This window comes from Pseudomonas emilianonis (assembly GCF_023072625.1).
Lineage (GTDB): Bacteria > Pseudomonadota > Gammaproteobacteria > Pseudomonadales > Pseudomonadaceae > Aquipseudomonas > Aquipseudomonas paraveronii.
Genome location: NZ_JAKNRV010000010.1, coordinates 1 through 40,846, shown reverse-complemented (window position 1 = coordinate 40,846; position 40,846 = coordinate 1). Strand labels below are relative to the sequence as shown.

At 58.6% G+C, this 40,846-nt stretch carries 33 protein-coding genes and 3 pseudogenes; 26 read left to right on the top strand and 10 right to left on the bottom strand.

Annotation, left to right across the window (positions count from 1 at the left end; genetic code table 11):
* A partial coding sequence (locus tag L9Z73_RS02675; RefSeq protein WP_247396084.1) for an alcohol dehydrogenase catalytic domain-containing protein occupies positions 1-219 on the bottom strand: 219 nt, incomplete at its 3' end.
* 259 nt (positions 220-478) lie between these two features.
* Here L9Z73_RS02675 and L9Z73_RS02670 point away from each other — a divergent pair.
* Positions 479-2,848: a phosphoketolase family protein gene (locus L9Z73_RS02670; protein ID WP_247396081.1), complete on the top strand. Its 2,370-nt coding sequence runs from the start codon at positions 479-481 to the stop codon at positions 2,846-2,848.
* Between the two features lie 16 nt (positions 2,849-2,864).
* On the opposite strand, the gene L9Z73_RS02665 is transcribed toward L9Z73_RS02670, so the two are convergent.
* The 3 genes from L9Z73_RS02665 to L9Z73_RS02655 all read right to left on the bottom strand — a co-directional run bounded on the left by L9Z73_RS02665 (position 2,865) and on the right by L9Z73_RS02655 (position 5,875).
* Positions 2,865-3,290: a potassium channel family protein gene (locus tag L9Z73_RS02665; protein ID WP_247396079.1), complete on the bottom strand. Its 426-nt coding sequence runs from the start codon at positions 3,288-3,290 to the stop codon at positions 2,865-2,867.
* A 33-nt stretch (positions 3,291-3,323) separates the two neighbouring features.
* On the bottom strand, positions 3,324-5,147 hold the full coding sequence (ftsH, locus tag L9Z73_RS02660) for an ATP-dependent zinc metalloprotease FtsH (protein ID WP_247396077.1): 1,824 nt from the start codon (positions 5,145-5,147) through the stop codon (positions 3,324-3,326).
* 80 nt (positions 5,148-5,227) lie between these two features.
* Entirely contained in the window at positions 5,228-5,875 is a 648-nt protein-coding gene (locus L9Z73_RS02655) for a BON domain-containing protein (RefSeq protein ID WP_247396075.1), read from the bottom strand.
* A 281-nt stretch (positions 5,876-6,156) separates the two neighbouring features.
* Here L9Z73_RS02655 and L9Z73_RS02650 point away from each other — a divergent pair, with 281 nt between their 5' ends.
* Together L9Z73_RS02650 and L9Z73_RS02645 are read left to right on the top strand one after the other, a co-directional pair.
* On the top strand, positions 6,157-7,077 hold the full coding sequence (locus L9Z73_RS02650; RefSeq protein WP_247396073.1) for a universal stress protein: 921 nt from the start codon (positions 6,157-6,159) through the stop codon (positions 7,075-7,077).
* A gap of 259 nt (positions 7,078-7,336) precedes the next feature.
* A complete protein-coding gene (locus L9Z73_RS02645) occupies positions 7,337-8,017 on the top strand; it encodes a BON domain-containing protein (protein WP_247396071.1) in 681 nt (226 codons plus the stop codon).
* Between the two features lie 32 nt (positions 8,018-8,049).
* On the opposite strand, the gene L9Z73_RS02640 is transcribed toward L9Z73_RS02645, so the two are convergent.
* Positions 8,050-9,432 carry a response regulator gene (locus L9Z73_RS02640; protein ID WP_247396069.1) on the bottom strand — a complete coding sequence of 461 codons (1,383 nt, stop codon included), beginning with the start codon at positions 9,430-9,432 and terminating at the stop codon, positions 8,050-8,052.
* Between the two features lie 385 nt (positions 9,433-9,817).
* On the opposite strand from L9Z73_RS02640, the gene L9Z73_RS02635 reads away from it, so the two are divergent.
* The 8 genes and pseudogenes from L9Z73_RS02635 to L9Z73_RS02600 all read left to right on the top strand — a co-directional run.
* The gene (locus L9Z73_RS02635; RefSeq protein ID WP_247396068.1) at positions 9,818-11,200 is read left to right on the top strand and encodes an NAD-dependent succinate-semialdehyde dehydrogenase; all 1,383 of its coding nucleotides are present in this window, start codon (positions 9,818-9,820) and stop codon (positions 11,198-11,200) included.
* Positions 11,201-11,263: 63 nt separating this feature from the next.
* Positions 11,264-12,403 carry an NAD(P) transhydrogenase subunit alpha gene (locus L9Z73_RS02630; protein WP_247396065.1) on the top strand — a complete coding sequence of 380 codons (1,140 nt, stop codon included), beginning with the start codon at positions 11,264-11,266 and terminating at the stop codon, positions 12,401-12,403.
* A complete protein-coding gene (locus L9Z73_RS02625; protein ID WP_247396064.1) occupies positions 12,400-12,741 on the top strand; it encodes an NAD(P) transhydrogenase subunit alpha in 342 nt (113 codons plus the stop codon). The genes L9Z73_RS02630 and L9Z73_RS02625 overlap by 4 nt, the downstream gene beginning before the upstream one ends.
* A gap of 9 nt (positions 12,742-12,750) precedes the next feature.
* Positions 12,751-14,187 (top strand): NAD(P)(+) transhydrogenase (Re/Si-specific) subunit beta, encoded by a 1,437-nt coding sequence (locus L9Z73_RS02620; RefSeq protein ID WP_247396061.1) that lies wholly within the window; start codon positions 12,751-12,753, stop codon positions 14,185-14,187.
* Positions 14,188-14,379: 192 nt separating this feature from the next.
* Positions 14,380-14,739, top strand: coding sequence for a response regulator (locus tag L9Z73_RS02615; RefSeq protein ID WP_247396059.1), 360 nt, complete (start codon positions 14,380-14,382; stop codon positions 14,737-14,739).
* A complete protein-coding gene (locus L9Z73_RS02610) occupies positions 14,739-15,350 on the top strand; it encodes a chemotaxis protein CheC (RefSeq protein WP_247396056.1) in 612 nt (203 codons plus the stop codon). The genes L9Z73_RS02615 and L9Z73_RS02610 overlap by 1 nt, the downstream gene beginning before the upstream one ends.
* A gap of 55 nt (positions 15,351-15,405) precedes the next feature.
* Positions 15,406-16,692 carry an ATP-binding protein gene (locus tag L9Z73_RS02605; protein WP_247396055.1) on the top strand — a complete coding sequence of 429 codons (1,287 nt, stop codon included), beginning with the start codon at positions 15,406-15,408 and terminating at the stop codon, positions 16,690-16,692.
* A gap of 2 nt (positions 16,693-16,694) precedes the next feature.
* A pseudogene (locus L9Z73_RS02600) lies at positions 16,695-17,102 on the top strand (response regulator); the annotation flags it as partial.
* Positions 17,103-17,177: 75 nt separating this feature from the next.
* Here L9Z73_RS02600 and L9Z73_RS02595 read toward each other — a convergent pair.
* The 4 genes from L9Z73_RS02595 to L9Z73_RS02580 all read right to left on the bottom strand — a co-directional run bounded on the left by L9Z73_RS02595 (position 17,178) and on the right by L9Z73_RS02580 (position 22,579).
* Positions 17,178-17,984, bottom strand: a complete 807-nt coding sequence (locus L9Z73_RS02595) for a CheR family methyltransferase (protein ID WP_247396054.1) — start codon at positions 17,982-17,984, stop codon at positions 17,178-17,180.
* A gap of 30 nt (positions 17,985-18,014) precedes the next feature.
* Complete coding sequence (locus tag L9Z73_RS02590; protein ID WP_247396053.1) at positions 18,015-18,539, bottom strand: chemotaxis protein CheW; 525 nt, start codon at positions 18,537-18,539, stop codon at positions 18,015-18,017.
* Positions 18,540-18,580: 41 nt separating this feature from the next.
* Positions 18,581-20,236 (bottom strand): HAMP domain-containing methyl-accepting chemotaxis protein, encoded by a 1,656-nt coding sequence (locus tag L9Z73_RS02585; protein ID WP_247396052.1) that lies wholly within the window; start codon positions 20,234-20,236, stop codon positions 18,581-18,583.
* A 576-nt stretch (positions 20,237-20,812) separates the two neighbouring features.
* Entirely contained in the window at positions 20,813-22,579 is a 1,767-nt protein-coding gene (locus tag L9Z73_RS02580; RefSeq protein ID WP_247396086.1) for a GGDEF and EAL domain-containing protein, read from the bottom strand.
* A gap of 586 nt (positions 22,580-23,165) precedes the next feature.
* Between L9Z73_RS02580 and L9Z73_RS02575 the strand changes: the two genes are divergently transcribed.
* The 14 genes and pseudogenes from L9Z73_RS02575 to L9Z73_RS02510 all read left to right on the top strand — a co-directional run bounded on the left by L9Z73_RS02575 (position 23,166) and on the right by L9Z73_RS02510 (position 38,096).
* Positions 23,166-26,048 carry a PAS domain S-box protein gene (locus tag L9Z73_RS02575; RefSeq protein WP_247396051.1) on the top strand — a complete coding sequence of 961 codons (2,883 nt, stop codon included), beginning with the start codon at positions 23,166-23,168 and terminating at the stop codon, positions 26,046-26,048.
* The gene (locus tag L9Z73_RS02570; RefSeq protein ID WP_247396050.1) at positions 26,048-26,677 is read left to right on the top strand and encodes a response regulator; all 630 of its coding nucleotides are present in this window, start codon (positions 26,048-26,050) and stop codon (positions 26,675-26,677) included. The genes L9Z73_RS02575 and L9Z73_RS02570 overlap by 1 nt, the downstream gene beginning before the upstream one ends.
* 163 nt (positions 26,678-26,840) lie before the next feature.
* Complete coding sequence (locus tag L9Z73_RS02565) at positions 26,841-28,025, top strand: methyl-accepting chemotaxis protein (protein ID WP_247396049.1); 1,185 nt, start codon at positions 26,841-26,843, stop codon at positions 28,023-28,025.
* A gap of 13 nt (positions 28,026-28,038) precedes the next feature.
* Positions 28,039-28,407 carry a response regulator gene (locus tag L9Z73_RS02560; RefSeq protein ID WP_247396048.1) on the top strand — a complete coding sequence of 123 codons (369 nt, stop codon included), beginning with the start codon at positions 28,039-28,041 and terminating at the stop codon, positions 28,405-28,407.
* Between the two features lie 33 nt (positions 28,408-28,440).
* Positions 28,441-28,758: an STAS domain-containing protein gene (locus L9Z73_RS02555; RefSeq protein ID WP_247396047.1), complete on the top strand. Its 318-nt coding sequence runs from the start codon at positions 28,441-28,443 to the stop codon at positions 28,756-28,758.
* A gap of 4 nt (positions 28,759-28,762) precedes the next feature.
* Positions 28,763-30,901 carry a chemotaxis protein CheA gene (locus L9Z73_RS02550; protein ID WP_247396045.1) on the top strand — a complete coding sequence of 713 codons (2,139 nt, stop codon included), beginning with the start codon at positions 28,763-28,765 and terminating at the stop codon, positions 30,899-30,901.
* Positions 30,898-31,905: pseudogene (locus tag L9Z73_RS02545) on the top strand (MCP four helix bundle domain-containing protein); the annotation flags it as partial. The gene L9Z73_RS02550 and the pseudogene L9Z73_RS02545, both read left to right, overlap by 4 nt.
* Before the next feature lie 192 nt (positions 31,906-32,097).
* A pseudogene (locus L9Z73_RS02540) lies at positions 32,098-33,072 on the top strand (methyl-accepting chemotaxis protein); the annotation flags it as partial.
* 3 nt (positions 33,073-33,075) lie between these two features.
* Positions 33,076-33,582 carry a chemotaxis protein CheW gene (locus tag L9Z73_RS02535; protein ID WP_247396043.1) on the top strand — a complete coding sequence of 169 codons (507 nt, stop codon included), beginning with the start codon at positions 33,076-33,078 and terminating at the stop codon, positions 33,580-33,582.
* A 61-nt stretch (positions 33,583-33,643) separates the two neighbouring features.
* Complete coding sequence (locus L9Z73_RS02530; RefSeq protein ID WP_247396041.1) at positions 33,644-34,165, top strand: chemotaxis protein CheW; 522 nt, start codon at positions 33,644-33,646, stop codon at positions 34,163-34,165.
* Positions 34,162-34,965, top strand: a complete 804-nt coding sequence (locus tag L9Z73_RS02525) for a CheR family methyltransferase (RefSeq protein ID WP_247396039.1) — start codon at positions 34,162-34,164, stop codon at positions 34,963-34,965. Before L9Z73_RS02530 ends, L9Z73_RS02525 begins: the two co-directional genes overlap by 4 nt.
* Positions 34,958-35,470 carry a chemotaxis protein CheD gene (locus tag L9Z73_RS02520; RefSeq protein WP_247396038.1) on the top strand — a complete coding sequence of 171 codons (513 nt, stop codon included), beginning with the start codon at positions 34,958-34,960 and terminating at the stop codon, positions 35,468-35,470. The genes L9Z73_RS02525 and L9Z73_RS02520 overlap by 8 nt, the downstream gene beginning before the upstream one ends.
* Positions 35,467-36,537: a protein-glutamate methylesterase/protein-glutamine glutaminase gene (locus L9Z73_RS02515; RefSeq protein WP_247396037.1), complete on the top strand. Its 1,071-nt coding sequence runs from the start codon at positions 35,467-35,469 to the stop codon at positions 36,535-36,537. Before L9Z73_RS02520 ends, L9Z73_RS02515 begins: the two co-directional genes overlap by 4 nt.
* Before the next feature lie 281 nt (positions 36,538-36,818).
* Complete coding sequence (locus L9Z73_RS02510; RefSeq protein ID WP_247396036.1) at positions 36,819-38,096, top strand: MFS transporter; 1,278 nt, start codon at positions 36,819-36,821, stop codon at positions 38,094-38,096.
* On the opposite strand, the gene L9Z73_RS02505 is transcribed toward L9Z73_RS02510, so the two are convergent.
* A complete protein-coding gene (locus L9Z73_RS02505) occupies positions 38,090-39,145 on the bottom strand; it encodes a helix-turn-helix domain-containing protein (protein ID WP_247396035.1) in 1,056 nt (351 codons plus the stop codon). The genes L9Z73_RS02510 and L9Z73_RS02505 overlap by 7 nt on opposite strands.
* A gap of 540 nt (positions 39,146-39,685) precedes the next feature.
* Between L9Z73_RS02505 and L9Z73_RS02500 the strand changes: the two genes are divergently transcribed.
* Positions 39,686-40,846: type VI secretion system domain-containing protein (locus L9Z73_RS02500; protein ID WP_247396034.1), on the top strand; the 1,161-nt coding region annotated here is incomplete at its 3' end.

The following is a 40,846-nucleotide window of genomic DNA, read 5'->3' as shown; positions in this document are numbered from 1 at the left end:
GACAGCGGCGCCCACGGCCGTCACTTCACCAACGATTTCGTGGCCCGGCACCCGTGGCAGTTGCGCTTGCGGCAACTCACCGTCCACCAGGTGCAGGTCGGTGCGGCACACGCCACAGGCCAGGACTTTGATCAACAGCTGCCCGGCGCCGGGTGTCGGGACCGGGCGCTCCTCAAGTTGCAGCGGCTGGCCGGGGGTGTGCAGAACCATCGCACGCATAACAAATCTCCAGGTGTTCGAGCGGTGATGCCAGGTCGGCCGACGGTTTCAGGCCCAGGACCGTGACGTTGCGGCCGAGTGAATAATAGACGCACGAAAAACGTGCGCCTCCCGCGCCTTCGTGCGGTATCCCTGATCCCGCGTTCCAATTGAGCTTAAGCGTCGGCCTGAAGACTTGATGTACATCAAGCCTCGCGCATTTGAGGCACCCAGAATCGACGAAGGATAATCCACTGGTCGAACCTTGGCGGAGGGGCGTATGAGCGATTTTTTGAGTGCAGAGGAGCTGGACGGGGTGGACGCGTATTGGCGGGCGTCCAATTACCTGGCGGTCGGGCAGATCTACCTCAAGAGCAACCCGTTGTTACAGGCCCCCCTGACCCTGGCGCACATCAAACCGCGCCTGTTGGGGCATTGGGGCACGACGCCGGGGCTGAATCTGCTCTATACGCACCTCAATCGGCTGATCAACCAGTACGACTTGAACATGCTCTTCGTCGCCGGCCCCGGACACGGTGGCCCGGCGGTGGTCGCGCAGACTTACCTGGAAGGCACCTACACCGAGTGTTATCCCTCGGTGGAGCGCAATGCCAATGGGCTGTTGCGGCTGTTTCGGCAGTTTTCCTGGCCCTACGGGATTTCCAGCCACGTCTCGGCCCAGATCCCGGGGTCGATCCATGAAGGCGGCGAACTGGGTTACTGCCTGGCGCACGCCTATGGCGCGGTCTTCGATAACCCGGACCTGATCGTCGCCTGCGTGATCGGCGACGGCGAAGCCGAAACCGGCCCGCTGGCCGCCAGTTGGCATTCCAACAAATTCATCAACCCCGCGCGCGACGGGGCGGTGCTGCCGATCCTGCACCTCAACGGCTACAAGATCGCCAACCCCACGGTACTCTCCAGGATCAGCGAAGATGAGCTGTCAGCCCTGTTGTATGGCTATGGCTACGATCCGTACTTCGTCGAAGGCGATGACCCGGCGCAGGTCCATCAGGAGCTTGCCCGTACCCTTCACACCATGTTGCTGAAAATTCGCGAGATTCAGCAGGCGGCGCGCCAGCCCCGGCGCTCCGAGGCGCCGGAACGCCAGTTGTGGCCGGTGCTGGTATTGCGCACGCCCAAAGGCTGGACCGGGCCCAAGTTTGTCGATGGCTGTCGGGTCGAAGGCACCTGGCGAGCCCATCAAGTGCCGCTGGCCAACTTTCAGTCGCCGGGGCATGTGCAGCAGTTGGAGGAATGGCTGAACAGCTACCGCCCCGACGAACTGTTCGATGCCGACGGCGCCTTGCTCCCGGAAATCGCTGCGCTGGCGCCCACCGGACACCGCCGAATGAGCGCCAACCCCCACGCCAATGGCGGGCTGTTATTGCGCATGCTCGACTTGCCACGCTTTGCCGACTACGCGGTAGCACTGCAGGCCCCCGGTTGCCAGCGCGCCGAGGCGACTCGGGTACTGGGGAGTTTTTTGCGCGACGTGATGAAAAACGCGCGGGGCGCCAGCAACTTCCGCCTGTTCGGCCCGGATGAAACCGCCTCCAATCGCCTGGACGCCGTGTATGAGGTCACCGCCAAGGCGTGGATGGACCCATTGGAGGCCGACGACCTGAACCTGGCCGCGGATGGTCGGGTCATGGAGATCCTCAGCGAGCACGTCTGTGAGGGCTGGCTTGAAGGCTATCTGCTCACCGGCCGCCATGGCCTGCTGTCGTGTTATGAAGCGTTCATCCATATCGTCGATTCGATGGTCAACCAGCATGCCAAATGGTTGAAAACCGCCGCCAGCGTGCCCTGGCGCAAGCCGGTGGCTTCGCTCAACCTGCTGCTGACGTCCCATGTCTGGCGCCAGGACCACAACGGGTTCTCTCATCAAGACCCAGGCTTCATCGACCTGGTGGCGAACAAGAAGTCCGACGTGGCGCGTATCTACCTGCCGCCTGATGCCAACTGCCTGCTGTCGGTGGCGGATCACTGCCTGCGCAGCCGCAATTACATCAATGTCATCGTGGTGGGCAAGCAGCCGGAGTGGCAGTGGCTGAATATCGACGCGGCCGTGCAGCATTGCCTGGCGGGCATCGGCCGCTGGGACTGGGCCTGCCGTGATGATCAGGACCCGGACGTGGTCATGGCCTGTGCCGGCGACGTGCCGACCCTGGAAACCCTGGCCGCCGTGACGTTGCTGCGCGAGTACGTACCGGATCTACGGGTCAGGGTGATCAACGTGGTGGACCTGATGGTGCTGCAGTCGTCATCGCAGCATCCCCATGGGCTAGCGGATGCGGCCTTCGACGGGTTGTTCACCACCGACAAGCCGGTGATCTTTGCCTTCCACGGCTACCCGGCGCTGGTGCATCGGCTGCTGTACAAACGCACCAATCATGACAACTTTCATGTGCGGGGCTTCATCGAGGAGGGCGCCACCACCACTCCGTTCGATATGGCGGTGATCAACAACCTGGATCGCTACAGGTTGGCATTGGACGTCATCGAGCGTGTACCCCGCTTGCACGAACAACGCCACACCGCGCAGGCGCGGTACTGGTCGATGATGGAGAAACACAAGCTGTACCTGATCGAACATGGTGAAGACCTGCCCGAGGTACTGAACTGGCAATGGACACCGGCCACCTAGGGGCTGATGGACGGCGTTACTTGTTCTTCCAGTATTTCTGCATTTCGATAAACAGAAACGACGCCGTCCAGCTGATCAGCACCAGGCCGGTCAGCGCTTGCACGCCGGTCAGGAACTTGAGGTTGCCCATGGGGGAGATGTCACCGAAACCGATGGTGGTGTAGGTCGTGAACGAAAAATACACGCAGTCCATGAACGAACCATCGAAGTTGCCTGACAGGCTGCCCCATTCGCCGTCGCGGATCATCAGGTAGTAGGTCAAGGCGAAGCACCAGACTTCGATCGCGTGAGCCAGCAGGGCGCCGAATACGCCAATCATCATCCTTAAACGGCTCCTGACCTTGAGGCGCGGTAGCAAGTCGTTCAGGCGCAACAGGAATTCGTAATGAATGATCACGGCGATGATGACCACCAGCGTATTAATCAGCGTGACGGCCAGCATGGCGATCCTCAGTGGGTGGTTTAAGGGCGACGCTCAACCTGCGGCGACCGGTACGGGTTTCATTGGCAACAGCGCGGGGAAGTCCTCTGGCGTCAGGCTTTCCTTTTCCATCAATAGACGCGCGCCGGCCTCGAGGTCGGCGCGATGCGCCTGGAGTAGGGTTTTGGCGCGTGCGTAGGCCTCGTCGAGCAGGGCGCGTATACATAGGTCGACTTCTCTGGCCGTCTGTTCCGAATAATCTTTCTGCCCCGTGCTCTGCATCTGCTCACCCAGGTAGGTCATGCTTTGTCGCTCCAGCACCGACTGCCCCAGCTCGGCGCTCATGCCGAAGCGGGTAATCAACTGCCGGGCGATATCGGTTGCGCGGGCCAGGTCATCGGCGGCGCCGGTGGAGGTCTGGCCATAGATCAGAAACTCGGCGGCGCGGCCGGCCATCAGCACGACGATTCGGTCCTTGAGCATCTGGCAACTGATCAGGAAGTGGTCTTCCGTTGGGCGCTGCAAAGTGTAACCCAAGGAGCCAATGGCACGCGGCACGATTGACACCTTGTGTACCGGGTCCATCGCTGGCAGGCGACTCGCCGCCAGCGCGTGGCCCATCTCGTGGTACGCCACCACCTGGCGTTCTTCGGGGCGCAGCACGCTGCTCTTGCGTTCGATGCCCGCGATCAGGCGTTCCACGGCCGCGGTAAAATCGTCCAGGCCGACTGTATCGGCGCCACGGCGAGTGGCGACAATCGCCGCTTCGTTGACCAGGTTCGCCAGGTCGGCGCCGGTGAAACCGGTGGTGATGTCGGCAATGCGCTCGCTGTCGAGGGCCGGGTCCACGGTGATTTTTTGCAGGTGAACCTTGAGGATCGCCTGCCGCCCCTTACGGTCAGGGCGATCGATCAACACCTGGCGGTCGATCCGCCCTGCGCGCAGCAGCGCCGGGTCGAGCACTTCCGGGCGATTGGTCGCGGCCAGCAGCACCACGCCCTCGCGGGGGTCGAAGCCGTCCAGTTCGGCCAGGAGCTGGTTGAGGGTCTGTTCCTTTTCGTCATTGCCCCCCATTACGCCGACGCCACGCATTTTGCCCAGGGCATCCAGTTCATCGATAAAAATGATGCACGGCGCGGCCGCGCGCGCCTGTTCGAACAGGTCGTGGACCCGTGCGGCGCCAACGCCGACGAACATCTCGACGAATTCCGAGCCCGAGATCGAGAAAAACGGCACCCCGGCTTCGCCCGCGATGGCTTTGGCCACCAGGGTCTTGCCGGTGCCCGGCGGCCCCACCAGCAGCGTGCCTTTGGGAATATGCGCGCCCAAGCGCGAGTACTTGGCCTTGTCCTTGAGGAACGAGACGATCTCCACCAGTTCGGCCTTGGCGTCATCGATGCCCGCGACATCCGCAAAAGTGATCCCCGTGTCCCGTTGAACAAACACCCGGGCCCGGGACTTGCCGATGTTCATCAGCCCACCGAGTCCCTGTTTTTGCGCGACGCCGCGAAACACAAAGTGCCAGACCACCATGATCAGGACAAAGGGCAGCAGCCAACCCAGCAGGCCGCTCAAAAAGGTATTGTCATTGACCCCGGTGAAGCTGGCGCCCGACTGGGCCAGGTTCGTGGCCAACGCCGGATCGATTCGCACTGTTGTGAACAGGTTGTGGCCGTCGATCGGCACTTGCAGCTTGCCGCTGATCTGGTCTTTCTCGACCTGCAAGTCGCTGACCTTCTGCTCGTTCAACAGTTGCAGAAACTGACTGTACGGGATGCTTTGCACCGCGCGGTGCTCCGCCCACAGAAACTGTACGACGGTGAACACGACAAACGCGGTCAGAAAGTAAGACAGGTTCCACTGATGGTTCTTTTTCATAACATTGACTCAAAAAGAAGGCCCGCAACGCATATGCCGCCGTTGAATGCCCCGGTTGACTGCCTGGGACATTCATCATTTCAGGCGAGCAACAGGTGATCCTCCACCCGCATGACACCCGGCACCGACCAGGCTGCCCGTTCCACGATTTTGCGCTCACTCCATAGGTGAACCTTGCCGTCGAGCCTGACAACGTCACCGTCGACCCTGACGTGAATATCCTTGGCGTCCACTTCAGCATTGCGTTTGAGCGCATCTTCGATGTGCTTGCGGATATCGACGATGTCCACCCGGGGGCTCAGGGTCAGCCGATTGTCTACGCCGAGCACGCCGGATAGCTTACGCACCGCTTTCTCTACGGCTTCCTTCTGGTACTGCCAGTCGACTTCGCCTTCAAGGGTGATCCAGCCGTTCTGAACGATGACTTTTACGGCGTTCGCCGGTACGTCGGCGCTCCAGTTGATGATGCTCAGGGCGCGGGAGGCAATGGTGTCGTCCGCCGTGCCGGCGCCTTTGTGCAGCCTGACCTGAATCTCCTCCGCCACGGCACGCACACCTTTGACGCCTTTTACCGCACGCTCGGCGCTGATTTTCTGCACGTAGCTACTGACATGTCCGGTGAGCGTGACAACGCCGTTTTCCACGGCGACACCGATGCTGGCTGCATCGATCTGCGGTTGGAATTCAAGCTCTTCCATGATGGCTTTGCGCAAACTCAAGTCGCTCATGTTGGTGTCCTCAGTCGAATGCGTGGCTTAGGGAGGGCCTTACATGGCCGTTCACTGGTTTCTACGCCCGAACCGCGAAAAATTATTGAGCTATATCAACAAGGCCTGAGTGATTCGCTCATTGAGTGAAAGCCGGCCATTAGTTGACAAAGATCAGATCGCACGTTTCGTGGCGTCAGATACTCGACCGATGCTTTTCAGTCACAAAGCAGGGGGCCACTCTGCTCGCAAGGAAGTCGGGTGCAGTCAGGCAGTTACGCGTGCTCAGGCCGAGGTATCTAATGCTGCCACTCAAACGTGTTTTATTGATTGCACCCTCCGAGATGACGCGCACCCCGGCCTTTGACCGGGCCCAGGCACTGGCCAGGGCTACCGGTGCGTTGTTGCACATTGTTGCGTTTGACTACGTCACGTCGCTGGCGATGGCGGGGTTGTTTGACCATGACGCGATGGCCCAGGCCCGGGAGGGCTACCTGCAGGTCCATCGCCACTGGCTGGAGCAGCAAGTGCGCTTTCAACGGCGCGCGGGGCTGCAGGTCAGCTGTGAAGTGGTGTGGGCCAAACCCAGCCTGGCGCAGGTGCTGGCGTATGTGAACGAGTTTCATGCCGACCTGGTGATCAAGGACGTCGAGCATGTGTCGGCGCTTGACCGGACTTTCCATCAACCCTTGGATTGGCTGTTGTTGCGCGATTGTCCGGCCTGCCTGCACCTGGTCACCGACGCCAGGCATCCCAAACCGTTGAAAGTCCTCGCGGCCATCGACTTGTCGCATCTTGAAGAACTGACATACGGGCTGAACGAGCGCGTCCTCGAACTGGCGTCGACATTGGCACTCGCTTGCGATGCGCAACTGCACCTGCTCAATGTCAGCAACTGGTCGGTGGTGGGCGATACCACCACGAGCGTGCCAACCCAGAGCCTGGACAGCAGTTTGAGCGAGGCGGTCAACGACGCGCAGGCGGAGGCCTTCGAGGCGCTTGCCGAACGCTATGGCGTCGAGCAGAAATACCAGCATGTGCTGACCGGGATTCCCCACAAAGTGATCAGCCTGTTCGCCCGGCGCAACGCCTTCGACGTGGTGGTGCTTGGCACGGTCTATCGCGACAGGCTTGACCGGCTGATTGGCAGCACCGCCGAGAGCGTGCTGAACCGCGCGTCCTGCAGTTTGATGATCGTCAAGCCATCACCCTGCGTTGACTGAAACCACCGGTCCCATGAAATCTCAAGGAGACACCCATGTGCATGACGTTTCTGGGGGCGGCGGGCACGGTCACCGGTAGCAAGTACTTGCTGGAGCATCGACACCTGCACCTACTGTTTGGATGTTCGGTGCAAAAAAATACCGAGCCTGAACGACCGCTTTATACCCAAGGATAGGTACTTTCCGACCTGCTGAAAGTTATCGCAACGAGATACGCTTTGGCCGATTGAGACTTTTTAAAAAACACTGGAGCTTTTTTATGAACACCGATGAAAAGCTTAGGCAGCAAGTGATTGAAGAACTGAGTTGGGACTCGGCACTGAAAGCCGATCAGGTTTTAGTGCAAGTGTCCGATGGCATCGTCACGCTCTCCGGCAACGTCGTCAGTCATGCCGAACGGTGGCACGCGGAGCAGGCTGTCGCTCATGTTGCCGGTGTCGTGGATCTGATCAACCAGATTGATGTCGTGCTGCCCTCCAGCCATGTGCGCACGGACAGTGATCTCGTCGCGGCAGCCGTTGCAGCATTGCAATGGAACACCTCGCTGGCAGACCACCGCGTCAAAGTCAGCGTGGCGGATGGCTGGCTGGTGCTCGGCGGAGAAGTGGATTCTGAGCATCAGCGCCAGACGGCCGGTTATGCAGTGCGCTATCTGCAGGGGATCAAGGGGATCAGTAACGATATCGTGGTCAAGACGCAGGCCTCTGCACAAACCATCAAGACAGATATCGAGTCAGCGTTTCGACGCAAGGCCATCATCGACGCCCATGGTATTGATGTGCGCGTGGAGGGCGGGGACGTCACGCTATCGGGGATTGTCGGATCGCTCCCGGAACGGGAGATGGCGCGTTTGACTGCATCGAGCACTGCGGGTGTGCTGAAAGTTGTCGATAATCTGCTGGTAGCGCCTATCCGACCTGATACGCCTGGCTCGATATAACCGCGCGGGATTGCCCACAGTGTTGATGTTGATCATGGGATGAGTCCGTTGCGCTTACCATCGGCAGCCGCAACCGGAGTTTTTTCGCCGGCTGCCAGGGCGATGCGGGCGAGTTCGGGAATTGATTTGGCTTCAGTCCGGCTCATGATCGACGCTCTGTGCTTTTCCACTGTCCTTTGACTAATCCCTAAATCAGCCGCAATGTTTTTGCTCGGATGGCCGTCCAGAACCATCGCCATAATCTGGCGCTGGCGGGCGGTGAGGTGGCTGATATGGTCAATCGCAGCCTTGCGAAGGACCTGGGTACTCTCGGTGGCGACTTGACTGGCCAACGCTTTTTTCACGCTGGTTAACAGCTGCTGATAACGAAACGGCTTTTCAATGAAGTCGCACACCCCCGCCCTCATCGCATCGACGACGTCTGCTACGCGGCTGTTGCAACTGATCATGAGAATGGGCAGCTCGTCACCCTGTGCTTTAAGACGGGCAACCACCTCGAGCCCGTTGATGCCCGAGGGGCGTGCCTCAATGATCAGGCAGCCCCTTTTGTCACCGGCATAACTGCCGAGAAACTGCTCAGCAGTGCAATAGTCACGCACCAGGTAACCTACTGACTCTAATACGCTGCGCAGGTTGTTGCGCAGCACCGCATCCTCGTCCACCACGTACATGACGGGTGGGTGCGAAGAGGGCATGGCGTGTGTGGTGGGTACTGCAGCTTGTGTACTTAATGCGGCGCCGAGGGTGGCGCGCAACACGTTCAAGCTCACAGGTTTGCGCAGGAGCACGCAATCGGCGGTCAGGGCTGATTGGGTAACCTGCTTTTTCGTATCGGCGGTCAGTATGATCGCGGGTGTGATTCGATTGAATTGACCGCGGATTTTTTGCACCAGTTGGACACCGTCCATGGACCGGTCAAGCGTGTGCTCCGTCAAAATCAGGTCCGGCTGAATGCCTGAACGCGCGATCCATTCCAACGCGGCGACGCCATCGCTGACCGCTACCGTATGATAGCCCTGCGAACCTAGTCCGCTACTCAGCATGTCGCATAGCAGGGCGTCCGGTTCCACGATCAACAGCAGGCAAATGCGCGCCGTGCTCAACGCTTGAGCGCTCAGTTGTTTGTACGCGCAGGGTTGAGCGATTGACGGGGGGGAGGGCTGGTCGAGTCCGAATCGACTCAACAACTTCTCCACAGTGGCATCCAATTGTTCGAGCACTCTGCGCGCTGGTGTCGTGGGGTCGAATTCACACGCCTCAAGCTGGCCCACAACGAGTGAAACCAATTGCGCTGTCTGGCGAAGTTTCTGATCAATGCCGTACAACCGTTCAGCGGAGGACGGGCAGTAGACGGATGCAGGGCCTGATGCCTGATGTGGCAACACATCTTCCGACAAGGATTGATTGACTTGCATGATTACCCCTCCTGACAAGACGCGGTGTCGTATTGCCTGTTGCGCAATCCTATGCAGGTTTTAAGGCGCGTTAATTGATCTATGTAAGTATTTACCGAGCCTCTACGAATCTAAATTCCTCAGTTTATTGCGAACAAACAGACCGTTCACGCTAAGCGCCTATATAAGGCGACCTTTGGATTTTAATTGTCGCTTTTCGCACCATCGAAGTGCGCCCGTAGCACCATTAAAGTGCCGGTCTGCACTGAATGACGATGGCATCAGTAGTTTCCGACGCTAGCCACCCACATGCATTCAGGCCAACGTAATGCCGGTTCATGGAGACGGCGACTGAACGTGGCCGGTTAGACGTTGGATAACTCAATCTCATTGGAAGGCAACCGTTATGGCTTATACGACTATCAATCCATACAACGGCGAGTTGCTCGCTCAATTCGATACCCTGACGGCTGCGAAACTGGAGCACAAACTGGCGGCCGCAGCGCAGTGCTACGCATCGTGGAAAAATACAACGTATGCCCAGCGTGCATCGATCATCGCGAAGGCCGGTGAATTGATGCATCAGCGCTTCGATGCCCTGGCCCGCAAGATCACGCTGGAAATGGGCAAACGAATCAACGAGGCCCGAGGCGAAGTGCAGTTCAGCGCCGATATCATGGCGTACTACGCCAAAAACGCCGAACGCTTCCTGGCCCCGCAAACGCTTGACCCGACCCAAGGTGAGGCGCATATGGAGAGCAGTCCCATCGGCGTGATCTTCGGTGTCGAACCGTGGAACTTTCCTTTCTATCAGTTGGCTCGCGTGGCCGGCCCGCATTTGATGGCAGGCAACGTGCTGGTGATCAAACATGCCGGTTGCGTGCCTCAATGTGCGATGGCCTTTGAGCAAATCCTGCTCGAAGCCGGCGCTCCTCCCGGGCTCTATACCAACCTGTCGATCTCCCATGAACAGTCCAAACAGGTGGTCGATGACCCCCGTGTTCGTGGCGTTGCGCTCACCGGAAGTGTCGCCGCCGGTCGCAGCCTGGCGTCTTGGGCCGGGCAGAACTTGAAGCCATCCTCCATGGAACTGGGGGGCAGCGATGCCTTCATTGTGCTGGAAGACGCGGATCTGGATCTGGCCGTCAAATGGGCGATATGGGGGCGGATGTATAACTGCGGGCAGACCTGTTGCGCGGCAAAACGCTTCATTGTCGTGGATAAGGTGGCCGATGCGTTCCTCAAGGGTTTTCAGGCCGGGCTCGCGGCGCTGAAACCCGGCGATCCCATGGAAGAAGCGACGACCCTGGGCCCGCTGTCTTCGGAAGCGGCATTAGTGCAGTTGCTCGGGCAGGTCCGCACGGCGACCGATCACGGTGCCAGGATTCTGCTGGGGGGCACACGTATCGATCGCCCCGGCGCCTTTATGACGCCGACCATTCTCACCGATATCGCCCCTGAAAACCCGGCGTTCCGGGATGAGTTCTTCGGCCCGGTGGCGCTGTTTTTTCGGGTCAAGGACGAAGACGCTGCGATCGCCTTGGCAAACGATTCTGACTTTGGCCTGGGCGGCTCGGTGTTCACACGCGACCTGGACAGGGGGCGTCGTGTGGCCAGTCGCGTGGAGACCGGGATGATGTTTATCAATAACATCAGCTGGAGCGATGCCGAGTTGCCCTTTGGCGGCATCAAGGACTCAGGCTATGGACGCGAGCTGGGCGACATGGGGATCCAGCAGTTCGTCAATAAAAAACTCGTGCGTTACGTGTCGGCTCAAGCTCCCGTCTGAAGCCTTGTCTTTTTTACATTCCGGGTGCCCGGCGATACGCGGGCGCCTTCAACGGAGCGCGCGATGTACGTCAATGTGGCTGTACTCAAAGAAACCCACCCGCACGAGCGACGTGTGGCCCTCGTGCCTGGCCTCTGCGCGAAGTTAAGTGCTTTAGGGGCAAAACTTCATATGCAGTCGGGGGCGGGTGACGCGAGTTTTTTGCCGGACGCGGCTTATTCGGACGTGTTGTTCGTGTCCAGCGGCGGACAGTGGCTGCATGAGGCCGATGTGCTTCTCGCGGTGCAGGCGCCTTCGCTTGAGGTCGTAGGCAAGATGAAGCCCGGATCGGTACTCCTGTGTTTTGTGTATGCGCAGAAGAATCCGGCCTTGGTGCAACGTTTATTGGAGCGCCAAGTCACGTGTTTTGCGATGGAGCGCCTGCCGCGCATCACGCGGGCCCAGTCGATGGATGCACTTTCCAGTCAATCGGCGTTGTCTGGGTACTATGCGGTCCAACTGGGCTCGGTGCAGATGTCTCGCATCCTGCCAAAAGTCACCACGGCGGCGGGTATCGTGGGGCCGGCGCGGGTGTTGGTCCTGGGATTGGGCGTGGCGGGGCTGGAGGCCATCGCGACCGCGCACCGCCTGGGCGCCGTGGTAGAGGGGTACGACGTTCGCCCGGAAACCGCGGAGCAGGCCAGATCCCTGGGCGCCAACTTTGTCGATGTGGGGGTCGATGCGCGAGGCAAAGGCGGTTATGCACGGGAGCTGAGTGACGCAGAGAAAACGCAAGTCGCTCAAGTACTGACTGAGCATATCCAACAAGCGGACCTGGTCATTACCACGGCGGCAGTGCCGGGGCGGCCCTCGCCGCGCCTGGTCAGTGCCGCACAGCTTGCCGGGATGAAGCCTGGCGCGGTGATCGTCGATCTTGGCGCCGAAGGCGGCGGCAATTGCGAAGGCTGCGTGCCCGGACAGACCGTCACGATCGGTCAGGTAACCCTGATGGCGCCGTTGAATCTGCCCTCATCCTTGAGCCAGGACGCCAGCCTGCTGTATGCGAAAAATCAATTCAACCTGTTGGCGCTGATGTTGAAGAACAACGTCATCAGCATCGACTGGGACGATCAGATTCTGGCGCAAACGGTACTCACCCACGCTGGCAAACTCATGCATTCGCTGAACCCAACGGATGCCGCAACCCAGGAGAAGGCCTCATGAACAGTGTTGGCTTCGTCGGGCTTTATATTTTCATGCTCGCCGCGTTTGCCGGCTGGGTCATCATCGGCCGGGTCCCGGCCATTTTGCACACGCCGTTAATGTCGGGCTCGAATTTCATCCATGGCATTGTGGTGATCGGCGGGCTTATCGGTCTGCTCGATGCCGCAAGCGTGCCGGAACAAGCGGCCGGTTTTGTCGCGGTGTTGCTGGGGGCGGGGAATGCCGCAGGCGGGTATGCCGTTACTGGCCGGATGCTGGCGATGTTCCAGACCAGCGCGCCGGAGCCCAAGCGGCGTAAAGCTCATCACTCTGCCACCCGGAAACCTGAAAAGGCTTGAGGTTTGATCATGTTGATTATGACGTCGCAGTGGCTGATCGGGCTGGTGTATTTCTTCGCGGCTTTTCTACTGATTTTCGGGTTGTGGCGCATGTCTTCGCCCGTCACGGCGGCCGGTGGCATTCATGTCGCCGGTTGGGGCATGGCGGCCGCCGTCATCGTGAGTTTTCTCTACGCATTCTCCGTGAGTGAGGCGGCCCGTCCACATTTGCCTGTCAACGTCAGCCTCGCGCTCGGCGCGCTGCTGTTGGGCGGTGGTGCAGCGTGGTGGAGCGGGCGCAAAGCGGCAATGACCGCCATGCCGCAGATGGTCGCGATATACAACGGCATGGGCGGGGGCGCCGCCGCCGCGATCGCAGCCATGGAGTTGTTCGGGAATCGAGTGTTCGACCTTTCCGCATTGGCCGGCACGTTGTTTGGCGCGTTGATCGGCGCCATCTCGTTATCGGGTTCCTTGATTGCCTGGGCCAAGTTGGATGGCCGCATCAACAAGCCATTGCGCATGAAAGGCCTGCAACTGATCAACGCCTTGCTGATGCTGGTAACGCTCGGTGTAGGCGCTTGGCTGATGGTCGTCATGCAGGCCGCACACGGTTCGTTAAACGACGTCCTGTGGTTGATCGGTGTGTTCTTCGGCTGTGCGTTGTTGTTTGGGGTGCTGATGACGTTGCCCATCGGCGGTGCCGACATGCCGGTGGTTATCTCCATCTACAACGCCTTCACCGGACTGGCGGTCGGCCTTGAAGGCTTTGTGTTGCAGGTTCCGGCCATGATGATCGCCGGCATGCTGGTTGGCGCCGCTGGCGTACTGCTCACATTGCTGATGGCCAAAGCCATGAATCGCACGGTCGCGCATGTGCTGTTTGCACGTTTTGGCGATCAGCCGGTTCGTAAAGGCGCAGCGATCGTGGGTGAGCTCAAGCCGACGGCGGCGAGTGATGCAGGCGTCGCCATGCGTTACGCCAATAAAGTCATCATCGTGCCCGGCTATGGCCTGGCCGTCGCACAGGGGCAACAAAAGCTCTACGAGTTCGTGAAGTTGTTGCAAGCCCACGGCGTGCTTGTGCGATTCGCGGTACACCCGGTAGCGGGGCGTATGCCGGGACAAATGGACGTGTTACTGGCTGAGGCCGGTGTGCCTTACGACCTGATATTCCAGTTGGATGACATCAATGCCGATTTCGCTGACACCGATGTGGTGTTAGTGATCGGCGCCAACGACGTGGTCAACCCCGCTGCACGCAGCGATAAAGCATCGCCCATCTATGGCATGCCGATCCTGGATGTGGACAAGGCTCATCACGTGTATGTGGTCAAGCGCGGGGAAGGCAAGGGTTATGCCGGTATTCAGAATCAGCTGTTTTACGCAGAAAACTGCAACATGGTGTACGGCGATGCGCAGGCCGTCCTGGTCAAGATGATCGAGGCGGTCAGAGGTTTGGGATAACGCGTTTTCGGGCTTGGCCAGGCATCTTGTAGGGAATGCCCTACATGCGTCTCAAATCAATAGGGCAGTATCCGCATTGGCTGATGGCTCTTTGATATTCTTCAGGCTAGAGTGGTTAAAAGATTCTAACGAATCTTAGTTTCTGCGGCCTCGACCGAGGCTGCGGGACACTTCATAAATGTGGAGTGCGCCATGAAAGTGCTAATCGCCGATGACTCATCCATGTCCCGCAAGCTGGTCTTGCGATCCCTGCCAGAATCACTGACCGAAGATATTCGCCAGGCCTGTAATGGTGCCGAGGTGATGGAGGCGTATCACGCCGGTTTGGTGGAGCTGCTGTTTCTCGACCTGACCATGCCGGTCATGGACGGTTTCCAGACGCTAGAAGCCCTCAAGCGTGAAGACGCCAACGTGGTGGTCGTGGTAATCAGCGCAGACATCCAGCCGCTGGCCAGGCAGCGAGTATTCGAACTGGGCGCTGCTGCATTCGTCGCCAAGCCCGTTACGGCTGAAGCTGTACTCGATGCATTGCACCTCATAGGAGTGCTGTGATGGAAACCTTGGCCGCGCTCACCGAAGACCAACGTGATGCCCTGCAGGAACTGATGAATATTGCCATGGGGCAGGCCGCCGAGCGACTGGCCCTGCTGACCAACACCATGGTTACGCTTTCGGTTCCTTTCATTCACCCGCTGATTCGGGAACAGAACAAACTGTCGATTCCGGAGCATCTTCGCCGACGCTTCATGATTGTCACCCGCCAGTCTTTTCTGGGTGAGCTACGCGGCGAGGTGTTCGTGTGCTTCGGCTCAATGGGGGCCGATAAGCTGGCCGAGCTGCTGGGCTATAACGACGACGGCCCAGAGCAGCAGGAAGAGCTCATGTTAGATGTCACCAACATCCTGTCCGGCGCCTGCATCAGTGGCCTGGCCAGGCAGGTGGCGATACAAGTGAGCTATGACGCGCCGTCGATTCTGGTCCACAGAGAAGAGCCCACGAACGCACTGGATGAATTGAACCTGAACGAACACCTTGCGATGGTGTTAGAAATCCGTTTCGAGGTTCAGGCTCATCAATTCTCGTGCGACCTGCTGATCTGCATCACCGAACGTACAGCCGGCGTTGTCATTCGGGCGATCGATCGTTTGCTTTACGAGCTTTGAAAAGGGCGTCTTCATGACAGACAACAAGGCAATTTCCCGGGAAACCCTGGAGTCGATGCTCAAGGCGATCAATATGGGCGTGCTGCTGGTCGATCAGGACTGCAAGGTGCTGTTCTCCAACCACTTTATGTCTATCAATAGCGGCCGAAGTTCCCAGGAGCTGGTGGGGCGCACGCTGTTCGAAGCATTTCCGGAGCTGCCTGAGCGCTGGACCCGGCAGAAGATCAACAGTGTCTTCACGCTGCAAAACTTTGCTTTTACCTCCTGGCAGCAACGGCCGCACCTATTCAATTTCGAAAGCACCCGGCCCATCAGCGGTATGGTCCGGCACATGTATCAGAACTGCACCTTCTTCCCCGTGCAGGACGCCGACGGCGGCAGTCTGGGTGTAGGCCTGGCCATCAGTGATACGACCGATACCGCCGCCCGCCAACTCGAACTGACGCACCTTAACGAGTTGCTAGAAGAGGAAAAGAGCGCCCAGGCGCTGCTTATCGCACGGCTCGAAGACGCCCAGGCGCAGTTGCTGCAGTCCGAGAAGATGGCGGCGATAGGGCAACTGGCTGCGGGGGTGGCCCACGAGATCAATAACCCGATTGGCTTTGTTTGCTCCAACGTCAACAGCCTGCGCCGTTACCTCGTGGATATTTTCGCACTGCTCGATGCCTATGAGCAGGCCAGTGACGAAACGCATGCCCATGCTCATCCTGAGCTCGCGGCCATGCGGGACAAGGCGGATTACAATTTCATGCGTCAGGACATCGACGAATTGCTCACCGAATCGGTCGACGGGCTGGACCGCGTCACTCGTATAGTCAAGGACCTGCGTGAGTTCTCCCATGTCGACAGTTACGAATGGCAGTTGGCCGATCTGCACAAGGGGCTGGATAGCACCCTCAACGTTATCTGGAACGAGATCAAGTTCAAGGCTCAGGTCATCAAGAACTACGGCGATATCGAACCCATCGAGTGCATGGGATCACAGATCAATCAGGTTTTCCTGAACCTGCTCATCAATGCCAGCCATGCCGTCGGCGCCGACGGCGAAATCATCATCAGCAGTGGCAGGGAAGACGGCGGCGTTTTCGTCGAGATCACCGACAACGGTCATGGCATCCCGCTGGAAATCCAGAACCGGATATTCGAACCGTTCTTCACAACCAAACCGGTGGGCATGGGATCGGGTCTTGGCCTGTCGCTGTCGTACAGCATTATGGTCAAACACCATGGAAGGCTCACCGTCAGAAGTGAGCCGGGCAGGGGTAGTTGCTTTCGCGCGTGGTTGCCATTGCGCCAGCCCCTGGTACAGGCCCAATTGACCTCTGCTGTTGAAGGTAGCTGATCATGGACACCACTTCCTTGAGTGAAAAACGCCACACCGTCATGCTGGTGGACGACGAAGAAAGTATCCTCAACAGCCTGCGTCGCTTGCTGCGCGGCAAGCCTTACGACTTGCTGCTGGCCACCAGTGGGGCGCAGGCGCTGACGCTATTCGAACTGCACCCTATAGACATGATTATCTGCGACGCGCGCATGCCGTTTATGGACGGTCCGACCCTACTGCGGGAGGTGCATAAGCGCGATCCGGCGTGCATGAATATCCTGCTGACCGGTTATGCCGACATGAGTATGATCACTCAGGCAATCAGCGATGGGTATATTTTCCGCTACATCAGCAAGCCCTGGAATGATGAAGAGCTTCAGCGCACCCTCGATGAGGCTCTGGACCTGCAGAATGTGCTGCGTGACCGTGACAACCCGAAGGCGCGCATTAGCGAATAGAACGAAAATTTGCGTGCGATCCCACCACGCAACGTCAGTTGAAGCTCATGGCTTTTGATAAATCGAAGGCGCCACCAGCTTGAGCGCATCGCTGACGCCGTTCAGGCTTTCCGAATGACTGATCATGAAATAGCCGCCCCGTCGCAGAAATGGGAGGAGGCGGCTGACCACTTTTCGCTTGGTCTCCTGATCAAAGTAAATCATCACGTTGCGCAGGAAAATTACGTCGAATTCGCCCAATTTGGGCAGGGTCTCGATCAGGTTGACTTGAACGAAACTGACCCGGTGGCGCAGGGTTTTGTCGATCAGGAAGGTGCCTTCCTGCCGGCCAATACCCTTGAGGCAGTATCGACTGAGCAAGGGTAGCGGCAGTCTGTTCGCGCGTTCCATCGAGTAATGCCCGTTCCGGGCCTTGGCCAGGACCTGGGTGCTGATATCCGATCCGATGACCTCCCAGGGCGTACTGCGCAGGTGTTCGGCAAGGGTCATCGCCAGGCTGTAAGGTTCTTCGCCCGAGGAACTGGCCGCGCTCCACACCCTGAACGTCTTGCCCGGCGATGCGAAGGGCAATACCCGCTCGCGCAGGAACTCGAAGTGCTTGGGTTCACGAAAGAAATACGTTTCGTTGGTGGTCAACAGGTCCAGGGCAAACTGCAGCTCGTCGGGGTTCTCCTTGCCCATTATCATTTTGAAATACGCGCCGTAGCTCTCCAGCTCATGGAACTGCAGGCGCTTGAACAGACGTCCGGCAACCAGGGCCTTTTTCATGGGGGACAAGTGAATGCCCGCCGCGCCATAGAGCCAGGACTGGAACTGGGTGAATTCGCGATCTTCAAGATTGATCTGTTTCAATCCGAACTCCTTGTTCGTGACTCACTGGGCCTAGAGGGTAGGGCTGTCGCCGGCGTCCGCCAGTTGAGATATTTCATCCACGGATAACACCTTGTCGACCTGCAACACGATGACGAACCTACCGGCGACCTTTGCCATGCCGCTGATAAAGTCAGGACGAATGCGTGCGCCAAAGCTGGGGGGCGGCGCGATCTCGTCCGCCGGAATTGCCAGTACCTCTGACACACTGTCCACCAGAAGCCCGATATCCTGGGCCTGGTGGTCTTCACTGCTGGTTTCGAGGATCACTACACAGCTGCGTCGAGTCACCTTCGTGCAGGGCTGTCCGAACCGTGCCTTGAGGTCCAGCACCGGCACCACGGCACCCCGCAGATTGAGCACGCCGCGCACGAAGTCGGGCATCATCGGCACCGGGGTCACGTGTCCGTACTCGATGATTTCCTTGATACCCAGGATATCTATGGCGAACATTTCGCCGCCCAGCAGGAGCGTCAGGTACTGCGCCTCCTGCTTTTGAATCGCAGCCGTTTGTCGGGTATTGGTTAACGCGCCCATGTCGCTCTCCTGCATGAAAAAGCATCCCGTCCGGTTTGCGCTTAGAATCGCGTGAACTCGCTTTCGTCGGGACCTGCGCTCTTGAGGAAGTTTTTCTGCTGGACCGCTCGCGGTGCCCGCGCCACTGCGCGCGATACGCTGTTTGCCGGGCTAGGCTTGCCAAGTGTGACGTTCGATGCCCGATCACCCACCTCCAGCGTGAAAAAGCTCATGGCCTGCTGCAACTGTTCGGCCTGGGTACTCATTTCTTCGGCGGTGGAAGCGAGCTCCTCGCTGCTGGAGGCATTTTGCTGAGTGACCTGGTTGAGTTGGTTCATTGCCGAATTGATCTGCGATACGCCGGCTGCCTGTTCTTCGGAGGCGGCCGTGATTTCCTGGACCAGATCGGAGGTCTTGTTGATCGAAGGCAGCATCTCGCCAAGCAGACGGCCCGCCCGTTCGGCCATTTCGACACTGCTGGTGGATAGCTCGCCTATTTCCAGAGCGGCCACCTGGCTGCGTTCGGCCAGTTTGCGCACTTCGGCCGCCACCACTGCGAAGCCCTTGCCATGTTCGCCGGCTCGCGCCGCTTCAATGGCTGCGTTCAAGGCCAGCAAGTTGGTCTGGTAGGCGATGTCATCGATGATGCTGATGCGTTGCGCGATTTTTTTCATCGCCTGGACCGTCTGCTGAACCGAGTCGCCTCCGTCCCCGGCTTCCTTGGCCGCCTTGCTGGCCATGCCGTCGGTTATCTTGGCGTTCTCGGTGTTCTGGTTGATGCTGGCACTCATTTGTTCGATGGACGCGCTGGTTTCTTCGACGCTTGCAGCTTGTTGGCTGGTGGTCTGGCTGATGGACTGGGCTGTAGCGCTGACTTCCTCCGACGCGCTGGCCAGACCGTCGGCGGCATTGCGCACCTCACCGATAATCTGCGAAAGCTTGCCGACCATTGCCTGCATCGCCGTGAGCACCTGCCCGGTTTCGTCCTTGGAGCCACCTTCGATCTTCACGGCCAGGTTCCCTTCGGCCAGTTGGCTGGCGACATCCACGGCCCTTCTCAGCGGGTTGGAAATGATGCGTGAAATAAACAACGCAAGCGCGATGCCCACCAGCAAGGCCACGAGTACCGCGGCGATGATTGACAGTCGCGCATTCGCGTAGATTTCGTTACCGCGTTGATTGGCTGCCGTCGCCCCGGCGTCGTTGAAGTCGATAATTTTTACCAGGTCGCTGGCGACTTGTTCGAAGTCGCGTTTCGAGTCCCCTTTGAGAATGGCGTTGGTCTGTTCCTTCGCACCCAGTCGGGACTCGGCCAACAGGTTCTTGCTGGTGTTGAGGTAGCTGCTCCAATCGTTCTTGAACGTATCGAGCAACGCTTGGTCAACCGGGCCTGAGACCAGCTCTTTTTCATAGCGCGCGATGCGGGTATCGACTTCCTTGCGAGCATCGACGGCCTCCTGTTCATATTGCGTCTGTTCTGTCGGACTGTCGGCCATCAGATGGCGCAGTTCCTTGATCCGATAGTTGGCGACAAAAAAACGGATGCCAGAGGCAACCCGCACTGAGGGCAACCAGTTGTCGCGCATCTCAGTGGCAGTCTCGTTGACCATGCCCAGTTGGATGATGGCGAACCCGCCCGTCAGGGCCGTCAGCACCAACACCAGCAAAAACGACGTGATGAGCTTGGTGGCTATTCTTAAATCGTAGAACCATTTCATTGAAAGGCCTCTCCATGTGCGGTGCGGTCGGCTTAATTGCCGGTATTGTTATCGTTCAACGAATAAACAGCGGGCTGCCCGGGTTTACGCCGGGCACGTTTCCTGGTGGTCGGCGGGTTGATTGACGTTGACTCGTCTGCTGGGCGATGGCCGCTACTTCATTCACCATCGCCCGTCGTTCTGGCGTAGGCTCAGCAGCCCCAGCCCCAGCGGGGCGTGAGTCGCTCAATAGCGGGGCGCACACACCACCGGCGGCGGATATGAGCGGTAATCGGAAAAAAGCGCCTGCCTGAGGAAGGGGCTGCAAGTTGCCGTATGACGACATAAGTTCCTCCCTGAATCAGTAAACCTCGATCCTTCTCACATCCCTATCGGCCCAGGCCAGGATCAACTTGAGCGCAGAACAGGTCAGTCGTCGGCCAGTGGCAAAATAGTTCAGTTTTACAGGGGCGCTCAGTAACGGCAGTAATGTTGCACTGATCATTTATATAATCGGTCGTCGACCAGCGGCGGAAGCGCGTTATATAAAAAGCCCGCAACCGCAGAGTGATAATCCTTAAGAATCACGAGTGCCTCCTAGCTTCTTTGTACTATCCAGGCTTCTAAAGCCTTGGAACTCATAGGTTTTGCTATCAAGTAACCCTGCGCTTCAGAGCATCCCCACTGTGTTAAAAGCTCTAGAACTTCTTCGCTTTCTACACCTTCTGCAACGACTCGGTAGCCGAGGCCCTTCGCCAGCTCTATCAGGGTTTTAACCAGTTTCTTATCATTTTTATTGGTGCACAGCCCACTGATCAGCGACTGGTCAAGTTTAACGGTGCTGGCCGGAAGTTTCTTCAAATACGCCCAGTTACTGTAGCCGGTGCCAAAGTCGTCAACGGCGACCGCTACACCAAACTTACGAACGCGCTCCAGTTGCCGGATGACTTCTTTCGGGTTGGTCATGAGCATACTTTCGGTAAGCTCAACTTCAAAGTCGGCAGGTTCCAGGCCGTGTTTTTCGACTTCATGAATCAGGGTGTCTACGAACTCGGCGCTTTCCATGTCACTGACAGTAATATTCATCGCTATCAGCAGGCGCAAACCTCGCGCTTTCCAGGCCACCGCTTGCTGGATAATGGCTTTGAGCACCCATAACCCAATGGAGGCTATCAGCGCTGTTTTTTCAGCCAAGGGGATGAATTCAGCGGGACTGATGTTGCCGAGTACCGGATGCGTCCAACGTATCAATGCTTCTACCGAATGGCATGTTCCCGAGGGTAGTTTGATTTTTGGCTGATATACCAGACTGAACTGTCGGTCAGCGTTGACCGCCTCCGGCAACGCACTCAACAGCATAAAAGCCCGTTGTTGAGCTGCATCAAATTGCGGCTCATAAAGAAACCATCCGAGCTTGCGGTCACGGGCCTCATCCGCAGCGCTTACCACCAGGCGTAGCCAGTCCTGCTGGAGCTCTTGGGATTTTAAAATAGGCAGTACGCCAATCCCTACTTGCATGGGTATGGGGATGCCGTGACACGCAACCGGTGTTTTGAAGTTATGCAGAATATTTTCGCAAATGTGCTCAGGCGTCTGCTGCTCCTTGAGAATGAAGCCAAATCGCGTTGGGCTGATTTTATAAAGCAAGCAGGTATCGGGCAGCAGTTTTTGTAGGCGCGACTTTATGGCCAGGATCAGGTCTTGTGCAAAAATATAACCCAGCGCTTTCACGATATCGTTGAGGAATTTCGGCGCAATGACGTCGATCGCATAAACCTCGCACGTACTTTTCACCCGGATCGTTTGATGGATATCCTCCTCAAACTTCAGTCGATTAAATAGCCCTGTGGGTGGGTCTACGAAGTTACGAGATCGCATATGACAGATACGCATCATGACCAGTTCCGCGAAGCCATTGAGCATGTCAACGTCGAGCGCGCTCATGGGTGTGCGGGCGGCGGTGTCGATGATGCAGAGACTTCCCAGGGTAAAACCATCTTCGGTAATAAGTGGCGCACCGGCGTAGTAACGAATATACGGCGCGCCAGTAACCAAGAGGTTGTCTTTAAACCGGGTATCAAGGCTGGCGTCCAACACCTCCAACCGCGAATTATCCAACGTCGAGTAGGCGCAAAAGGAAACCTCTCTTGGCGTTTGGGTTGCCTCCAGGCCAACCCGCGCGCGGAACCATTGACGATGTTCATCGACGATTGAGATCAGCGTGATCGGCGCGTTGAAATACGCAGAGGTCATTGCGACGATTTTGTCGAAGACTTCGTCGGAGTCGCCGCCCGCGGGGCAAAATTTCGCGACCTCTTTTAGCCTTTCAGCTTCATTCGACGGAATGGGAGCGCCTTCGCCCATGATGACCCTCGCAATTGCTTGGTTCTGCCTAAAGGTATCAGGCGGTGATGTCATTATGATATCATTTTTTTATTCGCTGAATCGCTCAAAGGTCTGCGCGTCGGTGGTCTCCCGTGGCGCTCTTCCACGAGCAGTGCCGGCTCCATCAGCAAGCACATGCTCGTTGAGCGTTTGGCCAGACGCTGGATCGGTACGCATCAACGATGCGGCGCAAGGCCTACAACGGCTTGCCCCCATCAACGCACCTTCGCAGGTCAGCATAGACAACAAGTGAGGCAAAACCAGCGTCGGCCCAAGCGGGTTGACCTGGACCATTTCCTGGAATGCTTTCTCTTCTATCGTGCTATAGCTCTTGGAAGCTTAAGATTGAGCTACAGTTCGAGCAAAGAACCAGTAGTTAGTCTGAGGACACACTCAAAACGATATATACAAGTTGGCGGTTAATCGCGATTGAAGGGTTCTATTCTCCTAGAAAGATCAATGTTCAGTCGTGTCCGACTTCCAGCGCTGTGTAGAAGGTTGCCAGGCGTTTTGCACGCCTTTCAAATGTTCTTAAGCACTGTCAAAGACCGAGGTACAGGGACGTATGGCCCGCGACACACTGGCAATAGTTGACGACGATACGTTGCGAACCCTCGAGAGCGTGCTCAGCTGTCTGTCAGTTGCGGTTGTGGCGCTGGACCGAGCCGCCCGTGTTGTCGCTGGCAATCGCGCGTTCTCACATCTGCAAATTCAAAATGGTGTTTCTCCGGCTGCGGGCGGCGAGTTTATCGCCCTCCTGCGGTCCGAAGACCATGGCGTTTTTTACGCGGCGCTGGAACAGGCAGCGGGGAAAACGCGAGCTGGTTTTTCGGCGCTGAGCAGGGGCGCGTGCGGGCTGGACATCGCCTTGACGCTGTGGCGCGAGGATTATTTTATTGTCGAGGTCATTGCCCGCCAGGGACCGTCGGTCGCGCAATCCGATACCGAAAGCTACTCGCAGATTCCGCTCAGGTCGATTTTCGATTCCTCCGGCACCGGCCTCGCACTGGTGTCGCTGGACGGTCGTTGGCTACGGGCCAATGGCGTCATTTGCAGCCTGCTTGGGTATAGCGAAGCGCAGTTGCAAAACACCACGTTCATGGCACTGACCCACGCCGAAGACCGTGAGGTCGGCAAGCAGTTGATCGACGAACTCAAGCGCGGTGAAAGGCCTGGGGCGACGCTGCATAAACGCTGTATCCGTCGCGACGGGCGGGTGGTGTGGGTGCGGTTGACCGTGGGGCTGGTGCGGGACGATCAAGGGCAGCCAATCTGCTTTGTGTCCCAACTGGAGGACATCACCGAGAACTGGCAGCTTCGCGAAACACTGATGGGCAGCGAACTCAAATTTCTCACCCTCGCGGAAAATTCACCCAACATCATTGTTCGTTACGATCGCAACCTGCTGCGCACTTACGTCAACCCGACATTTTTGCTCTTGACCGGCATGTCTTACGACCAGTCGATAGGCGCTAGCCCTGGCGAGGACGCCGGGGACTATCTCAACCATCTGCAACATGTCGTCGCAACAGGCGAAACGGCGCAATTCCTGGACAGTTGGACCTTCGCGGACAGTACCGAGTCTCTCAGTTGTGCGGTCAGCCTGATGGCCGAGCGCAGCCATACCGGCGAGGTGGTCGGCGTGCTGGCATTGGCCCACGACATCACGGAGTTGCGCAAGCAACAAGTCCTGGAAGACGCGCGCTTGGGGATTTTCGAAAAAATGTCGACGGGTGCCCCCCTCGAGGAAACGCTGGGGCTCCTTGTGGGTTATCTGCAATTGGCCTTGCCCCACCGGTCCTGCAGGGTGCAGCTCGGCACTGGCACTGTGATGAATCAGGCGTCTGCTGTCGGCTGGTCCGAACCGATCGTGGACAAACAAGGACACATTCTCGGCACTTTCGAGTTGTCCCAGTCGCCCGGCACCGGGCCGGATGAGAGCGACATGCTGCGCGTGCGCCAGACGTGTCACATTGCGGCGATTGCGATCGAACGCTGGCGATCAGAGTCGTTACTTCGGGAGCGCGAGCGCCGTTATCGTGACATTTTCGACCACACCCTGGACATGCTTTGCCTGCTAGAAATGACTGAGGTCGGTTGCCTGCGTTGCGTGGAGGTCAACCCCGCGTTGTTACGCGCGCTGGGCAAAGCTCATGCCGATGTTATCGGTGAGCCCCTGGAGCCGATCTTTGGTCGGTTGAGCGCGCAAAAAATCCAGGCACTGTGCGAGCAATGCACGAGCGCCGGGCGGGTGGTTGAGTTCGATGAGGGCATGATGCTTCGCAACGAAGTTCGTCAACTGCACTTTACGCTGGTGCCCGTAGCGGATTCGGGGCGTGTGGCTCCGCAGATATTGGTGATCAGTCGCGACATTACCCTGTTGACAAGGGCCAGGCAGAAAGAACTCGGACGCCAGCACGATATCAGCGCCCTGGTCGAAAACAGCCCGGATGCTATCGCTCGTCTGAGTGCTCATGGCGAGGTGCTCTACGTCAATGCGCAACTGCGCAAATGGGTGGGCGGGGCCTGGCCGGAACTGATGGGAATGCCCATGGATGCGGTGGCGCCCCTGAACCACCAGTCTCAGCTGTTTCGCGAATTGGTGGCCCAAGTGATTCAGGAAAATAAAGCGACGGAGCAAGAGTTTTTTCTCTCGGGGTTGAAGGCCGCACCCAAAGTGGTGCTGATCCACTTTGTGCCGGAGGTCGACGGCCAGCGGGTCGTCAGCGTGCTGGCGGTGGGGCGCGACATTTCCAAACTGCGTGCTGCCGAGCGCCGCCTGGCCAACTCCAATGCACAACTGCGCGATTTGTCGACCCGCCGCGAAACGGCGCGGGAAGAGGAGCGCAAACTGATCGCCAGGGAGATCCATGACGAGCTGGGCCAACACTTGACGGCACTGCGCATGGGGATATCGCTGCTGAGGTTTCAGTTCGGCGCCTCCACACCTGAGCTGACCCCGCAGGTAGAGCGGCTGATGGTGCTGACCGATAAGACGATCCAGGTCGTGCGCGATGTCTCTACCAGTCTGCGACCCTCCGCCTTGAACCTGGGGCTGGTCTCCGGCCTTGAATGGCTGACAACCGAATTCGTCAGCTTGACCCGGGTTCCCTGCGTGTTGCACCTGCCTTTGATTCCCCTGACGCTCCCCGATACGCACGCCACCGCCGCGTTTCGCATCGTGCAGGAGTCGTTGACCAATATCGCGCGCTACGCCGAAGCGACACAGGTCAGCGTCACCCTGAGCCCGCAGGAAACGCACTGGCTGCTGGAGGTCCAGGATAACGGCAAGGGGTTTGACCCGGACGCTGTCACCCGCCAGACATTGGGGTTGGCCGGGATGCGTGAACGCGGCCTGATGTTGGGCGGCAAAGTGATCATTTTCAGCCATCCCGGACAGGGCACTACGGTGCAGGCGTTCATTCCGATGCACAAGGATACGTATTGATGATTCGCATGCTGATTGCCGATGACCACACCATCATGCGCGAAGGGCTCAAGCAGTTGTTCACGCTGGTCGCCGACGTCCAAGTGGTGGCCGAAGCCGAGAGTGGAGCGCAAGTGATCGAACTGTTGCGCCAGGTCGAGATCGACCTGCTGCTGCTCGACATGAATATGCCGGGTATCAGCGGCGAAATTCTGATTGCCCGCCTGCATGCCCAGTACCCGAATCTGCCGATCCTGGTGTTGAGCATGCATAACGAAATCCACATCGCGCAACGCGCACTGCGCGCCGGTGCGCTTGGCTACCTGACCAAGGACCGCGACCCCGAGACCCTGTTGATTGCCATGCGACGCGTGGTCAGCGGTCAACGTTACCTGGACCCTGGGCTGGCGGAGCAGATTGCCCTGCAGAGCAGCGGCTTGAAGCAACAGACCTACGTTGAAAGCCTGTCCGATCGCGAGTTCCAGATTCTGCGCTTGCTGGCTCATGGCATGAGCGTCAACCAGATTGCGGGGCAGTTGGTCATCAGCAACAAGACGGTCAGTACCCACAAGACTCGGCTCATGGAAAAAATGGGCTTCAGTTCTACGGCGGACATTGTTCGCTTCGCCATGACCCTGGGGATTTCATAGTCAGCGCCCTTGGGTAGGGATTTTCCTACCCGGGTTCCCGGTATCCCTACCCCAGAATAGGGATGGTCTGATGGCTGGCGTGCCATTACTGAGCCATCATCCTCCTCAAGCAATCTAACTGCCGATCAACCGGTGATGAGAGGCTTTGACTGGGAGACAGACCGTGAACGAACAGACCACACCCCCCTCGGCTGCTTTGACACTGTTTCCCGTGGCCTTGGCCGGTCTGCTCGGTGGGCTGGCGATCGCTTACAGCAATGGTTTCAGCGCCTGGGCAGTAGGGGCGGGGAGCGTGTTGTTGGCGTTGTGTATCGGCCTGGGCCTTTGGGCAAACAGGGGCTACCAGGCGCACTGGACCCGACTGCGCCAGCAGCTCGATCAACCGGCAGAGACCTCGGCGACATTGGCCGTCGATAACGGCTTGGCAGATGTGTGTCTGAGCGTACTTCCGATCTGGTCCAGGCAGATTGAAGCGGCTCGACTGATCAGTGAAACGTCCATCCTCAAGCTCAGCGAACGTTTTGGCACGCTGTCATCAAACATCAGCAACAGCGTAGCCAGCAACGGCGGGCAAGACGCTTCCCAACAATTGGTCGACTTGCTGGAAGTCGGCCAGCGTGACCTCAACTCCATCGTTCTGGCCTTGCGCTCCGCGCTCTCGAATAAAGAGAACGAACTCAAAGAAGTCCTGCAACTCTCCGGCTTCACCGAGCAACTTCAGCAGATGGCCAAGTTTGTCGGTGACATCGCCAGTCAAACCAACCTGCTTGCCCTCAACGCTGCCATCGAAGCCGCCCGAGCCGGTGAGGCGGGGCGAGGTTTTGCGGTGGTTGCCGATGAAGTGCGCAAGTTGTCGAGCATGTCCGGCGAGACCGGGCGCAAGATCAGTGAAACCGTCAATACCGTCAACGCGGCCATTGCCCGCACGGTGCAAATGTCCCGCCACCACGCCGAACAAGACACCTTGACCCTCGCCGACTCGGAGCGCGTGGTCTCGCAGGTCATTGAACATTTTCGCGGTACCGCCCAAACCATCGTGCGCAACAGCCATGACTTGCAGCAGCAGAGCGCCAACGTCGCCGACGAGATTGCCCAGGTGCTGGTCGCCTTGCAGTTTCAGGATCGCGTCAGCCAGATGTTGACGCTGATTACCCGCGACCTGGGCAAGCTAGAGCAGCAACTGGACGAGCGCCAAGCATCGAGCCTGAGTGGGCATGCGCTCACCCCGATGGCCAGTGACCGTTGGCTGCAAGAGCTTTCAACGGCTTACACGATGCCGGAGCAACACGCCATTCATGGCGGCAACACGCACGCCAAGGCTGACGCCAGCGAAATCACCTTTTTCTAGAGGAGCTTTTCCGATGAGCAAAACCATTCTGATTGTCGACGACTCGGCCTCCATCCGGCAGGTGGTGAGCATCACGCTCAAAGGCGCGGGTTACGACGTGATCGAAGGCTGTGATGGCAGAGATGCACTGAGCAAGCTCGATGGACGCAAAATCCACCTGATTGTCAGTGACGTGAACATGCCAAACATGGACGGCTTCAGCTTCGTCAAGGCCGCCAAGCTACTGCCGGCCTACAAGTTCACCCCGGTCATCATGCTGACCACCGAAGCCAGTGATGCGATGAAGCAGCAAGGCCAGGCTTCCGGTGCCAAGGCGTGGATGGTCAAGCCCTTTCAGCCCGCGCAAATGCTCACCGCCGTCTCCAAGTTGATCCTGCCATAGCGATGGCCAGCGACCGCTGACCAGGAGGTTTCCATGAAAAGCACCGTCCCGATGCTGCGTCGAATCCAAGTCATGGAAGGCCCCCTGACGATCTACACGGCCACTGAACAAAAAGACCTGTTGTTGTCGTTGTTTCCGCTGGCCCATGAGGTCGAGTTGGACTTGTCCAATGTCGACGAACTGGACAGCGCCGGTTTGCAATTGTTGATCCTGATCAAACGCGAGTCGCTCAAAGGGAGCACGCAGCTGTTGCTGAGCAACCCGAGTGTGGCCGTGACCGAAGCAATACGGCTCAGCGGTCTTGACGACTACTTCGCCAATCCGCCTTTCGCTCAGTCGCTTGGAGCATGATCGTATGAACATGGATGACGTGCTGCAGACCTTCATTGCGGAGAGTCGCGAGCTTTTGTTGCAAATGGAAGATGCGCTGCTGCAGATCGAGAAGTCGCCGCAGGACCTGGATACCATCAACGGCCTGTTCCGTGTGGCCCACACCATCAAAGGCTCGGCCGGCTTGTTTGGCTTGATGCCCATCGTGGAGTTCACCCATGTCGCCGAAAGCGTCCTGGATCGGGTACGCAGCCTGGAAGTGCGCGTCGACGAGGCGTTGAGTGCGTTGTTTCTCGACGCCCGTGACCATATTGGCCAATTGATCGACCTGCTGGCCGAGGATGGCAACCTTGATCGATTGGACGAACCGTTGCAGGTCCAGGGCCAACGCCTGGGTGAGCGGCTCGCTCTGTATCTGGAAGGCTCGGTACCGACTGCTTCGCCCGCGCCTCAACATAATAGGCCTGCGGCGGATGACCGCGGCGACAGTCCCGGCCACTGGCATTTGTCCCTGCGCTTTGGCCCGGATGTGTTGCGCAACGGCATGGACCCCTTGGCGTTCCTGCGTTACCTGAGCACGTTGGGGCGTTTGCTACATACCGTCACCCTGTTCGAGGCGTTGCCACCGATAGCCTCAATGGACCCGGAAACCAACTACCTGGGGTTTGAGCTCGCGCTGGCCAGCGACGCCTCCCGGGAGGTCATCGACGGCGCCTTTGATTTTGTTCGCGATGACGCGCTCGTACAGATCCTCGCACCGCAAGCGACTGTCCAAGCGTGTCGCGCGCATCTCGACGCGTTGCCCGAAGACAACGCCGAGCTGCTCGAGCTGCTGGTTCGTTGCGGCACATTGACTGAATCCCAGGCCTTGCTCGTCGCTCAAGAGGGCGAGCAAGCACCGGCCGAGACGCACGGCGAGCTTGATGCACCGCAGGATTCGATCACGCCGCTGATCAAGGCCGCCAAGAGCGCGGCGAGCAACGAAGGCAATCTGATTCGGGTCGACGCGGCCAAGCTGGATCAACTGATCAACCTGGTCGGCGAGCTGATCATTGCCGGTGCCGGCGCCAACCTGGTGGCGGTGCGTAGCGGGATTGGCGAGATGATCGAAGCCACCAGTCTGTTATCGCGGTTGGTGGAGGAGGTGCGTGACTCGGCACTGACCCTGCGTATGGTGCAGATTGGCGCGACATTCACGCGTTTCCAGCGGGTGGTGCGGGACGTCTCCAAAGAGCTGGGCAAGGACATCGTGCTGCACATCGGCGGTGGCGAAACCGAGCTGGACAAGACGGTCGTCGAGCGTATCGGCGACCCGCTGACGCATCTGGTGCGAAACGCCATGGACCATGGCATCGAGCCCGCGTCGATTCGCCTGCAACGGGGCAAGCCTGCCCAGGGCACGGTGCGCCTGAATGCCTATCACGAATCCGGCAGCATTGTGATCGAGGTGTCGGATGACGGCGGTGGCCTGGCCAAGGACAAAATCCTGGCCAAGGCCCGCGAGCGTGGCCTGGTGGGTGACGGCCAGCAACCGGCGGATAAAGACATTCTGAATTTGATTTTCGAGCCGGGCTTTTCCACGGCCGACCAGGTCAGCAACCTGTCGGGCCGAGGCGTGGGCATGGACGTGGTCAAGCGCAATATCACGGCTTTACGCGGCAGCGTGAGTCTCGAGAGCGAAGAAGGGCGGGGCACGACGGTACGGATTCGTCTACCGCTGACGCTGGCAATCATCGACGGTTTTCTGATCGGAGTGGGCAAGGCCTCCTATGTCATTCCGCTGAACATGGTGGAGGAGTGCATCGAGCTGGCGCCTGGGCAGGGGGCCGAAACCGGCTACCTGGACCTGCGGGGAGAGGTGCTGCCGATCTTGCGGCTACGCGACATGTTTGACGTGCAAGAGCCTCGAGGTAACCGCGAAAACGTGGTCGTCGTGCAATACGCAGGCATGCGTGCCGGCTTGGTTGTCGATCGCTTGCAGGGGGAGTTCCAAACCGTGATCAAACCATTGAGCAAAGTGTTTGGTGAGGCCCATGGACTGGGCGGGTTCACCATCCTTGGCAGCGGAGCTGTCGCCCTGATTCTGGATATACCCAATTTGTTAGGACTCGTTGCCAAGGACGCCACCCACCGCTCGATTCAAAGTCCTTTATCGACTCAATGAAGCGTCATCAGGAGTTCCTCGCCATGACCGTTATCAGAAACATCATGTTGTTGGTTTTCACGGCATTGCTGGGTGTCGTCGTGTTGGGCGGCACCAGCTTATATCTGGCCGGTGAAATCAATACGAGCGCCAGTTATGCCAACGTCAACACAGTGCCCAGCTTGCTGGGAATAGATCGTGCCGCAGCGGCCTTCACCGACCTTCGCGCCTTGCAATGGCAGCGCTTGAGTGATTCCGAAAAAAATAGCGTCCCGAGTTACTCGCAGAGCGTGGCACAGAATCTCAGCTCAATCGGCAAAGCCCTGGATCAGTATCAGGCCGAGTTGATTACCGACGATCATGACGCGTCGCTGTTGACGCAACTGCGCGGGCGTCTGGGTGAGTTCACCACCTTACAGGCGCATTTCGACAAGTTAATCGATGGCGGTGATCACGCCTCGGCTCGCACCTTGATTGAGGCAAGCCAGCCCTTACAGGCCTCGGTGCTGGCGACGATCAATGACATGCGCGACTACAACCTGGAGCTGGGTCGCAAGGGCCAATTGCTCGCCACCGCCACCGAGCAAAAAGCGCGCTACATCATCCTGTTGGTGAGCGGCCTGACCCTGTTGGCTAGCGTACTCATCGGAGGCTTGCTGGGGCGTAACCTGATGCGCCAGCTCGGTGCTGAGCCTTCGGTGGTTCGAGCCTTTGCTGCACGTCTAACCGCCGGCGAGCTGAATGCAAAGGCGACGCTCAAGGCGGGTGACACCACCAGCCTGATGGCGAGCATGCAGCGGTTGGGAGCGGGCTTGAATGAATTGACCGTTGAGATGGACCGTATGTCCAGTGAACACGATAAGGGCGACATCGACGTACAGATCGATGCCGGCCGCTTTCATGGTAGTTACCGTTCCATGGCCCAGGGCATCAACGATATGGTCAACGGCCACATCGCGGTCAAGAAAAAAGCCATGGCGTGTATCCGCTCCTTCGGCGAAGGTGATTTGTCGGCACCGCTTGAGCGATTCCCTGGCAAAAAAGCCTTTATCAACGAGAACATCGAGCAACTGCGGGCCAATATCCTGGCGCTCGTCGAAGACACCCGCCAGATCAGCGACAGCGCGCTGATCGGCAAACTGGACACCCGTCCTGACGTTGCAAGGCATCAGGGTGAATTCCGCAGCATCATCCTGGGTATCAATGGTTCGCTGGATGCGATCATCGTGCCGATTACCGAAGCCATGGATGTGTTGTCGGCGATCTCCAGTGGCGACCTGACCCGGACCATTACCGGCGACTATCAAGGCAAGTTCCTGGAGCTCAAGCACTCAGTCAACGGTACCGTGGAAAAACTCTCGGAAATCATCGGCGAAGTGCGCGGCTCGGCTGACTCTCTGTCCAGTGCTTCTGAGGAGATCTCCGCCACGGCCCAAAGCATGGCTCAATCGGCGTCCGAACAGGCCGCATCGGTGGAGCAGACCTCGGCGTCGATGGAGCAAATGTCGGCGTCCATTGCCCAAAACACCGAAAATGCCAAGGTCACCGACGGCATGGCAGGCAAAGCCAACAAGGAAGCCTCTGAAGGTGGTCGAGCCGTGAAGGACACTGTGGCGGCGATGAAGACCATCGCCGAAAAAATCGGCATCGTCGATTCCATCGCCTACCAGACCAATCTGTTGGCGCTCAACGCGGCTATCGAAGCGGCGCGTGCCGGCGAGCACGGCAAAGGGTTCGCGGTAGTGGCGGCAGAAGTGCGCAAATTGGCTGAGCGTAGCCAGATTGCCGCGCAGGAAATCAGTGAAGTGGCCAAGAACAGCGTGGCCTTGGCTGAACGGGCGGGCAACCTGCTTGATGAGATTGTGCCGTCGATTGCCAAGACATCGGACCTGGTGCAGGAAATCGCGGCCGCCTCGGAAGAGCAATCCATCGGCTCCGAGCAAATCAACAGCGCGATGTCGCAGATGAGCCAACTGACGCAGCAAAACGCGTCGGCATCCGAAGAGCTGGCGGCAACGGCCGAGGAGATGAGCGGCCAGGCCGAGCAGTTGCAGGAGTTGATGGGCTTTTTCACCGTACAGAGCAAGCGTGCCGGGCGGGCGGTCTCGATGCCCGTCGTCAGCCGTGCGGCGTCCACGTTTGACCAGGATAGCCGTTCGGCGGAGGGCGGTTTCGTCCGCTTCGGGAGTTGACCCATGAGTGCCTCAGCCGTTACGCCAGGCACTTGTGAGCCAGCGCTGCAAGTCGATGAACCCTTGCAGTACCTGACCTTCCTGGCTGCTCAGGAAATGTATGCGGTCAACACGCTGAGTGTTCGCGAAATCATCGAATACAACCAGGTGACAACCGTGCCGATGATGCCGTCATTCCTGCGAGGGGTCATTAACCTTCGCGGTTCGGTGGTGCCGGTCGTAGACCTCAAGGCGCGGTTTGGCAAGGGGGTGACGGTATTGGGCAACCGAACGTGCATCGTCATTCTGGAGGCGGCGAAGGAGGGCGAGTCCCAGGTCTTGGGCGTGGTGGTGGACTCGGTCAGTGAAGTGATCGAGATACTCGATATCGATATCAAACCCGCCCCAGCTTTCGGCAACCATATTCGTACCGACTTCATCCGGGGGATGACCAAGGTGCGAGGCGAGTTTGTCACGCTGCTGCAAATTGAGCATGTTTTGTGTGTCGATGAGATGGCCGGCTTGATGTGACCGTGACGCATACGGGCGCGCCTCCAGGCGCGACCGGAAAGTAATTGATCCGAGGTGAATCATGGCGCTATCCATCGAAAGTCCACGCAATTCCACGGCCTCAAGCCCCAGCCAATACCTCACCTTTGAGCTGGGCAATGAGATGTTCGCCGTCGGCACACTCAATGTTCGAGAGATCATCGAATATGGGCCGATTACGAGCGTGCCGTTGTTACCCCCCAGCATACGCGGCGTGATTAACCTGCGAGGCGCCGCGGTGCCGGTACTCGACCTGGGCGTGCGCTTTCGCGGCGAACGCACGGTGCAGACCTCAAAAACCTGCTTTGTGATCCTTGAGGTACAGACCAATGCCGTGCGCAAGCCGGTGGGCATCATTGTGGATGCGGTCAGCGAAGTCCTTGAAATCGCCGAGCAGGACATCGAACCCTCGTTGAATTTCGGTACCGATGTCAGGGCCGATTTCCTGTTGGGTATCGGCAAACTGGAGAGCGGTTTCGTGCTGCTGCTGGACATCGGTCGGGTGTTGTCCCTGGAACAGGTCGATGCGCTGGCAAGCCTCGAACCCTCGGGCACGTCTTTATGAACGTGATTCTCTCCGACGCCGAGTTCCAGCAATTTCGCAACCTCATTCATCAAATCGCGGGCATCAGCATGTCGGATGCCAAGAAACAGTTGGTGAGCGCTCGGCTCGCCAAGCGCCTGCAAGTGTTCAAGCTCAATACCTACGGCGCTTACTACAAGGTGTTGATGAAGGACAGTACGGAACTACAGGTGGCGGTCGACATGCTGACCACCAACGAAACCTACTTCTTTCGCGAGCCCAAGCATTTTGACTTCCTGCGCGACGTGGCGCTTCCCGAACTACGCGGCAGCGGGCCTTTGCGCGTATGGAGTGGCGCCTGCTCAAGCGGAGAAGAGCCCTATACCCTGGCGATGGTCCTGGCCGACAACCTCGCCGGCCGGCCCTGGGAGATTGTGGCCTCGGACATCAGCAGCCGCGTGTTGGACAAGGCCCGCGAAGGGCGTTACCCCCTGGAGGCTATACGCGGGATACCCGAAGCGCTGCTCAACAAATATTGCCTCAAGGGTGTCGGCGCCAACCACGGTTGCTTCATTGTCGACCCGGCGCTGGCGTCGCGGATCGATTTCCAGGCCATCAATTTGAATAATCCGCTGCCCAAACTGGGGATGTTTGACGTGATCTTCCTGCGCAACGTGATGATCTATTTTGACAGCGATACCAAAGTCCAAGTCGTCAAACGGCTGGTCAGCCACCTCAAGCCCGGCGGGTACTTTCTGGTGAGCCACTCGGAGAGCCTCAATGGCGTCACCGATGAGCTGCGGCTGGTCAAGCCTTCGATCTACCGGAGGCCACATGCCTGACGCCCGTGAGGTTTTCCTTAATCCCGGCGATTGGTTTTTCGGCGCAGGCGCGATTCGGTTACGTACTGTGTTGGGCTCGTGTGTGGCCCTGGTGTTCTGGCACCCGCGGCATTTGTTGGGCGGCATGTGTCACTACTTGCTGCCTCGGCGCGCAGCGGCGAATTCAGGTGTCCTGGATGGTCGCTACGGCGATGAGGCGCTCAAATTGTTGCTCGGTCGAATACACGCGAGCAACGCCAAGCCAGCCGAGTTCAGAATCAGCGTATTTGGCGGTGGCAACATGTTTCCAGGGCTTGTGCGTCCGGACAATCACTACGTCGGGCAACGTAATGTCGAGCAAGCCAGGCACCTGCTCGAGTTACATCAGTTGCACTGCCAAAACTTCCACGTGGAAGGCGTGGGTTATCGGACCGTGGTGTTCGATCTTGCCAATGGCGACATTGCGCTCAACTACCTGGCCCTGCCGCAACCCCCCAGCAGCCCTCATGGAGAGCGTGCGACATGAGCCTTATCAAAGTGTTGATCATTGATGATTCCGCCGTGGTACGTCAGGTGCTGACCGCGACCCTGGGACAAGACCCCGCGATTGAGGTGATCGGTGCGGCGGCGGACCCGGTGTTCGCCATGGACAAAATGAACAAGCAATGGCCGGATGTCATTGTGCTGGACGTCGAGATGCCACGGATGGATGGCATTACGTTCCTCAAGAAACTGATGGCTGAACACCCCACGCCGGTGGTCATCTGCTCCACGTTGACCGAGAAGGGCGCGGCCACCACCATGCAGGCACTGGCTGCCGGTGCGGTCAGTATCGTGACCAAACCACAACTGAATTTGCGCCAGTTTCTGACCGACAGTTCCGATGAGCTGGCCGGTGCCGTCAAGGCCGCCGCCCGGGCCAACATGAAGCGTATGGTGCCCTCCGGGGAGCGAGCCCCCGCCAAGCTGAATGCCGACGTCATACTGCCTGCGAGCACTCAGGCAATGGCGCGCACCACCGAAAACATCGTCGCCATCGGTACGTCCACGGGCGGGACTCAAGCCCTGGAGCTGGTGTTGACCGCGCTGCCCAGGGTGTGCCCAGGCATCGTGATTGTGCAGCACATGCCCGAACACTTCACTGCGGCGTTTGCCGAGCGCCTCAATCGGCTGTGCGAGATCGAGGTCAGAGAGGCCAAGCATGGCGACCGAGTCATTCCGGGGTGTGCCCTGATCGCGCCCGGTGGCCGGCACATGTTACTCAAGCGCAGTGGTGCCCAGTACCAGGTTGAAATTGTCGACGGCCCTCCCGTCAGCCGACATCGCCCTTCGGTGGATGTGCTGTTTCGTTCCGTTGCCCGCAGTGCCGGGGGCAACGCGTTGGGCATCATCATGACGGGCATGGGGGACGATGGCGCCCGTGGCCTGAAGGAGATGCACGACAACGGTGCCCACACCCTCGGCCAGGATGAAGAGTCGTGTGTGGTGTACGGCATGCCCAAGGAAGCCTTCAAGCTGGGGGCGGTGGAGCGTGAACTGCCCCTTGAGCATATTGCTGCGGCGATTCTGCAATCCATGCATCAGCGTCGTTGACTGTTCCGGCTGTAGGCCTGGCGCGCCAAATGAAGGCGAGGAGGTTCGCGGGGCGGCTGTAAAAGACGCTAAGCCACTGGGGATACACGTGTGCTCGCGTTATAAACGGGTTACATACAAGCCTGACATTGTTCCGTAGGATGCACGCGCCAGGACGGCGCTACATGGCCGATAGCCAGTCTCTCGGGCTCTTAGCGCGGTACGTGCCCAGGAGGGGCCTTTTTGGCCCTCCTGTGCGCGACCAAGCGTGCTTTGATTTATTCGACGGGACCTGCGTTTATATGTCGAAATTTGAAACTGGCGATTGTCCGGTGGCCTTCAGGCAATCGAAGAAAGTGATACTGGCGACAGTCGTTGGCAATGGCCTGGTGATCTACGACTTCACGGTATACAGCTTTTCTGCCGTGATCATCGGCAAGCTTTTTTTTCCATCGGACAGTTCCTTCGCCTCGTTGCTGATGGCGTTGCTGACGTTTGGCATCGGTTTCGCGATGCGCCCGCTGGGCGCAATCGTGATCGGCAACCTTGCAGACCGCAAAGGGCGAAAAGCCGGTTTGAATGTCACCAATTTATTGATGGCAGCCGGTACCGCCTTGATCGCTTTCATGCCGACTCATGCCTCTATCGGCGTCACCGCAACGGTGTTACTGGTCGTCTCGCGGTTGCTGCAGGGGTTCGCGACCGGGGGAGAGATCGGGGTGTCGTCGGTGGTGCTGATGGAGCTGGCGGCCCGCAATCAACGCTGCTATCTGGTCAGTTGGCGTTCTGCCAGCCAGGCTGCTGCGGTGTTGGTGGGGGCTGTCGTCGGTGCCGCAACGACCTCGTTGCTGACGCCCGAGCAGTTGCTGGCCTGGGGCTGGCGCATCCCTTTCGTGCTTGGGCTTTTGATTGCGCCGTTTGGGTGGTTCATTCGGCGCAATATGGTGGAGACAGCACGGCGCGGTATCCAGCTACCATCGCTGCGTGTCTTGCTGAAAAGCCACCGACCCCAGCTATTGCTGGGGATTTTGATGATGGCAACCCCCACCGCAAGCATCTACCTGATGGTGCTCTATATGCCGACCTATCTGGTCCGCACGTTAGGCATGTCGCCGAAGATGAGCTTGCTCTCGGCGTGCTTTTCCAGTGCGGTGCTGTTCATCGCCGCGCCATTGTTTGCCCGGCTCGCCGATCGGCTGCCGCGACGCAAACCCACCCAATACGTGACGATGATCGTCAGCATCCTGCTGGTTTATCCGGTGTTTCTCGCCTTGACCCATGGTGTTGGCGAGCTGGCTTCGTTGCTGATCATCGGCCTCTATTCGGCTATAGCGATGGGCAACAACGGTGTCGCCACCGTGATGATCATGGAGGCTTTTCCGGCGCATCATCGTGCCACCGGGATGTCGATGGTCTACAGTTTCGGCGTGACGATCTTTGGGGCGTTCTGTCCGTTTTTTGTGACGTGGTTGATCGGCGTTACCCAGAACCCAATGGCGCCTTCCTGGTATCTGCTGGGTGCGCTATTGGTCAGCCTGTTCGCATTAGTGAAGTTTCCAGCCCGCCCGCCGGCTCACTGATCAATCCAGCCGGCGACGTTACGGTTACCCGGCATCGCTTTGCCCATTCTCTGTGCCGCCATCAGGCGATGGTCCTGCGGCGCCAGGTCATAGCGGCGACGAAACGCGCGGGTAAACGCCGATGCGCTGTTAAACCCCAGGCTGTAGGCGATCTCGATCACCTGGCGGTCCGGATAGCGCACCAGTTCGTCTGCCGCTTCGCGCAGGCGGCAGTTGAGGATATAGCGGCCCAATCCACCCTCATGCTGGAACAGACGGTAGAGCGTGGCGCGAGGTAGCTGCATGGCCATCAGCACGTACTCTGGCGTCAACCAGGGTTGATACAGGTTGTTTTGCACATAACGCCTGGCTTTATCGAACATCGCGCTGCGCGCTGCCGCCCGCGCGTGCCCACCCAGCTTGGCCTGTTTCGAAAATGCCGCGAGCATGAGTTGAACGGCGGTATCGAATGTCGACGCGGCCTCGGCGCTGGTCATAGCGGGCAGTTTTCTTGAAAACGCCTCGACATGGTCGATCATCAACTGGGTCATAGGCGTCGTATTCTCGAAGACCCGCCCGTGGATCGACTCGGCATGCGGCAGCGCCGCGTCCACGACCGAGCGCGAGACAAAGAAGGTCAATACGCGGCAACGCCCCCGGTTCATTCTGATCGGCTGGTTCATGTCCATGGCAACGATGCTCGCGATGGCGGATGTGCCTTGTTCCTGTGGTCCGCCTCGAATGGACTCCATTGCGCCTTGGGTGAAGACCTGAAACACATAGTCCCGGACCTTGTCGGTCGAGATGCGTGCAATCGAACGGTCCAGCAACAAGGCGTCGCTCGAGCAGTCGGTAAAGACCCGATCACCCAATTTGTAGCGGTCAATGCTCGCGTTGAAGTGCGTGGTCGTTGCGTGGGAGGTAGGCAGCACGTCGATGACGTGCCCGACCCGATCACGCCAGGCCAGCAATTGGTTGGCAACCGGCTCGGCGCTGACCTCAAAGTGATCGTGGGCGTGCCTGGAGGCGAAGTGTTTAGGGGCGTATATGACTGAAGCTGATTTGTTCATGAACTCACTACAGCCCGGAAAGCCTAGGTTATCGACCCGTGAACAGGCGTTGGATCTACCCACTATATGTCCACGCTCCCTACCGGCAGCCCGTCAGGATGGAGGGTCGTTCTCCTTATAGCCGGTTTTTTCCTGAAAGTAATGACAATCCCTCTTTGTATCCAACTTGTTGCGTACTTTCAGGCGTCGGCAAGACCGGGGCAGGGCGCCTGAAAATAGTTGAAAAGTTGCAACGCAGGGTCAAGCCATCTGCAACGCGCTTGATAGATTGATACGAATTCGAATTTGACAGCGTTTATGTGCTTCGCACGCTGTGAAAGCGTGTGCTTGTTTCTCAAACAAAGTCCGGTCGGTATTGGCCTTGTTATTTTCGGCGCGATGATCTGAAAGGGCACTTTCAACCGGTGAGTACTTCAGGTGTTCACCCGATGGCCCCGACGTCTTGGCTGACACATGCTTGGCCGGCGGCTCAACGATGCGGCAGCCAGTTTTTACGCTGCAACGATGTATCAAACAACCTATTGAAGTAAGGAGTAACGGATGAGTTGCGCCGACTGGGAAGTAGGTTCGTTTGCGATCAATTTGACGCAGCCTGCTGGCGCCAACCCTCGGGAAGGCGCGGCTTTTTCGCTCGCGCAAATTGAAGTGGATAAATTGAACAATATCCACGCCGAGTCCGGAGTGGATTGGCAGAAAGTAGCCGATGCCTGTGTAAAAGTGCTTCGAGAAGAGGGCAAGGATTTTAATGCCGCGGTTTGGTTGTTATGTGCCTGGACCACCCTGCAAGGCGTTTCCGGCCTGGCGACCGGTGTGCATATATTGCGCGAAATGCTTGAGTTGTATTGGGAGACCCTGACCCCGCCGCCGGCTCGATTGCGTGCCCGGCGCAACCAGGCCGAGTGGATGCTCGAGTGGCTTGCAGTGAAGCTTGAAGGCAGCTTCGAAGCGGTGCCCGGAGAACAATTGGCGCAATTGCTCGAAGACTGGGACGCTATCGATAGCCAATGGCGGGATCGTGACACCGACGGCCCGAGCTTTTTTGCGTTGCGTCGTCGTCTATCGCAGTTGCCCGTGCAAGCGAGTGTCGAGCCGATACCCGTTGCGTCAGAGGCGGTTCTGCCGGCAGTCGATGCGCCTACGGCGATCCCGACGCCGGTTGCGCACGCCCCCTCGGCCCCTGTGCCGCCCCTGGTCCTCGCGCCGGTTCAGCCATTGGGCCGTCTGGAGAGCGATGAGGCCATCGAGAGCGCGGTCAATAGCGTATTTGCCTCGCTGGCGCCGCTGCTGGGGTTCTGTCTGGAGTCTCGAGCGACCTTGCCGTTGCTGTTTCGCCTCAATCGCCAATTGGCCTGGACGACCCTGGAGCAGGCACCTCCTGCGCAAGGCTACGCCACGCGCCTGCCGCCGCCTTCGGACGCGGAACTCGAAGGTTTCAGTCGCTTGCAAAGCGCTGGCGAGCCGCTGGACATCGTGCGCTTTTGCGAAGGTCGCTTGACGAGTTATCCCTTTTGGCTGGACCTCAATCGGGCCAGTCATGCCGCGCTCTTACGACTGGGTTCGGCGGCGATGGCCGGTGCCGCCAGCCTGGCCCTGGAAACCCGTCATTTTCTAGCGCGCTTGCCGTCGCTGGTCGAGCTGACATTCGCCGACGGCCAACCGTTCGCCGATGGCGCGACCCGCAGTTGGCTCGAAGGTTTGGCA

Coding starts and splice junctions, on each gene's coding strand:
- L9Z73_RS02570 (WP_247396050.1), top strand. CDS start 26,048: ATGATTCGCATGCTGATTGCCGATGACCACACCATCATGCGCGAAGGG.
- L9Z73_RS02590 (WP_247396053.1), bottom strand. CDS start 18,539: ATGGGCGCGTTAACCAATACCCGACAAACGGCTGCGATTCAAAAGCAG.
- L9Z73_RS02645 (WP_247396071.1), top strand. CDS start 7,337: ATGAACACCGATGAAAAGCTTAGGCAGCAAGTGATTGAAGAACTGAGT.
- L9Z73_RS02670 (WP_247396081.1), top strand. CDS start 479: ATGAGCGATTTTTTGAGTGCAGAGGAGCTGGACGGGGTGGACGCGTAT.
- L9Z73_RS02555 (WP_247396047.1), top strand. CDS start 28,441: ATGAAAAGCACCGTCCCGATGCTGCGTCGAATCCAAGTCATGGAAGGC.
- L9Z73_RS02515 (WP_247396037.1), top strand. CDS start 35,467: ATGAGCCTTATCAAAGTGTTGATCATTGATGATTCCGCCGTGGTACGT.
- L9Z73_RS02560 (WP_247396048.1), top strand. CDS start 28,039: ATGAGCAAAACCATTCTGATTGTCGACGACTCGGCCTCCATCCGGCAG.
- L9Z73_RS02610 (WP_247396056.1), top strand. CDS start 14,739: ATGGAAACCTTGGCCGCGCTCACCGAAGACCAACGTGATGCCCTGCAG.
- L9Z73_RS02650 (WP_247396073.1), top strand. CDS start 6,157: ATGCTGCCACTCAAACGTGTTTTATTGATTGCACCCTCCGAGATGACG.
- L9Z73_RS02520 (WP_247396038.1), top strand. CDS start 34,958: ATGCCTGACGCCCGTGAGGTTTTCCTTAATCCCGGCGATTGGTTTTTC.
- L9Z73_RS02605 (WP_247396055.1), top strand. CDS start 15,406: ATGCTCAAGGCGATCAATATGGGCGTGCTGCTGGTCGATCAGGACTGC.
- L9Z73_RS02655 (WP_247396075.1), bottom strand. CDS start 5,875: ATGAGCGACTTGAGTTTGCGCAAAGCCATCATGGAAGAGCTTGAATTC.
- L9Z73_RS02535 (WP_247396043.1), top strand. CDS start 33,076: ATGAGTGCCTCAGCCGTTACGCCAGGCACTTGTGAGCCAGCGCTGCAA.
- L9Z73_RS02625 (WP_247396064.1), top strand. CDS start 12,400: ATGAACAGTGTTGGCTTCGTCGGGCTTTATATTTTCATGCTCGCCGCG.
- L9Z73_RS02620 (WP_247396061.1), top strand. CDS start 12,751: ATGTTGATTATGACGTCGCAGTGGCTGATCGGGCTGGTGTATTTCTTC.
- L9Z73_RS02505 (WP_247396035.1), bottom strand. CDS start 39,145: ATGAACAAATCAGCTTCAGTCATATACGCCCCTAAACACTTCGCCTCC.
- L9Z73_RS02615 (WP_247396059.1), top strand. CDS start 14,380: ATGAAAGTGCTAATCGCCGATGACTCATCCATGTCCCGCAAGCTGGTC.
- L9Z73_RS02585 (WP_247396052.1), bottom strand. CDS start 20,236: ATGAAATGGTTCTACGATTTAAGAATAGCCACCAAGCTCATCACGTCG.
- L9Z73_RS02630 (WP_247396065.1), top strand. CDS start 11,264: ATGTACGTCAATGTGGCTGTACTCAAAGAAACCCACCCGCACGAGCGA.
- ftsH (WP_247396077.1), bottom strand. CDS start 5,147: ATGAAAAAGAACCATCAGTGGAACCTGTCTTACTTTCTGACCGCGTTT.
- L9Z73_RS02635 (WP_247396068.1), top strand. CDS start 9,818: ATGGCTTATACGACTATCAATCCATACAACGGCGAGTTGCTCGCTCAA.
- L9Z73_RS02550 (WP_247396045.1), top strand. CDS start 28,763: ATGAACATGGATGACGTGCTGCAGACCTTCATTGCGGAGAGTCGCGAG.
- L9Z73_RS02525 (WP_247396039.1), top strand. CDS start 34,162: ATGAACGTGATTCTCTCCGACGCCGAGTTCCAGCAATTTCGCAACCTC.
- L9Z73_RS02580 (WP_247396086.1), bottom strand. CDS start 22,579: ATGGGCGAAGGCGCTCCCATTCCGTCGAATGAAGCTGAAAGGCTAAAA.
- L9Z73_RS02640 (WP_247396069.1), bottom strand. CDS start 9,432: ATGCAAGTCAATCAATCCTTGTCGGAAGATGTGTTGCCACATCAGGCA.
- L9Z73_RS02665 (WP_247396079.1), bottom strand. CDS start 3,290: ATGCTGGCCGTCACGCTGATTAATACGCTGGTGGTCATCATCGCCGTG.
- L9Z73_RS02510 (WP_247396036.1), top strand. CDS start 36,819: ATGTCGAAATTTGAAACTGGCGATTGTCCGGTGGCCTTCAGGCAATCG.
- L9Z73_RS02575 (WP_247396051.1), top strand. CDS start 23,166: ATGGCCCGCGACACACTGGCAATAGTTGACGACGATACGTTGCGAACC.
- L9Z73_RS02530 (WP_247396041.1), top strand. CDS start 33,644: ATGGCGCTATCCATCGAAAGTCCACGCAATTCCACGGCCTCAAGCCCC.